Origin of the sequence: Synechococcus sp. UW105, assembly GCF_900473935.1 — a bacterium.
Taxonomy (GTDB): domain Bacteria; phylum Cyanobacteriota; class Cyanobacteriia; order PCC-6307; family Cyanobiaceae; genus Synechococcus_C.
In genome coordinates this window covers 1-55,622 of sequence record NZ_UCNN01000009.1, presented here as the reverse complement: position 1 = coordinate 55,622, position 55,622 = coordinate 1, and the positions used below count along the sequence as shown (strand labels likewise).

Below are 55,622 nucleotides of genomic sequence, written 5' to 3'. Positions count from 1 at the left end.
TTCATCGACAGCCTCAAGCTCGCCAGCCATCTGGCCAATGTTGGCGATGCCAAGACGCTCGTGATCCATCCGGCCTCCACCACTCACCAGCAGCTTTCGGCTGAGGAGCAGGCCTCAGCTGGAGTTACCCCCACGATGGTGCGGGTGTCTGTGGGGCTTGAACACATCGATGACATCAAGGCTGATTTCGATCAGGCCCTGGCGGCAATTGCCTGATTCATTGCAGTCATGGCTCTAATTCTTCCGCGTAGTTATCACAAAATCGCCGCGGTTGAACGAAACCGGATCTCCTGGATTGAGCCTGTTTTGGCTGAACGCCAGGACATCCGCCCGCTGCGGATCGGCATTCTCAACATCATGCCTTTGGGAAAGCAGTACGAGTTCAACTTGCTGCATCCTCTTGGCCTCTCACCCCTGCAAATTGAGCCGATCTGGATTCGGCTGCGGAGTCACTCGTACAAGACTTGGGACACACGTCACCTGGATCAGCTCTATGTGAGCTGGGAGGAGGCCACCGCTCATGCACCGCTTGATGGCCTGATCATTACCGGTGCGCCAGTGGAGCATCTCCCTTTTGAGCAGGTCAACTACTGGCCTGAGCTGGTTGAGTTGATTGAGGATGCTCGCCGCAACTGCGCAAGCACCCTTGGCCTCTGCTGGGCGGGATTCGCGCTGGCCTATCTCGCTGGAGTTGACAAGATTCCGTTTGAGCAGAAGTTGTTCGGTGTTTATCCGATGCGCAGTCTTGTTCCTGGCCATGCCTTGATGGGCACACAGGATGACGTGTTCCTCTGCCCCCAGAGTCGTCATGCTGGCTTGCCGGATGCGGCTATGGAAGCAGCGCAGCGTCAGGGCCGATTGCGCCTTCTTGCCCATGGTGAGCAGGTGGGATACACCATTTTTGAAACCACTGACCAGCGCCAGTTGATGCACTTGGGGCATCCGGAGTACAACGCTGGTCGGATTCAGGCCGAGATGGAGCGTGATAAGGCTCGTGGCGATGTGCCACCACCTGAGAACTTTGACTCTGACCAGGCGCAGACGCTCTGGAGATCACACCGCAATCTGCTGTTCCAGCAATGGGTATGGTTCTGTTATCAAAGGGTCAGCCTGAATACCTAGGCGACGTGCTCTGTTGCACTGGTTCGGGTTCAGTTGAAGGTGACAGTGCAGCGGTAGCGGTAGCTTTCTCGCACCTGAAACTCTTTGCAGTGCTGTCCGGTGATCGTCCGACCTTTGGGCACCTGCTCCTGAGCACGCTCCAAGGCGTTGTTTTCATCCCAGATTGACTCTGCTGTCACACTTCCTGCCATCAAAGGCAGTGGTGTGATTGCAGAACAAAGCAGGGGAATGAAAAGCCCTAAAGCGTTCACCAGGCTGGAATTTGGCATGGCAGAGACTGCGAATGCAGTCAGACGGTCCTCATGCCTTGGTAGCAGTTCTGTCTTTGCTTGTCGGGTGTTTTGCCAGGCTGCTGCGGTTGAGCTCACGCTCAAGGAATTCAACCCGTTTCTCCCGCAAACAGTGCCGGCAGCCCCCGGTTGTCTGGAGATGTTTCTCAGGAGTAATGCAGATCAACTGCACTGGATGCTTGCGGCAGCGAATTTTGATCGGGCTCTTGTAGCTGCGGTAATGAATTTCGGAGTAATCAAAGCGATCCCCGAAGCGCTGCTTAGCGCGTTCAAGAAACTGCTGTTCAGTGATCCGAGCTCCCATGCAATGAATCTATGGGCAGAAACCAGACGCGATCGATACGGCGTTATGGCTTGTTACGCATCGTTCTCGGTTTGGAGCAGCTTTGCCAAGGCGGTGTTAATCGCTGCGAATGAGGTTGTCTCATCAGCAAAAACGGTGCGTTTTTGCTCGTCTGTATCTAAGGGCTCCAGCCATCGCTTCTGGCGTTCTCTGACAGCACTGTCGGCTTCAGAGGGGTCGTTTCCTCGTTCCTGGCGCTGCTTGATCCGAGTCTGTGCCGTGATCTCTGCGCAATGGCAGTCAACGATCGCTTGGGGGCGATCCAACCGTTGGGCCACAGCGGCCATGGTGTCTCGTTCGTGGCGACGCAGGAACGTTGCATCAATGATCACGTGGAAGCCGCTCATCAGGCAGTGCTCCGCCAGTTGAGGCAGTTGTGTCTCAAACAGCCAGGAGTTCACTTCCTGGCGATAGCGATTCCCTGAATACCTCGCTGGATGCCTTGCGGTGGAGGTGAAGGCCCGGGCTCGTTCCCGATCGGAGCGAATGCGCACGGCACCGAGACTGCTGCAGAGTTGTTTGCTGACTGTTGATTTGCCACTGCCGCTGAGACCATGCATCAGCACGAGGCCTCCCCGCGCTTGCCTCTCATTGGTGCAAGCAGTGTTGAGGTAGCGATCCAGATCTTGGAGTAAGCCTTGCTTCCGTTGAGGGTCGATGCACTGTTCGGCCTGGATTGCGCTCACTTTGGCCCTCACCATGGCCCGATAGGCGTGATACCAGGGCCAGAGATCCATCCCGTCGTAGGCCCCGGTGCATTCCAGCCAGGCATTGAGAAGATCGATCGCCTGTTCTTGGTGGCCAAGCGTCTGCAGATCCATCACCAGAAACGCCATTTCGCTGATCGGATCGATCCAGCGCAGTGAAGGGTTGAAATCGATCGAGTCAAACACCTCCAGATGCCCTTGGGAGGTGAGGTGAATGTTGCTGCAGTGCAGGTCGCCATGGCATTCACGGATGGCGCCATGCCTCTGCCGCGCGGCAAAGCGTTGCCTGAGCTGTTGCCGTTGCTGCTCAACCCAGTGGCAATGCCGGCTGAGCAGCTGCTGCTGATCAGCCTTGCAGGCAAGGCGCTTGAGCACATCCAGGTTGGTGAATACCGGCTCGCACACTTGGTCTGGGCTCCCGAGGCGGCTGTCGCTGGCGGCGGGAATCGCGCTCTGATGAAAATGCCCTAGATCCCAGGCCAGTGCTGTGAGTTGCTTGGTTTCAATCGCTCCCTTCGTAAGGAGCTTGCCCAGCAGCTTTTGCGGCTGGAATTGGCGCATCTTGACCGCTGTCTCAATCACGGTTCCGCTTTGACCGGATTCGGTCGCGATGTCATCCGAGAGGATGCGTGCCTCCTCTTCTGGGCCCACTACAGGCACCACCCCGAGATAAAGCTTGGGTGCTAAGCGCCTGTTCAGGCGGAGTTCTTCTTGGCAGTAGTGCTGGCGTTGGCTCAGGCTGGCCGCCTGCACGAATCCCAGGTTGATCGGCTTCTTGATCTTGTAAGCGAAGCGCCCAGTGAGAAGCACCCAAGAGATATGGGTTTCGATCAGCTCAATCGCCCCCACCGGGTGGGGGTAGGCCTCAGGACGCAGAAGCGAAAGGATCAGCGTCGGTTGTGCCTCTCTGGCGCTCACCACGACTCGATCCCAACAGCCTTCAGCATGGTGCCAGTTGTCTCATTTCGTTCGATGTCAGGCGTGCCTTGGAGGTTGTACAGCGGTTGGCTGCAGGCCTCGGAAGCCCGCCTCTGGCAGGGAACGCTTATCCAACAGCTTGCTTGGGGACAGCCGCAGGTTCTCGTGTATGGCCGCCGCTATCCCACACCTCGATTGGCGGCTTTTTTGGCTGAGTGTGGTGTGTCATATCGCTATAGCGGTGTCGTTCACCGCGGCCAGGGGTGGCCGGATTGGTTCCTGCCCTTGTTGCAGCAGGTGAATGCCCGCTGCGCAACACGTTTCAACGGCTGTCTCTTGAACTACTACCGCGATGGTCACGACCGCATGGGCTGGCATGCCGATGACGAGCCGGAGATCGATCCCAGCCAATCGATCGCCTCTCTGTCGCTCGGAGCCACTCGCAGTTTTCAGCTGCGCCGCCGCGATGGTTCTGCCAGCCATTCTCTTGAGCTGGCGGATGGCGATCTGCTGGTGATGACCCCTCCCTGCCAAAGGGACTGGCTGCACGCTCTTCCAGTGCGAAAGCGCGTGGCGTGCGCTCGTCTCAACCTCACATTCAGAGTGTTCCGCTCGGTTGCAACAGCAAATACCACCAAAGCGGGACGCTGATCAGGGCCAGCAGGGTGCTTTTCAAAATCAAACGCGCGGCCCGATCAGCATCTGTGCCGGCATGTTCAGCCATCAGCAGCACGGAGATGGCGGCGGGGGCCGCGCCCTGCAGAACCAAGGCCTGACGGCTGAGTATGGAGAGGGGTAGCAGACTGCACAGCAGCCAGACCCAGGATGGAAAGAGCAGCAGCTTGCAAATCAGGGCGGCTCGGAGTTCCCCGCCTCGCTGTTGATCAAGCTCCGAACGCTTGTCGAGGTCAGAGGCGGACGTGTTCCCATCGTCAGGAATGGCTCCCAGGCGCATCCCCACCACCACTAGGGCAAGCACAATCACAATCCGGGAAGGCAGCCACAGGGCTGAGGCGATTGCCTCGCCCCATGGAGTGCTCTGTACGAGTAGGGCGCCGACCAGACCGCGACTGGCCGGACTGGCGCTGATCTGACGGAGCAGTTCGCTGACGGTGCCTTGGCGTCCCGTTGACAGATCGTCTGCACTGCTTGGCGCGGAGCTGCCAGCTGGAGCCTTGCGCCGCAGCCAGAAAGGCCCGAGGCTCCAAGCCAACAGCGTCGCCCCGAGGTCATAGCCAATGCTGATCGGAAGGGCTTCGCTGGGGAGTAGGGCTAGGGCAACGGGAATACCGAAATAGGCGGTGTTCCCCAGGGCGCAGCCGATCTGAAGCGCAGGGCTGCTCACCGGTCGCCAGGCCGGGGGAAGTCCTTGCAGGACCAACATCCAGGTGCTGATGGCCAGGGCGGCAGTGAGCGCGATGGCGGCCAGGCTCCAATTCAGTCCGCCCTTGAGCAGTAAGCCCATCACGCTCACTGGCACGCCGAAACGCACGAGAGGAATGGCGAGCGGTTGGGTCCAGCCCGGTCTGAGCCTGCCGATCCAGAACCCCAAGCCCAGGCAGGGAATCAGTTCTGCGAAGAGTCTGAGGATGAGAGGATTCCGTTAAGCATTGGAAACCTAAACAAAAACCTGTTGCCCCCTGTGCCAAAGTCGCTACTGTCCATTGATGAGCTTCGGTCGTGGCTTTCGCTTCAGCTCCTTCCTGTTCCATCCCGCTGAGGGTGATCCACTTGCGGGCTTCGTTGATGCGACGTCTGGATCAGTTGCGGCTCACCTTGTCTGATCAGGTTGAGTCTCTGCCTTTCGGCAATGAAGCGTGGATGCAGACCGAGCGGGAGCTGGTGGCGGCTGAGCAGGCGCTTCGCCAACTGCGAAGCTTGGAGTGCTGAGTTCTGGCTCCAGTTGGAGCCAATTCGAAGCGTTGGCGAAGCGATATCTGGCCCAACGTTTGGCATCCTGATTGGATGGGTTTGAATCTCATTTGGGTTGGTGAAAACATACCCTTGCTGGCCGATTATTGAGCGCTATAACAATCGGGTTGCTTATTTTTCAATGCTGACTGGCGTAGAGCTCCTGGCGAAAGTGAAGAAGATGGGAGATGCCTCCAAGACAGACCTGGCCACAGCATGCGGTTACGTCTCCCAGAAAAAGGATGGATCAGACCGTGTCAATTTCACGGCCTTCTATGATGCCCTTCTCAATGCGAAAGGAATCGATTTAGGTGCCGGCAGTGCGGGTATCGGAAAAGGCGGTCGCAAGCTCTCTTACATCGCCAAGGTGCAGGGCAATGGCAATCTTCTGATCGGCAAGGCTTATACCGCCATGCTCGACCTCAATCCAGGTGATAACTTCGAGATTAAGCTTGGTCGAAAGGTGATTCGTTTAATCCCTGAAGGGTCTAGTGACGTTGAAGAGTGATTAAATCGTCGCCTTGAGCGTTGCCTGATAGTTGATAGTTCATCAGCTGTCAGGCTTTTTATTTGATTGGATTATTTGATCAGTTGATCTGGTTGAGGAATTTTCTGGTGCGCTCTTGTTGTGCCTGATTAAAGAAGGTTTTGGCGTCTGCGCTTTCGATCACGCGCCCACTATCCATAAACAGAACCCGATCTGCAACCTCCCTGGCAAATCCGAGTTCATGGGTGACGACAACCATTGTCATCCCTTGGTTCGCGAGCGTTCGCATCGCATCTAATACTTCTTTTACCCGTTCGGGATCGAGTGCGCTGGTCGGTTCGTCAAACAACATGATCTCAGGATTGAGCGCTAAAGCCCTGGCAATGGCGACCCTCTGCTGTTGTCCTCCGCTGAGTTGTGCAGGATATTTGTCTGCCTGTTCTGAGATGCCCATCTGCTCTAGAAGGCTGCGCGCTTTTGCTTCGGCCTGAACCCTTGTCTGCTTCTGAACACGCATTGGTGCGAGCGTGATGTTCTCGAGAATGGAGAGGTGGGGAAACAAATTGAACTGCTGAAAAACCATCCCCACTCGCCTGCGGATGCGCTGAACATGGCGAGGGTCTGCCTCATTGTCGAGTTTGATGCCGAGCACATCCAGCTCACCTGAATCGATCTCTTCAAGACCGTTGAAGGTGCGGATCAATGTGCTCTTGCCTGACCCGGATGGACCCATCACCACCAGAACTTCGCCACTGATGACGTCAACGCAGACATCGTCGAGGGCGCGATGCTCAGCGCCATAGGTCTTGCAGATGTGGTCAGCCTTGATAGCAGTGGTCATGGAATGCGTCATCAGCGCAGGCAGGGATCAGGCGGAGCGGCCGTTGAGGGTTGGACCACTGTGTTCGATCTTGCGTGCCAGCAGGGCCATGGCAGTACAGAAGAGCCAGTAGAGCGCTCCAAGCCATACATACACCTCGAGGTGGCGGCCGATGAACGCCGGGTTGGCGAGCAGGTTTTGAGCGATGCCCAACAGTTCCACCAATCCGAGCAGGGCCATCAGGCTTGTGTTCTGTAGCAGGCCGATGGCCTGGTTGGTCAGGGCGGGAATCGCGATGCGCAGAGCCTGTGGAAGCACCACAAGCTGAAGGCTCTGGAGGGGCGAGAGGCCAAGCACCGCAGCAGCTTCACGCTGCGTCTCTGGAATGGCCTGTAGTCCGCCGCGGACGTCTTCAGCCACATAAGCCGCTGCGAAGAGGGCGAATGCGACAACCGCTCTGAGCACCTGATTGATTTCCAGTTGCATGGGCAAAAACAAGGGGATCAGCAGTTTCCCGAAGAAGAGCACGGCGATCAGAGGGACTGCGCGCATCACATCGATATACAGACGGCTGCTGTGGCGGAGCACCGGAAGGTCACTGGTGCGCCCCAGCGCAAGCAGGATTCCGAAAGGGAGAGCGAGCACTGCGCTGCAGACGGTGAGCAGCAGGGTGAGGCTGATGCCCCCCCATGCACGACTGGGGACAGGGGTGAGACCGAGACCACCAGCCATGAGGACAAGGCCGAGCGGGATCATGAAGACCCAGCACCAGGGCAGGACCATCCCCATCCAGCGATTGGACCCACGCTTGATTGGAACGATCAATGTGATCAGGGTCAGAGCAGCGAGCAGGGATATCCAGAGCAGCGGGCGCCAGCGTTGATCAAGCGGGTAACTGCCGCTAGCGAACAAAGGAAGATGACTACTGACAACAGACCAGTCAGCTGCCTGGACAATCCAGCTGATGCTGGCCCAGAGAACCCAGATGATCAGTGCGATCACCCCAAGGCTCAACACACTGTCGATTGGATAGAAACGACAGTGCCTGATCAAGGCTTTGCATGCACGCATTAGCCCGCTGGCGGTGCCGATTGCTCAGCTCTGAACAGATTCAGGGCGGTCATGAACAGACCAACGCCAAACAGTGTGCCGAGGGCCCAGAGACTGTCGCTCGGCCATTCCAGAACAAGAAAGAGACCCAGTAGAGAGGTGATCAGGCCATCCACAAGCACAAAACCACCACTCTGGCCTCCAGCGCTGGCACCGGCCGCCAGTTCCATCACTCCATTCACCAACATCAGGACACCAGCGAACAGGGTGAGACTGATCTCACTGTCGATCGGGTCGACCAGTACCCAGACGGCAGCGGCGCAATACAAAAGGCCGGAAAGCGCCCGGAACAGTTTGGCTGAGGCAGCTTCCGGACCACTCAGTCGGAGGAACTGGCCGATTCCCGCAGCGAAGGCGATGCCACCCAAGCCCACCGTCAGCAGCGTGGCTGAGAGGAAGGGAAGCAGGATTGCAGCCACGGCAGCGATCGTGAGCAGAATTGCTGCGAGTTTCGGCTTGGAAGGCATGATGCTGCCCGAGGTGTCAGGCGAAGCTTAAGAGCGCTGCCCACGCCGAATCACGGCTCGGTTGAGCAGTTGCATCACGCCATTGATGAGCAGATTGAGCAGCAGGAAGCTCAACAACAGCAGCAGAAAACCTTCAATCGCCCGGCCTGTCTGGGTGATGCTGGTGTCACTGACTGAGTAGAGATCGGAGTAACCGATAGCGATGGCCAGAGTGCTGTTTTTGGCGAGATTGAGGTACTGACTGCTGAGACCTGGAAGGATTGCTGGAAGAGCCTGGGGGAGCACCACTTTTCGCAGACCCAAGCGCTCGGAGAGGCCCAGGCTTCTGAAGGCCTCCCATTGCCCGCGCGGGACCGAATCGAGGCCACCACGCACCACTTCGGCGATCGAAGCACCTGTAAACACGCTGAGTGCCAACAGCACAGCGGTGAATTCCACGCTGAGATGCACTCCCAGAACAGCGATCCCCTGGTTTGTAAGAGTGAAGAGGGAGCCCAGCGGTGATGGATTCGATTGCGGTAGCCCGAGCAGGGCCACGAAATACCAGAAAAACAGCTGCAGCAGCAGGGGGATCTGGCGAATCACACTCACATAGAGCGCAGCTAGAGCTCGAAGCAGAGGATTGGTACTTCTCCTCGCCGAACCCGCTAGTACTCCGAGGATTGTGGCGGCGACAAGGCCAGCGCTAATCACCTTGAGGCTGTTGATCCAACCCACGAACAACGCCCAGGCATAGCTATCTGAGGGCGAATAAGGCAGAGCGTGTTCGGCAAGGGCAAAGCCTGTGGGACGACTCAGCCAGCTGAAACTCAGGCCCAAACCTGTGCGGAGCAGGTTGACCGCCAGGTTGTTGATCAGCACCCCCATCAGGGTGAGCAGCAGCACCACCACGGCGAGTTGCAGCAGCCAGCGGCGTGTCCCTTTCATAACGGCCACTACTGGAAGGGCGGAGCTGTCATTGCCCCCCCATCGCGATACAGCTGATTGATCCCTCGTGGAATCGGGACGGCGCTGTTCGGGCCGAGATGACGGTTGTAGATCTCGCCATAGTTGCCGGTGGCTGCAATCGTCTTGACGACAAAATCCGCTTCGAGACCGAGCTTCATGCCCAGATCTCCATCAACTCCAAGGAAACGGCGCAGACGCGTTAGCTCTGTCTGTTTGTTTGCCTTGTCGAGCCAATCCCCCACATTCGCCTTGGTGATCCCTAGTTCCTCTGCCGTGATCAGGGCATACACCACCCAGCGCATTGCATCTCCAAGGCGTTGGTCCCCACCCGCCGACAGGGGAGCCAGTGGTTCTTTGCTCAATACGGCTTCGAGAATCTGGTGTTGCTTTGGCTTGGCGAAGCCTGAACGGGCCGCAGCCAGTTGTGAGCGATCGGAGGTCATCGCCGCGCATCGACCCTGGAGGTAGCCGGCTACAACCTGGTTGAGGTCTTGGTATTTGATTGGTGTGTAGGCAATTCCGCGTGCTTCAAAGGCATCGTTGAGGTTCTGTTCCGTGGTGGTGCCTGAGCCCACGCAGATGGTCTCACCGTTGAGGTCGTCGATCGTGCGGATCCCTCGAGAGGTTTTCACCATCAAGCCCTGACCGTCGTGGAACACCACCGGCGCGAAGCTGACGCCATTGCCGCCAGCCGCATCCCGACTGAGGTTGAAGGTGGTGTTGCGCGAGAGCAGGTCGACCTCGCCAGTCCTCAGGGCTGTGAAGCGTTCTGGAGCGGTGAGCTGCCGGAACTCGATGGCATCGGCATCACCGATGAAGGCTGCGGCAAAGGCTCGACATAGATCGATGTCGAGGCCGGAATAGTCGCCGTCTGAGCTCAGAAAGCTGAAGCCAGGAATCTTGCCGCTGACGCCACATCGGAGCGTTTGACGCTGTTGGATCAGACCCAGGCGAGAGGCACCGCCTTCGCCAAGGGTGGCGCAAGCCTGCAGCATCAGTGCAGCGGCGAGCGAGACCCAGAGGGTGCGGAACGGCATGCTCAACTGCTGCGACCCCAAGTGTCTCAGACGCTTTGTGGATTTGCTTGGTGGTCAGACACGATCAACCTCCTTAGCGTGATCAGAATTCCGCTCTTGGGTGCCTGAATGAACGCCAGCCGATCCTGGCCAGCGCTGGCGTTGATGCTGATGGCCTTCACTTGGCCTGCTGCTGGTTTTTCTACAGAAGATTCAGAACGGAGCACTTACAACAACAAGATGGCTCTGATTGGTGTGCTCAGAGAGAGCGCCCGAGAGCGGGCCGTTGCCAGTGGGGATCTTCAAACGCTCTGTCTGATTCTTGGCATTGGTGTTGACGTGACCGATCAATATCTGCAGGCCCTCGATGAAGATCCGGCCCTTCAAGAACGGCATCAGGTGATGAAAGCTGATCTCGACACGTGCCTCGTTGGTCTTCCAACAGCCGATTGATCAGCGTGACTGCTGAAGATTGCGCTGATTGTTGTGGAGGCCAGGCAAGGCCTCCGGTCGTTCTCTAACCGTGAGCAGCTTCTGGCTGAGAGCCGATCCGTTTGAGCAGATCAAGGCTTTCAGGGTTGAGGCCCTCCACGGTCACTTCTGATCCCCCACGTTCCAGCTTGCGGGTGAGTTGATTGAGAGCCGCGACACCGGTCTGGTCCCAGATATGCAGGTTGCTGAGATCGATCGTGATCCGCGGCGGATGTTGATGGACATCAAAGCCCTGGAGGAAATACACCTTGCTGACAAAGAACAGCTGGCCGGTGACTCGATAACGCCGGTGGTCTGGGGCGATGTCCTCGACATCCACCTTGATCACCTTCGCCACCTTTCTGCTGAACAGCAGAGCGGCGAGCGCTACACCTGCCAACACGCCAAGGGCAAGGTTGTGGGGGGTGGTGAGCATCGTCACCGCAAAGGTCATCACCATCACAGCGGTGTCGCTTTTGGGAAGGCGGCCGATGGCACGCAGCCCATTGATATCTGCTGTGCTGACGGCGATGCTGATCATCACTGCCACCAGAGCAGCCATCGGGATCTGCTGTACCCAGCCTCTGGCCAGAAGGATCATGGCCATCAGGCTGACGCCAGAGAACAGGGTCGAAAAGCGACCCCGTCCTCCGTTGTCGATGTTCATCACCGACTGCCCTACCAGTGCGCAGCCCGCCATGCCTCCGAACAGCGATGAGACGAGGTTGGCAATGCCCTGCCCCTGCGCCTCACGGTTCTTATTGGAGGTGGTGTCGGTCTTGTCGTCCAGGATGTCCTGGGTCAGGAACGTCTCCATCAGGCCAACGAGAGAGATCGACAGGGCTGTGGGCAAGACGATGCCCAACGTCGCCAGGCTGAAGGGAACCTTGCCATCGGCAAAGGCCCCGAAAGGAAGACTGGGGATCGGCAGATTGCCAGGCAGTTGCCCCAGGCTTTTGACCGTGGGGATGTCCAGATTGAGGTTGATGCTGATGATGGTCAGCACCACGATCGCCACCAGCTGGGAGGGGATAAGCCGGGTCAGCCTGGGGAGTCCGTAGATGATCACCAAGCCCAGGACCACCAGCAATCCAACCGTCGGAATTTGTGCTGTAGCCAGCACTGCCTGACCACCGTGCTCGCCATGCTCTCCGAATTGCAGATTGATTCCCAACTGAGGAAGCTGTGCCTGAAAAATCAGCAGGGCTAGGGCATTAACGAATCCACTCAGCACCCCCTGGGGGACAAAACGCATCTGGTGGGCCAGGCGCAGATAGCCCCAGAGAATTTGCAGCACACCGGTGAGAATGCCTGCCACAAGTAGATATTGCAGGCCAAGGCCTTCCACACCAAGCTCAAGGCCGCGGGCATTCCCACTGGCCACCAGGCTGGTCATCAGCAGGGCCGTGGAGCCTGTGGCCGAGGTGATCATGGCTGTGCGACCGCCCACGAACGCGATCGTCACTGATAGGCAAAACGCCCCGAAGAGGCCCACCTGTGGGTCAACATGAGCGATGCCGGAAAAGGCAATCGCTTCCGGAATCATGGCGAAAGCCACCACCAGGCCAGAGAGAACCTCCTTGGCTGGATTGTCGAACCACTGCCGCATGCCAACGCTGTTCGTCATGCGGCGACCGTATCTCACTGCCCCTATCCCCTCCCCGCATTCACAGCATCGGCAGCACCCCGTTGGGATCGAGTCGTTGCTTTAGATCCCGTAGATGCGGCAGCCAGGATCCGAAGGCTTGCTCGAGTTCGCGCGCGTGCCAAGGCAGATGGTCGTGAAGCTGAGCCAGATGCACGCCGGGGCAAAGGGGATGGAGGCAGTCTCGAACCTGCTCGAGCCAGCGCAGACTGGCTTGGCGACCGCTCCGATCTCCAGGTGGCCAGCTGGCGGTGATCCACGGTTTCCACTCGGCTTGGCGGTGGATGAACGAGCTGCTGTTGCAGGGCTGTTGGCTCACGGCGCCTCCCAGCTGTTGGCAAGCGATCGTGCATCGGTGGTGAGGGCGATTGGCCATGGCAACCCCCAGGGCCGTGATCATGGCCTGGCTTTGGTCGCTCCATCGTGGTCCAAGCAGGCCTAAAACCTCTTGATGCACAGGCGCTTCATCGGTGAGGGCCAGACTCATCGCCCCCAAGGCTGGAAGCTGATGAATCCCGCTTAGGTGCGTGTACAGCGGTTGTGAGAGCTTTCGCGCCTCGCGTTGATGCCTGAGAATCTGGAGGGCTAAACGATCGTCTGATCTGGCCACAAGCATGACTTCAAGCCGTGCTCCCCAGCACCATTGCAGGCTAATTCCGTTCGGGAAGCCCTCTGCCTCCAAGATCAGCGCCTCGAGCTCTTGAGGGGTCACACAGCCTTGAAGGATCTCCACGGATAGGAGTGGGGTCGTTTGCAGATCGAGTTCCTGCACCACCCCGAGAAAGAGCGCAGCTCCAAGCAGTCCCCGCCATTCCATGTGCTCGGGACTGTGCTCCAGCAGGGCATCACCGGGTCGGGTGATGCGGAAGCGGTGTCCATTGCCCCAAATGCCTCTGATCCCCTCGATGTGGTCGATGGCTAGACCGAGGCTGCGGCTGAGGGGGCCCATGCCACCAGTAATCAGGAACCCAGCGCCGGGCAGGCCCGAGAGTCCGGTGGGGATCATTCTCCGGTGGATGGCCAGCTCCGCTTGAATCTCACCCATGGTCAGGCCAGCACCCAAGCGGACACTGGTGTGATCGTTGTTCAGGACAAGGGTTCGGTGCCCGTCGCTCAGATCAAGCGTCCAATGCTGATCCTCTGTGCAGCGACTGGTGGTGCCACCGCTGCAGATTCTCAGGGGTAACGGTTGTGGTGCGCTGCGCAGAATCGATTCGACTTCCGTTGATGAGGGGAATAGCGTTCCCTTCGTCAGGCAATCAGCAGCGAGGGGATTGCGAACCGGGGCCACTGGCAATCAGCGCTCTAAAGAAATCATCGCGTCATTGCTGGCGATAGGGTCACCTCAGGTGAGAAAGACGTGTGACTGCGGGTTTGTCTGAGCTCAAGGCAGAAGATGTGGGCGTCCTCATCTGTGGTCATGGCAGTCGCAACCGCCAGGCGGTGGAGGAGTTCGCCAGCCTTGCTGATGGACTCAGGCCAAGAATGGGAGGCCTTCCGGTAGAGCATGGTTATCTCGAATTTGCCAAGCCGATCCTTCGAGACTCCCTTGATCGACTGCGGGCTCAGGGGGTGAAGCGTGTTCTGGCGGTGCCTGCGATGTTGTTCGCCGCCGGTCATGCCAAGAACGACATTCCTTCGGTTCTCAATACGTACAGCGCCGAAACGGGACTGACCATCGATTACGGCCGTGAGCTTGGGGTGGATCGCTTGATGATCGCTGCGGCCGGCGCGCGCATTCAGGAAGCTTTGGCCCAGTCCCCCAGTGACGTTTCGCTCGAAGAAACGCTTCTGGTGGTGGTGGGCCGTGGCTCTTCCGATCCGGATGCGAATTCCAACGTCACCAAGATCACCCGCATGCTTGTTGAGGGTCTCGGTTTCGGGTGGGGTGAAACGGTGTATTCCGGCGTGACGTTCCCTTTGGTGGAGCCAGGCCTGCGGCATGTGGTGCGTCTGGGTTTTAAACGAATCGTCGTGTTCCCCTATTTCCTCTTTTCAGGCGTTTTGGTGAGCCGCATTCGTCAGCACACCGCCTTAGTGGCTGCTGACCATCCGGATGTGGATTTTGTTTCAGCCGGCTATCTCGGAGATCACGCGCTTGTGCTCGACACCTTTGTGGAACGGGTGCAGGAAGTTCTGGGTGGCGAGACGGCCATGAATTGCTCGCTCTGCAAGTACCGGGCTCAGGTTCTTGGCTTCGAGGCTGAGGTTGGCCTCGCACAGGAAAGTCACCACCACCACGTTGAGGGCCTCACCGATGGATGTGAGCTCTGCGAACACGAGTGCACAGGTGCGTGTCAACCCGACGGCATTCCCATTCCTCTGGGTGGAGGGCATCAGCACAGCCATGATCATGCGCACGAGCATGGACACGGACACCACCCCTATCCCCATGCCGATCACCCTCTAGGGCCAGAGACTCTTCGCAAGGTGTCTGCAAAAGGCGAACCTTTTGACACCGAAACCTGAAGGAAACCAGTGGATCTGTGGGCCTCGACGATCTCAGTCTTGCCCTGGTCTCTTGAGACTTTCTCCGATAAGAAGAGCTTATCGGTTTTAGCTCTCGGACATTCTTTCGGTGTTTTCCACAGCTTTGCGGTTGTTTTCCACGACACCTAGGCGTTTGCGCCGGAAACTGGGGAATGCTTCGGTTGGACGCTTCTGTATCGGACACTTCTTGACAGCTTCGGCGGGTTTGGTCTCGTCTTTGCTGATCGCAAGTCGTCGCTAATAGCCCCCCTGCGCCGCAGTGAGTCTCACTAGAGATTGGGGCATGGTCGATTTTGCTCGCACCCTTTGACGTTCCCCCTTGGTTTGTGGCTTCTTAGTGGGACAGCAATGACCGACTGAGGGGCCTAAGTGGATCGCAACCATCTCGAACTTTGTGTTGAAGCGGCAGAAACTCTCGAGGTCGGTAGCTCTGCTTTGCCTGCTCCCTCCACCTTTGTCAGTCTTGAAGCTGAAATTCCCGAGCTGCTGTACCGCGGCATGAAGGACTTCATTGGTCGTCATCCCAGCTGGGATCAGTACCGGGTGATGAGCTCGGCTCTGGCCAACTTCCTCTTTCAGAACGGTTGTGAAGACCGTGCAGTCACTGAGCGCTATTTGGATGATTTGTTCAGTCGTTCCCGCCTTTGATTGCTTGCTGGCAGGCCCTTCGGGTGACAGCCATCATTGTCAACGTCGGGCTTTGCCAGGCTGAAGTGGGCCAGCAGGCACCGTCGACCACTAGAACGTTCGGGCAGCGCCAGAGCCTGTTCCATCGATCCACCACGCTGGTGCATTCATCGCTGCCCATGGCGGCACCCCCCACTTCATGGATGTAGTACCCCGGGGGCGGTGCTCCACTGGCGAGCGCGGCACTCCCCGCCACCAGTGGTTCGATCAGGGGCATGTGAACAAGATCCTGGAGTGGCCTCATCTCTCCACCAGCGGCTTCGATGGCCTGTTTCATCGTGCTCTGCATGTGCTCCACCATCGCTTCTTCGTTCAACCCCCAACGACAGTCGATGTGAACGATGGGGACGTCCCATCGATCGGTTTGGGTGGACAGGCTGACGTGGTTATGGGCCTGTGCAAGCACCTCGCCATGGCCGATCAAGAAGCCCAGACGAGAGTGTGATTGGCGCTTTAGAGCTTCAGGAGGGTCAAAGCGATTGATCCCTCCCCACAGGCCATAGCCCCGAAGGAAATTCACGGACCTCGTGCCTTCCAGACAGGGTCCAAAGGGGATGAAAAAGCTTCCCGCCCCTGAGAGTGGTGCGGGATTGATCACGTCCGACTGGGCTGGAATCGCGAAAAATCGACAGCTGGAGACGTGGTCCATCAGGTATTGGCCTAGCCGCCCGGAGGGATCCCTGAAGCCTTCGCTGCAGTGTTGCTCTTCTGAATTCAGCAGAATGCGCAAACTTTGAATCGTGGAGGCGCAAAGCACGATCAGGGGGGCTTCAAGGCGGCAGCGGCTGCCGTCGCTCAGGTTCACTGCGATCACGCCCGTGGCCCGATCTTGGCCTGGCGCGATCACCAGCTTCTCCACCATCTGATTGCTACAAACCTCCACAAGCCCCGTGGCCAGGGCGCGTTTCAGGGTGCTTCCCGTGCTGCTTGAACGGGGCCAAGCGGCCTTTTGGTTTTTGTACGGTTGTTCAAAGCCCCGAGAAGCTATCCAGGGGAAGCCAAGCTCTCGTTGCACTTTGGAGGCGAACGCCTCTTCTTCTTTGGTGGAGGGCAGTGCAGTAGTCGCCCACCCATCGGGCAGTTGCTCGAGGCCGTCGCGACGACCATGAACCGCCAGTAGTTGTTCCAGGGCGGTGTAGTGCGGTGCCAGATCGTCGTAGTCAATCGGCCACTCCGACCCATGACCATCCTCGGCGGCAGCCTTGAACTCACGATTCGATAGTCGCAGGGTGATGCCACCCCAGGTCAGGCTTCTGCCACCCACCTGATGGCCGCGGGTCCAGAGGAATGGGCGCTGATGGGGATGGCTGTAGGGATGCTTCTGCTCATCGATATAGAGCAGGGGATTTTGTTTCCAATAACCGGGATGTTGGGCCTGTCGGCGATGGGTGCCCCCGATGAGTCCTTCCAGCCTGCGGATGCTGTTGCCAGGTTCTCCTCCCATCGCCTTCCGGGGGGTGAGATCAGGACCCGCCTCAAGCACCAGAACACGGACCCCTGCCTCCGCCAGAGTCATCGCTGCCACCCCTCCGGTGGCGCCTGAGCCAACCACAATTGCCTCAAATGGGCTTTGGTTCATGGCAGTGCTGAATCCTGAAGCCATTGTGTGTTGATCCATGCCCTCCGCTAAGAACAATGTCGCAGGATCTGCGCCTCTCTCGTTGACAGCAGCAGAGGCTCTTGGACAAACAACAAAAAACCCCCGAAGCGTTTGGCCTCGGGGGTTTTGAATTGGTGGCGGGGGGGAGATTTGAACTCCCGACCTTCGGGTTATGAGCCCGACGAGCTACCAGACTGCTCTACCCCGCGATGACTCAAAAAGTATACATCCCGTGGTTCGCCGCCGCCGCTACTCAATCCTTCAGCTCTCCTGGAAGCGCAGGGCTCCCTCCACCTCTAGATGCACTCCTGGATTGAGGATTAGCACCTGCTCTTCAAGCTCTTGAAGGCTCCCGGGCGTCAACCAGTCCAGTTGTTGAAGCAGATGAAGAGCGACGGCTTGTTTGGCACGTCTGGCACCGTCTTCCACCTTGATCGCGACGCCCATTCCTTCGCCGATCCTGCTGAGGCACTGAATGCCTTCGGCACCACCTTTGCTCAGTACCTGACCATGGCTACGGCGCATCAGTTCGGTGTCGAATCTCCCCTCGCCCGCCACGATGTGGGGGTGCGCCAGCATCGCCCTGCTGATCTGCTCCAGTTCTGCCTGGGTGGATGCTCCGAGATGGGCGTAAAGCAAGGCCATTTGCGGGAGTTGGAGACGCAGTGTTGGTGCACCGCAGTCGTCCCTGGCGGCGATCAGTTCATCAGGCGGTAGGCCCAAAAGCTCGGCAACCCGTCGGTTCACCTCTTGCTGCAAGGGATGATCGCCTTGGAGATAACTCTCTGTGGGCCAGGCCATCTTTCGACAGGTTGCCAGAAAGGCAGCGTGCTTGCCTGAGCAGTTGTGTTCCAGCGGACTGCTCGCTCCATCAGGTATCGGACACTGCAGCTGTGAAGACTCCAGTTCGGCATTCCAGAGAATCTTGAAGGCTTCGCGGGCATGTTCTGCAGTGCCGGAATGGGAGGCGCAGCTGATGGCCAAGCCCTTATCGCCGCATTGCACTTGGGCTGCCGCCCCACTACTGAGAAATGGCAGTGCCTGGAATGGCTTGAGGGCGGAGCGGATGAAACTTTCATAGTCAGCTCGTCCAGCCCGCATCAAAATCCGACCGCGCTGGTCACAGACCACGGCATGAACGCGGTGCACGGATTCCACGCTGGAACCGCGTTTCAGCCTCACTTCTAGAGGGGGCATGCCCGTGGAGGAAGGACCGCCGCCGAGGCTTGAGGGCAGTGCCATGGGAACGGCTGGTTCGGTGTGTTCAGAGAGCCTGGCAGAGACTGGCGCCAATCAGCATGAGTCCAGCAGTCCAGGCCATGGCTCGCGCGAGTCGTCCAAGGATTGGTCGCACTTCATGGCGTGCCATCAGCAGGTCACGCTGCCGCCATGCAAGCGGCTTTTCCCACACCTGACCGTCATACCAACCTGATTCCTCGTATTCCACCTGTTCTGAGAGCAGGCGTTTGTGCACGTAACTCCATCCCAACCACTGACGCACCAGCAGCAGCATGGGAAGTACTAGGGCTGAAACTGCCCCGGCTGACAACAGTCTTGGTAGGTCGTTACGCAGGAGCCAGCTGCCACTGGCCACGGTCATGGTGATCGGCATGATCCCAAGCCAGCTGATCAGCAGAGCCAGATCAAGACTGCGCTGGGATGTTGTGGGCCAGGTGAAGAACCAGGACTCACACAGCTGCTGGAATTCCTCCTGGGGGCGTTGCTCATGAGGCACTGGGCAGGCACTGGTGCTGGCCATCAACGCTGATCAGAGTGCCTGTTCGCTTGGTGACGCTACGAAGTCTTTGCGTTCTCCGTGACCCCAGAAGGCTTCGAGGTCATAAAAACTGCGTTCACCCGGCTGAAGAATATGAACGATCAACTCCCCATAGTCGAGTAGAGCCCAACGGCCTTCGTTCACCCCTTCTTTGCGCAGAGGAAGTCGGCCTGTGGTTTCTTCCAGCTTGTCCTGCACGGAGCGGGCGATGGCACGCACTTGAACATCACTTTGGCCACCGGCGAAGACCATCCAGTCGGCCAGGCTCGAAACCTCGTCCACCCGGATCAATTCAATGTCGGTTGCCTTGCGATCATCACAGGCATCGGCAGCCATTTGGGCCAGCTGCTCGCTATCCATAAACATTCTCACTGGTTACAGACTCTCTCGACCCCTGTTGCTGAGCCATTTCAGCCCTTGCTTTGCTGGCGCTTTTGCGCAGGGCCTCCAGACGATCTTCATAGAAGCTGCGCTTTTTCTTCTTGCGCGTCAGCTCCACCAATTCTTTCAACGCACCGCCAAGACTTTTGTAGGCATTGGGAACGCTGTAGCCGAATCGGCAGGCGAGATCAATCGCTCTTTCATCGGCCGCGATCGCGTCCTGCAAACGTTTCTCTGAATTGTTTTTGAGATAAAGCCTGTAGCCGGCAAAGCCGGAGAGACCCAGTGCCATCACCAGTAGCAGTCCGTCTTGGACCCACAGCTCACCGATGGCACCGCCCAGGCCGATTGCCAACGCCGCCATCTCCCAGCCGTCTCGAGGGATGGTGTCGTTCTGAACCCGACCCACTTCATGCCAGAACAGCAGATTGCGGTGATCCAGGGCGAGGTTGTCCCAATGCTCCAGATCTACCTGGATTTCCACCTCATCTCTGCCGATCTCCTCCAGGGTGATCAGCGGCGGTTCAACGGCAGCTGCGGCCTCCACGAACACCCAGCTCTGCATTTCCGGTGGCAGCAGCCCCTTGAGGCGCTGGAGCTCGCTCATAGTCCTCGCTTACTTCCCTATCCATTCACGCTAGCGAGTGATGGTTGAAAGCCGCCGTGTTGGGGGTGTCGCGTGGGAGGCTGTACAGGTTTGGCTACTTGCAAAGGCCCATGCCCCGGCGGTCTGATCTTCGTCGCATCCTTCTGCTGGGTTCCGGTCCGATCGTGATCGGACAAGCCTGTGAATTTGATTACTCCGGAACGCAGGCCTGCAAAGCTCTTCGGGCCGATGGTTACGAAGTGGTGTTGGTGAATTCCAACCCCGCCTCAATCATGACCGATCCGGAGCTGGCGGATCGTACCTATATCGAGCCCCTGACCCCGGAGGTTGTCACCCGGGTGATCGAACAGGAGCGCCCTGATGCTCTGCTCCCGACCATGGGTGGACAGACGGCTCTCAACCTTGCCGTTGCCTTGGCTGAGAACGGAACGTTGGATCGCTTCGGCGTGGAACTGATCGGTGCCGACCTCCCTGCTATTCGCAAGGCGGAGGATCGCCAACTGTTTAAGCAGGCCATGGAGCGCATTGGCGTGAAGGTGTGTCCTTCCGGGATCGCTTCAAGTCTTGAGGAAGCTGAAGCCGTGGGTGCGGCGATCACGACGTTTCCTCGCATTATTCGACCAGCCTTCACCCTCGGCGGTAGTGGAGGGGGCATTGCCTACAACCCTGAGGAGTACGCCGCAATTTGCAAAAGCGGACTGGAGGCCAGCCCTGTTTCCCAAATCTTGATTGAACAGTCTCTGCTCGGTTGGAAAGAATTTGAGCTGGAGGTGATGCGCGATCAGGTCGACAACGTCGTGATCGTTTGCAGCATCGAAAACCTCGATCCGATGGGGGTGCACACCGGCGATTCGATCACCGTGGCTCCTGCTCAGACTCTGACCGATCGGGAATATCAACGCTTACGCGATCAGTCGATTGCCATTATTCGCGAGATCGGTGTGGCCACTGGGGGCAGCAACATCCAGTTCGCCATCAATCCTGCGGATGGCGATGTTGTGGTGATCGAGATGAACCCTCGGGTGAGTCGATCCTCGGCCTTAGCGAGCAAGGCCACAGGTTTTCCGATTGCCAAGATCGCTGCCCGATTAGCCGTTGGTTACACCCTCGATGAGATCCTCAACGACATCACGGGTCAGACGCCGGCCTGTTTTGAGCCGACGATCGATTATGTGGTCACCAAAATCCCTCGTTTCGCCTTTGAGAAGTTCCGCGGTTCTCCTGCGGTTCTCACCACTGCGATGAAATCCGTGGGCGAGGCGATGGCGATTGGTCGCTGCTTCGAAGAGTCGTTTCAGAAAGCATTGCGCTCTTTGGAAACCGGCCTATCGGGCTGGGGATGTGATCGCCCTGATGCGCCTGTTACGGCCGTTGAACTCGAACGCAGTTTGCGAACCCCTTCTCCCGACCGGATCCTTGCTGTGCGAGCGGCGATGGTGGAAGGTCGCAGTGATGCTGAGATCCATGCACTCAGTCGTATCGATCCTTGGTTCCTCGCCAAGCTGCGCACGCTGATTGATTGTGAGAAAGCGCTTTTAAGCAACCGCAACCTGGCAGAACTGAGTGCTGATGATCTGCTTCAGCTCAAGCAATTGGGGTATTCCGACCGTCAGATCGCCTGGGCCACAGGTTGTGATGAGCTGGATGTACGCAGTCGACGCCATCAACTGAGCATCACGCCACTGTTCAAAACCGTTGATACCTGCGCTGCTGAATTCGCATCCACCACTCCCTATCACTACTCAACCTATGAGCGACGCGTCCAGCGTCTTAACGACGCTGGAGAACTGGACACTCTGCCGCCGATGAATGAGGTGCAATCGGAGCAACGCCGCAAGGTGATGATCCTCGGCGGTGGGCCTAATCGGATCGGCCAGGGCATCGAATTTGATTATTGCTGTTGCCACGCTTCCTTCTCCGCCCAGGAACGGGGCTTCGCCACGGTGATGGTCAATAGCAATCCTGAGACGGTTTCCACTGACTACGACAGCAGTGACCGTCTTTATTTTGAGCCGCTCACCCTCGAGGATGTGCTCAATGTGATCGAGGCCGAGCGTCCTGAAGGGGTGATTGTTCAGTTTGGTGGTCAAACCCCTCTCAAGCTGGCCCTGCCTTTACTGCGCTGGCTTGACAGTGAAGCTGGACGCCAGACCGGTAGCCGAATTCTGGGTACGTCGCCTGCTTCGATTGACCGGGCGGAAGATCGGGAACAGTTCGAGGCCATTCTGCGCGAGTTGGAGATTCGTCAGCCTCGGAATGGTCTGGCTCGAAGTGAAGAAGAGGCTCGTTCGGTGGCGGATCGGGTTGGTTATCCGGTGGTCGTGCGTCCTTCCTATGTGCTCGGTGGTCGGGCGATGGAGGTGGTTTTCGATCAGCAGGAGCTCAATCGCTACATGGTGGAAGCTGTGCAGGTGGAGCCTGATCATCCAGTGCTGATCGATCAGTATCTGGAGAACGCAGTCGAGGTGGATGTTGATGCCCTCTGCGATCGGGATGGGGCCGTGGTGATCGGTGGACTCATGGAGCACATCGAGCCCGCAGGCATCCATTCAGGTGACTCAGCCTGCTGTCTGCCATCGGTTTCGCTTGGTGAGCAGGCGCTCCAACTCATCCGTCGTTGGACCGAATCCTTGGCCCTAGCGCTCAAGGTTCAGGGGTTGATCAACCTGCAGTTCGCCGTGCAGCGCGATGCCGAGGGAAAAGAGGTTGTCTACATCATCGAGGCCAATCCTCGCGCTTCCCGCACCGTGCCGTTTGTGGCCAAGGCCACAGGTGTTCCGCTTGCCCGTATCGCCACCCGGCTGATGACTGGAGAAACGCTCGCTGACGTTGGCTTATTGGCAGAGCCGCAACCACCGTTGCAGGCAGTGAAGGAAGCGGTTCTGCCCTTCCGGCGATTCCCTGGTGCTGACTCCGTGCTCGGCCCCGAAATGCGTTCCACCGGTGAGGTGATGGGCTCAGCTCGCGAGTTCGGGATGGCCTATGCCAAGGCTGAACTCGCGGCTGGGGATGCACTGCCAACCTCTGGACGCGTGTTTCTCTCCACTCACGATCGTGACAAACAGGCCCTTGTTCCGGTGGCGTTGCGACTGATCGAACTTGGCTTTGAGCTCACGGCCACGTCCGGTACTGCTCAAGCGCTCCAGCAGGCCGGCCTTGAGGTCAGCTCCGTTTTGAAGGTTCACGAAGGCAGACCCAATATTGAAGATCTGATCCGTTCGGGCGGGATCCAATTGGCGATCAACACGCCGATCGGCCGTCAGGCAGCCCACGATGATCGTTACATCCGTAGAGCTGCGCTGGATTACTCAGTGCCAACCGTGACCACCCTGGCAGGGGCTAGGGCTGCAGTTGAAGCGATTGCAGCCCTGCAGGCAGAGACCCTTTCGATCCATGCCTTGCAAGATGTTCACCAGACAATGCCAAGCCATTAAGGTCGTCTTCAACGACATCCCTTCTCGTTGTGACCCAGGCCCTTCCCACCCAGATTGCACCCGGCAGTGATTGTCGGGAGGCGTTTCAAGCCGCTTACGCCAATCGCTACACCTGGGATCCTGGTTTCGCTGGTTACAAGGGTCGTTGCATCTGGGAGCAAGGCGACCGTCGTGTGGAGGGCACGTTCAGCGTGGGAGCCGATCTGAAGGCCTCTGTGGACGGTGTTGATGATGCTGAAGTGCAGAAAGCGCTTGCCTCTCAGCTCTGGGAGGTCGCCATCCACCGTGTGCGTCGCAGTTTCGACCAAGTGCATGGCGACAACACGTTCACGGCTGGTGAGAGCACCGATGCTGGAGTGGAAGTGATCATCGGCGGCAAGGGTGAAGGTGATCGTTATCGGATCAAGAACGATGTGGTGACGATGGTTCATCGCCATATTCACGGCACGGTGGTGACCATTCACACCGGCAGTACCACCGACACCGGAGCCGGCTACCTCAGCCATACCTACACCAGTCAGTACTCCGACCCGGCGACGGGTGAAGCGCGTGGCCCTGAAAACCAATTTGAAGACACATTTGTGCCCCTAGAGCCCGATGGTTTCTGGGTTCTTCAGCAACGTGTGATCAAGACCGCTGCCGATGGCGATGACACTCTTGGTCATCAGATCTTCCGATTTGAATCACTTCAATCGCTTTGAATCTTGGCTTCTCTTTTTAGTTTTTGAGAATTTTTCGATTGCGTTTTTCTGGTTTTTAAGATGAAAGATTTCATCACGCTTGTTAATTCCAAGGTAGGTGCATTCGCATGGGGGCCATGGACTGTGGCTCTCATCGCAATTACAGGCATCTTTTTGATGGTTGGGCTTCGCTGTATTCCGCTGCGCAAGCTCGGATATGGCTTCAAGCTCCTCTTTGAGCCTGTTGATCAGCGTGGTGAGGGAGAGATCTCTCCGTTCCAGGCCTTGATGACGTCGTTGGCGGCCACCATTGGGACCGGAAACATTGCTGGGGTCTCCACGGCGATCGCCGTTGGTGGTCCGGGGGCAATCTTTTGGATGTGGTTGATCGCCATCTTCGGGATCGCGACTAAATATGCAGAAGCAGTGCTGGCTGTCCATTTCCGTGAAACTGACGCGGAAGGTAATCATGTTGGCGGCCCGATGTATTACATCCGCAATGGATTGGGCCATGGTTGGACCTGGATGGCAGGCTTGTTTGCTTTTTTTGGCATGCTCGCCGGCTTTGGAATCGGCAATGGTGTTCAGGCATTTGAACTGGCTAAAGCCCTCGAAAAGACCACGCAAATCCCCCGCAGTGCGACTGGCGTTGTACTTGGTGTACTGATTTTTCTGGTTGTGATCGGTGGTGTCCGTCGGATTGCGAGAGCGGCTTCTGCGATTGTTCCTGTGATGGCAATCCTCTACATCGGTGCATGCCTTGTCATCCTTTCGATGCACATCAATCAAATCCCAAGTGCTTTTGGCCTGATCTTTAGTTCCGCATTCAGTGGTCAGGCTGCTGTTGGTGGTGTGTTTGGAGCCGTTGTGCTGCAAGGCCTCAAGCGGGGCATTTTCTCCAATGAAGCTGGTTTGGGTAGTGCTCCGATAGCCCATGCTGCTTCCAAAACCACCAGCGCAGTTCGTCAGGGATCAGTTGCCATGCTCGGCACCTTCATTGACACATTTGTGGTCTGCACGATGACAGCCCTTGTCGTGATCACAAACTATTCTGAAACTCTGTTGGAGATGACTGATAAGGCAAGGAAAGCTTTGTCTGGATCTGACATTTCGATCACGGCTTTTGGACTTGGCATTAATGGTGGTGGAGTGATTGTGACTGCAGGCATTGTTGTTTTTGCCTTTACGACAATTCTGGGATGGAGTTTTTATGGAGAGAAGTGCACTCAGTTCCTGTTTGGAGAGAAGGCCATTCTTCCCTACCGTCTGGTTTGGATAGCAGTTGCTGTTTGTGCCGCTATCGCCGGAGAGAAAGGTCTTGTCTGGGATGTTTCTGACACCCTTAATGGCTTGATGGCTCTGCCGAATCTTTTTGCGCTCCTGCTTCTGTCTGGAACCGTGTTTAAGCTCACACGTGCCCATCGCTTTTCTGAAGGTTGAGCTTGACAAGCTGATTTTCCCTGGCTGAAACAACAAAAAAGCCTCCGAATTTGCGGAGGCTTTTTCTTGGTCGTTTTGGCTATGCAGTTTTTGCTGTTGTTCAGCCTTCCTCAGGCAGAGGGGTGACGTCGTTGAGACGTTCGTTCAACTGCATCGCCATCGACTGACGACCCACTGCCAGCACCTTGAGAGTGTCTTCGTGCATGCGCAACTGAGCATCAGCAACTTGCATGCCACGCACCAGTTCCTTCAGCTCGTCGGGCAGTGCATTGAGGTCATAACGCTTGCCTTCGAAGGTGAGTACCGGGTTCTGATCCTGGGAGAGGTCTGAGGTGGTCATGATTCTTTTTCGCTCTGCGGGATTTTACCGGCGTCGGCCTTGTCAGCTTCATTGGGTTGGCCGGTTGTCTGATCTGGTTTGGCCCTCTGAAGCCGTTTGAAGAAAAACATCAGCAAACCTCCCACTTGGCTGGTTTCCACAAGCTCCCATCCTTCGTTGCCGAGCAGATTGAGGAAATGCTGTAGCTGGGCTGCAGGGTGCTTCTGCTCCAGGGGTGGTTGCTGATACATCTGGGGGAATTCACGCTTAATGAATTCCGGACTTAGAGAACCCTGCAGTTTTTTGCTGGCTGCCTCAGGGGTGGATGGCTTGGGTGGAGCATCATTGTTGATGTTGATATGAACGACGCGATATTCCCAGCGCTGTTGAGGGTTGTTGGTTTCGTTGTCCGTCGTTGGCCGTTGCTCACTCTCTTGGGGATCGGTGGGTGTGGGTTGCGGGTTCTCCATTAGTTGCTTCCGATGGCATTGACCCGGATGAACTGCCGTTCACACAATTCGCGGTAGCGACCGTTGCTGGCCATCAGTTGGTCGTGGCTTCCTTGCTCACGGATGCTTCCTTTCTCCAGAACAACAATTTGGTCCGCTTCCTGAACGGTTGCAAGTCGGTGGGCAATTACCAGCACAGTTCGCCCTTGCATTGCCTGACGAAGCCCCAGTTGCACAGCGGCTTCCGCCTCTGCATCGAGTGCACTTGTTGCTTCATCCAGCAGCAACACCGCAGGATTGCCAAGCACCGCCCTGGCAATGGCGATCCGCTGTAACTGGCCACCCGAGACATTGGTGCCTCGCTCTTCAAGCTGTGTGTCATAGCCATTCGGTAGGGCCATGATGAAGTCATGGGCATTGGCCAGACGAGCCGCTTCGATCAGTTGGTCGTGGCTGATCGAACGCCCGAAACGAATGGCATCGGCGACGCTTCCTGAGAACACCGTGGTTCGTTGTGGCACCAGTGCCACCTGTTGGCGAAGCTCACGTGCTCTCACTTGACTGAGATTCTTCCCATCCAGGCAGATCTCGCCAGATTGGGCTGTGTTGAAGCGCAGCAGCAGGGAAAATAGGGTGCTCTTACCAGCGCCTGATGGTCCCACCAGGGCAACCACCTGTCCGGCCTGAATGGCGAGGTTGATGTCGCGCAGCACCGGTTTGCCATCTCCATAGGCAAAGTTCACCTGCTGGAGACGCAGGTTGCCCTGGGGACGACCGAGTGAAAGGGCTGGTGATGGATCCTTGGCTTCTTGGGGTTCCTTCTCGATCTGTCGCAGTCGCCTCAATGAGGCCTGACCCTGCTGGAATTCATTGAAATTGTTGGTGACGTGTGCGATCGGGTCAATCAGCACCACCAGACCCGTGAGATAGCTGCTCAAGCCAGCAATGCTTAGGCCATCGTTCTGAATCCTCCAAGCAGCCAGCCCCAGCACGGAGAAGAGCCCGACAACCTCGATCATTCCCACGACGGGGTGCTGGAGTGCCACAAGGCTGTAGGTGAGGTGCCGGGCCTGACGGTGTTGGTCAATCTCCTCTTCGAAACGTCCCTGCAGCCAGGGTTCGGCGGCGAAGGCACGCACAAGCGGAAGGCCTTCGATTGCTTCTCCCAGCAGACCGGCCAGTTCGCTCACTTTTTTCTGGCTGCGTTCGGTGGCGGCCATCACCCGTGCTCCGAACAAGCTGATCAGCCAGATGATGACCGGGGCGAGCAGCAGGATGGATGCAGTCAGTTTCCAGTCGAGCCAGAGCATGTAGCCGAGCACGGCCAGCAACTGGAGGACGCTTGGAAGCGTGTCGTGGATGGATTTGTAGAGCACCTCGCTGACGCGATCTGCGTCTTCGGTGAGTCGGTAGGTGAGATCTCCTGCTGACAGCTTTTCCAATGCTCCTAGTTCAACCGTCTGCAAACGGCTGAACAGATTGCTGCGCAGGGTCTTGCTCACCTGTAGAGCCGGTCCAGCAAGCAGGGAGTCTTGACCGAACTGGGCCAGCTTCTGAACCGCAAAAATCAGCACGCCTTGCCCAATCAGGCCGAGCACCCGCCCGAGATCCCGTGATCCGAGTGCAGGGAAGAGAGCACCCGCCAGATTGAGCAGCCATAGAAAACTGCTCACGTAAACGAGCATGCACAACACCCCCAGCACCAACTGCCGCAGATGGGGTCGGAGCAGGGGCAGAAGCCTGCGAAAGCCTGCCTCGGAGGGTTTCAGCATCGCGTCAGACTATCAATGCTCTTTCTCGCAATCCGTCGCCCATGCGGCTCGATCAATTCCTGAAGTGGCAAGGCTGGGTCGCGACCGGTGGAGAGGCCAAGATGCGCATCCAGGCGGGAGAAGTGCAGGTGAATGACGTTGTAGAAACCCGTCGTGGTCTCCAGCTTCAGGTTGGTGATCGCGTGACGATGGGCTGCGATCATTCCGAAGTCACTGCGGTCTGAGGCCAAAAAGCTCGCGCTGGAACGTAAGTTGTCTGCTGCTGACCGTCCGAGGACCCGAGCGTGCGTAAACCGGTGATCGCTGGCAACTGGAAGATGCACATGACCTGTGCTCAGGCCAGGGAATGGATGGCCACGTTTCTACCGTTGATCGCTGCCACCCCAAATGATCGAGAACTCGTGGTGGCGCCACCCTTCACGGCGATCTCCACCATGGCTGATTTGGTGAAGGGGTCGACGCTTGAACTTTCCAGCCAAAATGTGCACTGGGAAGGGCACGGTGCTTACACCGCCGAAATTGCTCCTGGAATGCTTCTGGAGCATGACGTTGTCTACGCCATTGTTGGCCACAGTGAGCCTCGCAAATATTTCAGCGAAAGTGACGAACAAATCAATCATCGTGCCCGTTCCGCCCAATCGAATGGATTGATCCCGATCGTCTGTGTTGGTGAAACAGACGAGCAGCGCACCCGTGGAGAGGCGGAACGGGTGATCCGTCGTCAGGTTGAACAGGGGCTTGAGGGCCTTGATCCCGCCAAGCTGATCGTGGCCTATGAGCCGATCTGGGCGATCGGAACGGGCAAAACATGTGAATCCACTGAGGCGAACCGTATCTGTGGGCTGATTCGCAGCTGGGTTGGATCCCCAGATCTCATTATTCAGTACGGAGGATCGGTGAAACCCGGCAATATCGATGAATTGATGTCGATGAGCGACATTGATGGAGTGCTTGTGGGTGGTGCGTCTCTGGAGGCGGAAAGCTTCGCTCGGATTGCCAACTATCAGGCTGCCTGAACGGTGTGATGACGCAGCCTCGATCTCCTTGGCCAGCAGCATGGGGAACGCGTACGGCTGTGATGGGGGTGATCAATCTCACCCCCGACTCATTCAGTGATGGCGGTCGCTTTAATACACCGGAGCTGGCACTGAGACAGGCCAGTCGCCAGTTGTCTGATGGTGCTGATCTGCTGGATCTTGGTGCCCAAAGCACCAGACCCGGCGCGGAGGAGGTGGGGGCTACTGAGGAGATCAGTCGATTGCTTCCGCCTTTGAAGGCCATTCGTTCTGCCTATCCGCAGTCGTTAATTTCCGTCGACACCTTTCTTGCTCCTGTGGCGGAAGCTGCTCTTGAGGCAGGGGCTGATTGGATCAATGATGTCAGCGGTGGGCGGCGTGATCCGGGCATGTTTCCCCTCATCGCTGCTGCAGGTTGTCCTTATGTGCTGATGCACAGCCGTGGTGACAGCCAAACGATGGATGCCATGACCACCTACCACGATGTAGTTAGTGACGTGCTCCAGTCTCTCCAGGAGGCGAGCAATCGTGCTGCAGCGGCAGGTGTCGCCCGCAATCAGCTGATTTGGGATCCGGGCCTGGGTTTCGCTAAAACCACAACACAGAATTTGTTGTTACTCCGGGAGTTGGAGCGATTGGTGGCCGTTGGAGTGCCACTGTTGCTCGGCCCCTCTCGAAAACGCTTTATCGGTGATGTGCTCAATGAGAAACGTGCCAAGGCCCGCATCTGGGGCACGGCGGCTGTGTGCTGCCGAGCTGCGGCAGCTGGTGTTGGAGTCTTGAGGGTGCACGATGTTGCCCCGATTCGTCAGTTGGTTCAGATGTCCTCTGCAATCCTTCCGATTCGCTAGAACGATTGCCTCTGACGCGCCTTCTGTTGTGAGCAGCCCAGCGGCCGAACTCACCTTTCTGTATGACGGCGCTTGCCCGTTGTGTTTGCGCGAGGTGCGATTTCTGCGTCGCCGTGATCACCATCACCGCATTCATTTTGTGGATGTTGATGCTGATGACTACGACCCATCTCTTTGGGCGGGGATCAGTTATCGCGCAGCGATGACGCGGATTCATGCCATCCGGAACGATGGTTCAGTGCTTACGGATGTCGCTGTTTTTAGGGAGTGCTATCGGTTGATCGGTATGGGTTGGTTGTACGCACCGACAACCTGGCCCGTCCTGTCTGGTTGGGTCGATCGTTTTTATGGACTATGGGCTGCTCAACGACTTCGCCTGACGGGACGTTGCGACTTGAATTCCCTTTGTGATTGCAGGAATCAAAGCACTGCTTGATGCAATAAAAAACCCTGCTTTTGCTTTAAAGCAGGGTTGATTCGTTATGGATTAGTGCGTTGTGAATGCTGAATTATTTCAGCTCACGCCCTCGATCTTGTCTTCTACTTCTTGATAGAGCTCCTGCAGTTGTTGGATGTTCTCATCAGACGTCTCCCAGTAGCCGCGTCCATTGACCTCAAGCAGTGTTCCGACGATGCGACGGAAGCTGTGGGGGTTGAGTTCTAACAGACGCTTGCGCATCTCTGGATCATTGATAAAGGTTTCGTTGGCCTCTTCGTAAACGAAGTTGTCAACACTGCCGCTCGTTGCGCTCCAGCCCAGGGTGAAGTTGAGGCGCTTGGCAACCTCTCTCACTCCTTCATAGCCGGAGTCGAGCATTCCTTCGTACCACTTGGGATTGAGAAGCTTTGTGCGTGAATCCAGTCGGATGGTTTCACTTAAGGAACGTACCTGTGCGTTCGCAGTGGTGGTATCTGCGATGTAGCTGGTTGGGGCCTTGCCATCATCCCGCAAGCCTTGAATCAGTTTTGTAGGGTCACTATCGAAGTAGTGGCTCACATCTGTGAGGGAGATTTCTGCTGAATCAAGATTTTGGAAGGTGACGTCAGCAGTTTTCATTGCCGATTCGAACACCTCTCGCTTTTGATTCATTTCACCAGGGTTGTCAGCATTGAAGGCGAAGGTTTTACGAGAAAGGTACATCTCCTGAAGCTCTCCTTCTTCTTCCCAGGTGCTGTTCTCCACAGCGAGATTGACGTTGGAGCTGTAGCTGCCGCTGGCATTTGAGAAAACTCTACAGGCGGCATCTCGGAGGCTGGTGCCATCCTTTTCTGCTTGCTCAAGTGAGTGCTTACGCACGAAGTTTTGCTCCAGTGGCTCTTCAGCCTCCGCTGCCATCTTCACTCCCTGATCGATCAATGCCATCTGGTTGATGAAGAGATCTCGGAACACACCTGAACAGTTCACCACCACATCGATGCGAGGACGTCCAAGCTCTTCGAGGCTGATCAGTTCCAGCTTGTTGACGCGACCAAGGGAGTCAGGAACTGGGCGCACACCGATGAACCAGAGAATCTGGGCTAGCGATTCTCCATAGGTTTTGATGTTGTCAGTGCCCCAAAGAACGCAGGCAATCGTTTCCGGCCATGTGCCCTCTTCCTGTTTTTGCCGCTCGATCAATTTGTCCACCACACCTTTGGCCGCAGCCACGGCGGCACGGGTTGGGATGGCCTGGGGATCAAGCGCGTGGATGTTTTTCCCACTCGGAAGCACGCCGGGATTGCGAATCGGATCCCCACCTGGCCCGGGAAGTACATATTCGCCATCGAGGGCGCGCAGAAGGCTGCCCATCTCCATGTCTGCGCAGACCTGTTCAAGGCAGAAGCGCAAGTAAGCAAACAGTTTGTCGAGTTCTGCTGAATTCGTATTCGGGAAGCCGGCGCTGGAGCATGCGCGTAGCCAAGGGGAGGAAGGCTTAAAGCCAAACTTGGCTAGCAACTCGTAGAACCAGGCAAAGCTGTTGCGCAGGCTGACGCGACCATCGCGACCGGTCAGAGATTGCACCATCGCGCCAACTGCAGCACGGGAGGTCTCCGTGATGGTGCGGTTGAGTTCCACATCAGCGAGTACACCGTCGTCGTTGCCTTTGTAGATGTCTTCGATGGATCGGCCCATGGCTTCTGCCAAGAGGCCAGGCAAGGAGCGCAGCCCATCTTCCTCTCGCTCCAGTGCCGCGATGTTGACCAGAGTGGCAATCGCTTCTTCCGCCGTGGGTGGTTTGCCGATGGTGTGCAGACCACAGGGAAGTAGACGACTCTCGATTTCCATCAATTGGCGATACACCGCTCCGACGAGGGCATCACGGCCTTCGAGATCAAGCGCAGAGGAGTCGTCGTTGGGCAAATCGACATCTTTGTCGAGATTGCAGAGGCGTGCCGTCTCAACGATCGTGTTGACAATTTGGATTCCACGCCCACCCTCGCGGAGCTGCTGGTAGGAACCGACAAGTTCACCAAGCTCTTTCAGCCCCTTGTAGAGGCCTGCATTTTCTGCAGGAGGGGTGAGGTAACTGATGGTTGAGGCGTAACCACGGCGCTTGGCGATGGTGGCTTCTGAAGGATTATTGGCGGCGTAGTAATAGAGGTTTGGCAGTGCGCCGATGAGGGAGTCGGGATAGCAGGTTTCACTCATCCCCATCTGCTTGCCGGGCATGAATTCCAGCGAACCGTGGGTGCCGAAATGCAGCACAGCATCGGCGTTCCAGATCTTCTCTAGGTAGGTGTAATAAGCGGCGAAACCATGATGAGGACTGGCGCTGCGGGAATAAAGGAGTCGCATTGGATCTCCCTCGTAGCCAAATGTGGGTTGAACACCCACGAAGACGTTGCCGAAGTGACGGCCGTAGATCAGCAGATTTTGTCCATCACTATTGAGGTTTCCTGGCGGTTTTCCCCAGTTTTCTTCAAGCCGTTCTGAATAAGGCGTGAGGCGCTCGTATTCCTCAACGCTCATGCGGTGAGCGATTGACAGTTCTGGAGCACCTTCCATCGCCTCGGGGTCATTGATGACCGCCTCCATCAGCGCCTTTGGATTGCGGGGCAGGTTCTGTACGTCGTACCCCTTGGCCTTCATTTCCTCGAGGACGCGATGGATGGAGCCAAAGACATCGAGGTAGGCGGCGGTGCCGACGTTGCCTTTGTCGGGTGGAAAGCTGAAGACCGTGATTGCCAGCTTTTTCTCTTGCCGTGGTTTGATTCGCAGTGACGACCAGCGGATTGCGCGTTCCGCGATGGCATCCACCCGGTCTTGAAGGGTGTGAGCCTTGCCGGTGGCATCATCACGGCCTGAGAGCACGATGGGTTCAATGGCGCCGTCCAGTTCGGGGATGGCGATTTGCAGTGCAACCTGTACTGGGTGCAGACCGAGGTCACTGTCTTCCCACTCTTGGGTGGTCTGGAACACCAGTGGAAGCGCCACCATGTAAGGACGATTGAGTCGCTTGAGGGCGTCGACTGCCTTGGGGTGATCTTGTCTTGCCGGTCCCCCAACCAGTGCGAAGCCAGTGAGAGACACCACCCCATCCACTAGGGGCTGATCCTGATTGAGTGGATCGTAGAAAAAGGCGTTGACAGGCTTCGAGAAATCAAGACCACCGCAGAAGATGGGAAGAACCCTTGCTCCTCTGAATTCGAGTTCTTGAATCACGGCCACATAGTGAGCGTCATCGCCGGTGACGATGTGGCTGCGTTGAAGCACGAGACCAATGACAGGACCTTGACGCGCTTGTTCCGAGAGATCATTGCGGCTGTTGGTCCAGTTCAGGTATTCCTTCAGGTCTTCGAACATTGCCGGAGCCATCGGGTGCCAGATGCCCAAGTCGGGGAAGACCTCGGGATCGGCGACATCGATTGCAGGGCGTTCCTCACCCGCTGCTGCGGGGAAGACATATTTGTCCGCAAGCATCAACAGGAAGTTGCGGAGATTGTCTGGAGTACCGCCAAGCCAATACTGAAAGCTCAGCATGAAGCTGCGAGCGTCTTGTGCCTTCTCCACGGGCAGATACTTGAGCACCGTGGGGAGGGTGTTCAGCAGCTTGAGCATGGCGTCTTGGAAGCCAGCTCCCCCCGACTCCTTGCGCTTTTTCATGAAGCCGGCGATCGCACTCTTGCTTTGACCCAGCTGGGCCATTGAGAAGCTGCCGAGCTTGTTGAGGCGCATCACCTCAGGCATGGAGGGAAAGACCACTGCGGCCTTGAGGCGATCACGGTGGGGGGTCACCGTTTCGACAACTTTCTGGGCCAGATCTTCAATGAAAATCAGAGACGCCACAAAGACATCAGCTGAGGCAACATCGGCCTGGAAATCAGCGAAATTATCGTCATCACGAAGCTCTTCAATCAGATAGCCGCTGAGTTCAATCCCGAGGGGGCCATCCATCGCGTTGAGGCTGGTGGCGGCCTGGGTTAGGGCGTTTTGATATTGCGGTTCGAGCACCACATACACAGCCTTCATGACTGACTTGTGGTTATTGGGCTCAGCAGGAACAACCCGGCGATCGGCGGAGCGGACCTGCGTGAACATCTGCGTGCATTGAGGAATATGAAGAAGCCTACGGGGATGACGGCCCCCGCGTGCGCTTTGGGCTCAAGGCTTTACACAGTCTGTAAGCGGCTTTTGGCGAGGCCGAGCCGGTCCAGCATTGGTCCTGTCATCAGTGTTGTTGCCACGGCCATCACCACGCCAATGCCGAAGAGGGTGGCGTTAATGGCCCCGAGCTTGAGCCCCACATTCAGCACCACAAGCTCGGTCATCCCACGTGTGTTCGCAAGCCAGGCCAATGCCTGTGCGTCTCGTTCCGGGACCCCCCCAAGGCGAGCGCTGGCCCACGTGCCTGAATATTTGCCTGCTACAGCGACGCCAAGCACCAAAGCTGTGATGAGCAGCAGGTCGCCCCGTCCGAGCTTGGTGAGCTCGGTTTCCAGCCCGCTCGCCACGAAGAACATTGGTAAAAGCAGGCGCATGACAACGGTTTCCAGCTTTGTCTCCATTCGCGTCTGGAGCTCGTTGTGGCGTGGCATCGCCAGCCCCCACAGAAAGGCTCCAAAAATCAAATGAACGCCAATTTGATCGGTCACCACACTGCTGATTAAAAGGCCTGCAAAAAGGGCTCCCTGCACCAGCGGTGAAATCTCCTTTTGGTGCTCGAAATGCTTGACCAGATAGCGTTTCGCTGGGCGGAGGAGCACTAGCAGAACAAAGGCCCAGGCTGCGGTTAGGCCGAGGGGGATCAGGCAGGCGATCGCTGACCCTGAGCGGGCAAAGGCCACTACACCCGCGAGGATCACCCAGCTGAAGAGATCATCAATCGCGGCGCAGGCGATGCTCAGGCTTCCAATCTTGTGTTCTTGCAGGCCGCGTTCTTTGAGAATGCAGGCGAGCACAGGAAAGGCGGTGATTGCCATCGCTGTGCCCATGAACAAGGCCCCATCCAAGGTGCGCTCTCCAGGGAAGAGGCTGGTGTCCCAAACGTTCAGGCCATAGGCGAGGGCGATGCCCATGGCCATCGGCACCACAATCCCGCTCAGGGAAATTCGCAGCGCTAAAGCCGCCTGGCCGCGAAGCATGGAGGGTCTCAGTTCGAGCCCTACCAAGTACATGAACATCGCTAGCCCCAGCTGGCCCAGCAAGCTGAGCTCATCGATGATGCCACCGCCAAATAACTGTTCTTCGAGGTTGGGGGCAATCCAACCGAGCAGGCTCGGACCTAGTGCGATGCCCCCGAGGATCTCTCCCATCACGCGGGGTTGCCCCAGCCGCGCCAGCACTTGTCCAAAAAGTTGGGACACCATGATCACAATCGCCAGAGCTGTAAACACAGCTGCTGTTTCCGTCGTGGCCGTGACCTTGATCGAGGCGGTGGCGAACATGCTCATCGGTGTGGAGAGAGCTCCACTTCATGGTGTTGTTGAAGACTTTGAAGAGCGTTGAGGTGCAGCTCCCCTTCAGGTTTCATCGTGGGGATCAGGCATGATTCGAGCTCAGTGCTGCTCTGTGCGCGATGTCTGAGGTTCGCTCCGCTGATCCCATCCACGTGGTTGTTGCCGGTGCTCTCGGTCGGATGGGGGCTGAGGTTGTCAAGGCTGTGCAAGGAGCCGCGGATTGTGAATTGGTCGGTGCAATCGACAACACACCTGGTCAAGAGGGGGTGGATGTGGGTGAAGCCCTCGGCCTCGGAAGTCTGGACGTTGCGATCACGGCCGATCTCGAGGGCTGTCTGTGTTCGGCCAGTCAGGCCGTTCGTGATCGTGGTCCTGGTGGCGGTGCCGTCATGGTGGATTTCACTCACCCATCGGTTGTTTATGCGAACACCAGGGCAGCGATTGCCTATGGGGTGCATCCCGTGATCGGTACCACCGGTCTGTCCCCGGAGCAGTTGGAGGATCTGCAGTCCTTTGCCCACAAAGCGTCCGTAGGGGGCGCTGTGATTCCAAATTTTTCAGTGGGCATGGTGCTGCTGCAACAAGCGGCCGCCGCTGCTGCACGCTTCTATGACCATGCGGAGCTCACGGAGCTGCATCACAACCGCAAGGCGGATGCTCCAAGTGGCACCTGCATCAAAACAGCCGAGCTCATGGAGGAACTCGGCAAAGCGTTTAACCCGGCTGAAGTCGATGAGCATGAATCCCTTGCGGGCAGTCGTGGCGGCGTAAGAGCCAGTGGCTTGAGGTTGCATTCCCTTCGGCTTCCTGGTCTGGTGGCACATCAGGAGGTGATGTTTGGGGCTCCTGGAGAGACCTACACCCTCCGCCACGACACGATCGACCGCTCTGCCTATATGCCTGGGGTCTTGCTGAGCATCCGTAAGGTGCGGCAGCTTGAGGCTCTTGTATACGGCCTTGAACGGCTGCTCTGACATCCGTAATGCGGCCTTCCTCCGATCCATGCTGATCCCCCTGCGGCCCGGTGAACTTCAACGTCTGATTCCGGCAGTGGCGACTGGCACCCAGTTCGCGGCTGCTCTGGGAGACCCGCGCAAGATTCTTCAACGGGTGTTGATCGCAGCCATTGGTGGCGTCATCACGCTGCTGATTAGCCAGAGGCAGTTTTCAAGCGGATGGGGCTCGATTTGGCTGATCATCGCTGTGGCATTTCTTCTCTACGTGCTGTGGGGGCCGATCCTTGAGGCGAGCCGCCGTAACGCCACCTTGCGCCGTTATCCATCCGCCGCGCTCTTCGACGGTGAAGTGGTCGACGCCTTCACTCAGGAGCGAGTGGAAAGCCGGCGTGAGCAGGCCAACGAGCGCGGCACGCTTGAGTTGGTGGAGAACAGACGCACCTGGATGGTGCTCGAGCTGGCTGATGAAGACGGCTATCTCGCCAGGCTGAGCTTCCCCATGCTCAAGCCCCATGGGCAGATACGGCCTGGTACGCCCGTGCGCTGTTTGGTCTTGAGCGATCGAAAAGACTTCTCCCGTGTCGCCTCGATCAGCGATGCCTGGCTGCCAACGCTTCGGTTGTGGGTTGGTGAGTATCCATTTCTGCTGCGTCCTGCCTTCGAGGAGCTCTGTCAGATGCGCTTGTCCTCTCGAAGGGGCCGCTGAGGCAAGTTGAGCATCTTTGCAAAACTTCGCAAACTTGCGTTACAATTCGCAAAGAAGCCAAAAACAGATGACTCAAGCCACCTCTGCCTCCGCCGCTCCTGTGATTCGTGGCGCCACTATCACTACTGAAGATGGCGGCCGCTTGAACGCCTTTGCCACCGAGCCCCGCATGGAGGTTGTCGAGGCTGAGAGTGGCTGGGGATTCCACGATCGTGCAGAGAAGCTCAATGGCCGCATGGCCATGCTGGGGTTCGTTGCACTCCTGGCCACCGAATTGGCCTTGGGTGGTGAAGCTTTCACCCATGGACTGCTCGGCCTGGGCTGATTGGATAGATGGAGTTTCAGCACCTTGGTGCTTGATCCTCACGACATGGTCACCCTGCCCATGCTCACAGACGAGCTTTCGCCCACCAACAAGGACGTCAATGACGCCTTGTCGGTGGGCATTTTGGGCTCCGGACCGACTGGCGCGCTCCTGGCGTTAGGTCTGAGTCGGCTGGGTTGTCGGGTTCAGATCCACGATCCTCTGTCAGCGGATCAGATCAGTTCACGCAGTCGTGCCTACGCGATCACGCATTCTTCACGGCGGTTGCTTGAGCGCCTTGATCTCTGGACTTCGTTGCAGCCTTATCTGGTGCCGTTCCGCCAGCTTTGTCTCCAAGATCAGTGGAGCAAGCCGTCCGTGTGGTTTCGAATCGCAGATTTGGCGCCTGCCAATCGCAACGCTGATGCCATCGGTTGGATCTTGGACCATCAGCCGTTGATGCAGGAGCTTCTGAAGCGGTTGGATCGGGAAGCGAATGTTGCTCTCCAGTTGGGTGACAGGGCCTCTTCAGGTGTTGGCCAAGCTCGCGATGCGGGTTTTGATCTGATTGTTGCCGCGGATGGCCCCAAGTCGTCGCATCGGCAGGCCTGGCGACTGCCACTTTGGTCATTCCCTTACCGGCAGGGATGTCTGACCCTGAAGGTATCTCTGCGCGGAGCAGCTCCTGCCACGGCGCATGAGTATTTCCGAGCTGAAGGGCCTTTTGCTGTCTTGCCACTGGGGGGGCAGGCCTTTCAGTTGGTTTGGAGTGCTCCCCTGAATCGTTGCCGAGAGCGTGCAGCGCTTGATCCTTCCACGCTTCTGGATTTGTTGGCCACCGTGTTGCCCTCTGGCCTGGAGCCCGAGGCTTTGCTTGATCAGCCTGTCGCGGTGCCCCTGCAATGGAGTCTTGCGCCCAAATTGGCGCGAGGCCGGAAGATCCTTCTTGGTGAAGCGGGGCACCGTTGTCACCCTGTTGGTGGTCAGGGTCTCAATCTCTGCTGGCGTGATGTCGACGAACTGATTGCGCTCGTTGCTGCCCATCAACATGCCGGGCTGGCTCTGCATCAGGTCTCCGCCCGGTACAGCTGCCGACGTCTGGTTGATTTGTTCTTGATTGGTGCTGGTACAGACGTGCTGTTGCGGCTGTTTTCAAACAGCTGGAGAGGTCTCCGACCGGTTCGATTCGTGATTTTGCTTTTGATTCAGCGGCTGCCGTTGCTGCGGCGAATCGCGCTTCAGGTCATGACCGATGGCCCGATGACAATTCTGAAGGCTCCGCCAGAGTGGAAACAGCGAGGATTCCGCCATGGTGTTCAGCAGTGATCCCCAGCCTCCGGCGTCTCCTCTTCTTCTCAAGTATCTGCGCGAGCGGCTTGGTCTAAGCGATAACGCCTTGCAGCTGGGCCAGCGTCAGGCCGAAATCGAGCAGGCTCCTCTTCCGGTGGTTCTTTGGACCTTTGGTTTGCTCAACTTGGCGCAGTACCAGGAGGTGCTGGATTGGACCAGCGATCAGGAATAGATCACGAGAGATTCCACCGGGATCGCTTCGGGCAAGCGGCGCCGTCCTCCCAGGCTCTCCAGTTCGATCACGAAGCTGGTCCCCACAAGGGTGCCGCCGGCCTGATTGATCAGTTGAGCGGCAGCGGCGGCGGTTCCACCGGTTGCCAGTAGATCGTCTACTAGCAAAACCCTGGGATTGCCTGTCAACGCATCGGCATGGATCTCCAGACGATCGCTGCCGTATTCCAGGGCGTAGTCGATTCCGAAGACCTCACCAGGCAGTTTTCCAGGCTTGCGAACCGGCACAAATCCGAGTCCCAGATCGGTCGCCAGGGACGTCCCCACGATGAAACCACGGGATTCGATGCCCACGATCAGGTCTGGCTTGAGAGCCTCGCAGATGGTTCCCATCTGCTTCATGACGGCCCGCCAAGCTTCAGGGTCTCGCAGCAGAGGTGTGAAATCACGGAACAGAATTCCTGGTTTCGGGAAGTCAGGAATGTCTCGAATGAACTGGCGAAGATCCAACGAAGGGTGACGCGGAGGCCTGAGTACTGGCATCATCGCAGCCATGACCGATGCCATCGCTCCACCTGTCCTCTCGGCTGCTTCGGGCGAGGCGATAGCCGTTGTCAACACCGCCCTGGACCGTCGGGGACTGGAAAGGCTTGATCTCCTGCTGCTCACTGTTGAGGCTCTTGCCATCAATGGTGGTGAGGTCATGCTCTGGGCCACACAGCAACTGGGATACGAATCCTTGTTCCCCAACCGAGTGGAACTCTGGAAGCGCCGTTGCACCAACCCCCTGCGACGTTCCACCCGACGCACTGCTCTCACTGGCGAGGAGATCGAAGCGCTGATCCGTGTGATCTGCGCCATGGCGGATCGTCTCTATCCCATGCTGCATCAATTGCTCTGGAGCCGTGAGCCATCAGCTCTGCAGGACCAACGCTGGGCAAAGTTTGATCAGCGTCTGCGTGATTTGATTGGAGAACGGATGAATCTGCGCAGGGGCTCTGTGCAGCGTCTTCTCGAGACCGAGAGCTCTTCGTCAGTGCAGCGTCAGATGGTGATCACCCTGGCTCTGGCTGCCGGAGCAGGAGGCGTTGATCGTCTGCGCGCCAGTCTTCAGGATCCAACCCCCTAAGCCACACGCTTTCGTCTTCTCCGCTTCCCGCATCGCTCGCATGTTCAATCTCTCTTATCGCTACGACCAGACGGCGGCACGTTTGATGGTGGAGGGACTCCCTGATATCTCCGCCGGCCATGGTCAGGGAGTCATCGGAATTTTGTCGTCCTGGAAACTGCAATTTGTCGGTTCGCCAGAGCTTGAGGGCAAGAGAGAACACCTTGAGGCGATGCTTGCCACCGTTTTGCCCTATGCGCGCTATCTGCTCTCAGGAGTTGCCCGCCCTTTCGGTGATGCTGATTCTCCAGTGAGTCTGGCCCCTGCCGACAACGGTGGCCATCAACTTGAGCTGCGAAGCAGTAAGCCAGGCGTCTCGCCGCTTACCATCGCACTTGATGACGCGGAACTGGCTGATCTGGTGCGATGCCTAGACGCCATGCGTTTGGATTCACGCGTACAGATTGCCTGGGCTGATCAACGTGATCGGCCCCTCGCTCGCCGAGAGCTTGCTGAGCGGGTGCCACTGATGAAGCGTTTGGCGCCATCGGTGATGGGTGGTTCAGCTCTGCTGGTCGTAGCTCTGCTCTCAGCCCTTGTGCCTTTGCCTGAGAGTAAGCAACCCAAGCAAGAGGTTGTGCCGACCGAGAGTGCCGAATCCCCAGGGAATGCAGCCCAACCTGTCCCGAAAGCCGAATAGGGAACGTTGACGTTCTCCGGTTGCGGGAGAGAATTGTGCAAGTGAATCGTCTGTGCTCGGGATGGCAGCCACTTGGTCTGATCTCAGGCGACGTGTGGCCAGAATCGGTGCGTCCTTGGATGTGGTCGTACGCAGTGACCCTGAGGTCTGTGGTTTGAGTGGCTCTGGCTATCACCTCACCCTCCATCACAGCGGTTACGGCGATTGCACGGTTGGCGTGCTCACCTTGATTGATTGCCCTAACGAACTCGTGGTCATGGAATTTGAGCGCTGGATGCGCGGTGCTGGTCACGTCTTCGTGCCATGAATACGGTGCGATTCAAAGCTTCGAATTCAAGGGATGCCGAGCGTCGTGTCTTCCGCCGGCGTCGTCAGCGTCCACTTCCACCTCCTTGGAGACAAGGATTAGAGGGGGTGCTCATGACCCTCCTTGGTGTCGGATTGCTCGCCTTTCTCGTTTGGCTCCCACAACGCGTTGATGCGCTGGTGATGGTGAGCGAAACGATTGCTGATCTGATCCAAGGTCTTGCACAGCTGCTTGAGGCATTACTCGGCCTGGCCTCAGTGCTCTTGATTGCCGCAGTGCTGTTTGCTGGTCTGCTTGCTCTGCTCGGAGGGCTCATCAGGATTGTGCGTTCGCTTGTGCGGATCCTCAAGGCGCCGCCACGACCTGTCAGGCGAAAGCGACCAGTCAGGGTGAGGCGAGGCCCTAGTTCCTTGCGGCGCTGACTGAATCGGATCAGGGCCTCATGCGCGGAGCGAGCGCTTTTTGCAGTGACCACAGTTCCGCCAGGGTGATTTGGCCATCGCCATTGAGGTCTAGGCCCGTGAAATGCCGATGGACCCAGGGCAATGCTCTGGATTCCTGGCGGTTGAGGTAACCGTCGGCATTGCGGTCAGCGCGCGTGAAGTGTTGCTGGAGCCTGGGGCCGCTGTGGTGCGGAGAGCGGGTATGTAGATCTTCAATCAGCAAGAAACCACGAGAATTCGGACGCCTCAAACGTCGTTCCAGAAAGGGCTTTCCCCGTACCTCTGCAGGAACGAGACGCCCGTCTCCATTCACATCCATGCGCACAAACATCGCTTCCATTCGCTGCCCGTATTGATGGATCTCGTCCTGGCCTGTCGCTGGCGCCCAAAAACCACTCAGTGGCAGCCATAGACCTGACAGGAGAATGCCTATCCCCGAGCGAGAGATACCGGTGAGGCTGATCATTGATCCAGCCTATGGAGTTTCTTTGGGAAGGTCATGACTTAATCATGACCGGAGTGCTGTGAGCTGTGACAGGGTCCAATTTCTGCGGACAGCCGTCATCTCGCTGCATACGATCTCCTCAGTCGTCGTCGTTCCCGGTCGCCATGGCGCGTGCATCAATGATCTGGGTTGTGGATGATGACCCCGAACTGAGGCAGATGGTTGGTACCTATCTGATCGACCAGGGCTACGACGTGCGTTGCCTCAGTGATGTCAAGCAGTTTGAGGCCAGATTGGAGTTCCAGCGACCCGATTTGGTGGTGCTGGATCTGATGATGCCAGGGGATGATGGTCTCACCGCTCTGCGCCGATTGCGAGATGGCGGAGATGATCTGCCGATCGTGATGCTCACTGCCCGCGGTGAAGGCGTCGATCGCATCATTGGCCTTGAGCAGGGGGCCGATGATTACCTTGGTAAACCTTTCCTTCCGCGTGAGCTCTCTGCCCGCATTGAGGCGGTTCTGCGGCGTCGGAGTGCTCTACCGGCTGGCACGCCAGTGGCAGAAGGTGGCGATGTCAGTTTCGGTGAGAATGTGCTCAATCTCGCAGCCCGCACCCTCAGTCGTTCGGGTGTTCCTGCCGTGATCACCAGTGGTGAGTTCAGTCTTTTGGCGGCCTTCGCACAGCACCCTCATCGACCGTTGTCACGGGAGCGTTTGATCGAGCTTGCCCGTGGCCCGGGTTGCGAAACCGATAGTCGCAGCATGGATGTGCAGGTGTCTCGGGTTCGCAAACTCGTGGAACCAGATCCGACGCGGCCGCGCTATATCCAGACCGTTTGGGGCTACGGCTATGTGTTCGTGCCTGATGGGACACCTCGGACGCGTTGAGGGCGCTTGTCGATGACCTCGCGGCGCCCCTGGCCGTTTGTGCTTCGAGCGCTGCTGGGATGGTGCGGTCTCGGTTTTGGCAGTTGGGCGCTCTGTCTGCTTCTGCTTCAGGTGCTGTTCGGTCGTCAGGTGGAGTCGTTGCAGACGGTGCAACTGGGCCGTGACCTTGCTCTCAATGTCCGTCTTGCCGAGCTCGCACTTGAGCGATATCCACCCCATTTGGTCTCAGAACTGACCGGTCTGGATCTGGCTGTGGTGCGTCAGCCTTCAAGCCAGTCCCCGCTGTCTCCCGCTCTGGCTCAGCAGGCGAAGGCGCTTCAAGCCGAACTCTGCCGCCGTCTAGCCCATTGCCCGATGGTGGTCGCCAATGGTCGCAGTTGGGACGTTTGGGTCGAGCTGATTTCGCCCCTGGAACCGATCTGGCTCAGGGTGTCACTTCGTTCTCCAATGGCTTGGCCGCCGGAACCGACGTTGCTCTTCCTTTCGCTTCTGGGTGCTGGTTTGAGCTGTGGGGCGTTGTTTCTGCTTCTTGAAGTGGAACGGCCTTTGCGCGGACTTGAGAGGGCGTTAGCTCTTGTCGGCGATGGAGACGACCCTGATGCCGTTCCTGCAAGAGGAGCACCCGAAGTCCAGCGCATCACCCATCATTTCAATGCCATGCTCGATCGCCTGGCGGCCAACCGCCGCGACCGAGACACCATGTTGGCCGGCATTGCCCATGATTTGCGGGCCCCAATCACGCGTTTGCAGTTCAGGCTGTCGATGCCGGCACTCTCCTCTGAGGATCGAGATCGTTGCGCCGGCGATCTCCAATCGTTGGAGCGCATCACTGGACAGTTTCTCCTGTTTGCAGGTGGTGCCGATGGTGAAGACCCTGTGGACCTTCCCCTTGATCAGCTGCTTGCGGAAGTCTCCACCAGTCACCCGCCTGAACGGCTCCAGCTCGATCTCCAGCCTGTTCTGGCTTGCGTGAAGCCGGTTGCCCTTGGCCGCGCTGTTGGCAATCTGATCGATAACGCCTTCACCTATGGCCTGGCGCCTGTTGTGGTTCGACTTCGATCCGTTGCGGATGGAGCTTTGATTGAAGTTTGGGATCAGGGTGAAGGCATGCCTGCCCATCAGTGGGAACGGGCTTTGCAGCCGTTTCAACGTCTGGATGAATCTCGTGGTGAACAAGGGCACTGCGGTCTTGGTTTGGCAATCGTGGCTCATGTGGTTCGCACCCACGGCGGTCAGATCAGTTGCGCATCTGCGGATGGGGATGCCCCGGGCACCTTTGTCATTCGGCTGCATCTGCCCACGCGACCAGCGGCAGCTGTCTTGCCAATGGTTGAGAAAAGCTGAGATCCCGTACTGGAGTTGATCCTGTTGGTCAGATAGAGACAGGAAGTCCTTTGACGCGATGGCGCATCCAGTCAGGCTTCGCAACACGTGCAAGCAGACAATGAGTGAGAAGACAATGAGTAAGAAGACAATGGCTAAGAAGGATCAGCACAAACACCCCTCCAGGCACCAGCCCCATCAAGACGATGACCAGCGGATCAAACTTTCAGAAACGATGATCGCTGGGCTCGATGGCAGCGAACAGGAACTTCATCACTCTTCTGAACGTCTCGACGATCGTTTGGAGACTGGGAGCCGCCAAAGGAAGAGGCTCAAGAAGAAAATCTACGAGTCTGAACTGGAACGACTGCAATCCGATCTGGTGAAGATGCAGTACTGGGTGAAAGCCACAGGCTTCCGCATCATCGTGGTGTTTGAGGGGCGCGATGCCGCAGGCAAGGGTGGCACGATTAAACGTTTGACTGAGCCGATGAATCCCAGGGGCTGCCGTGTGGTCGCTCTGGGAACACCGTCTGACCAACAAAAAACACAGTGGTATTTCCAGCGCTACGTGGAGCATTTCCCAAGCGCTGGTGAGATCGTCGTCTTTGATCGCAGCTGGTACAACCGCGCAGGAGTGGAGCGGGTCATGGGCTTCTGTTCAGAAGAACAAGTTGAACAGTTTCTCGATGATTGTCCTCGGTTTGAGCAGATGCTTGTGAACAGCGGCATCCTTTTGCTCAAGTATTGGTTTTCTGTCAGTGATACGGAGCAGGAGGTTCGTTTTCAATCCCGGATTGATGATCCCACAAGGCGCTGGAAGCTCAGCCCGATGGACCTTGAGGCGCGCAATCGCTGGGTTGAATTTTCGAAAGCGAAGGATGCGATGTTTGCACACACCAACATTCCTGAGGCACCTTGGTTTACGGTCGAAGCCGATGATAAGCGTAGGGCAAGACTCAATTGTTTGCGCCATGTTCTCAGTAAGGTTCCCTGGAAAGACATGACCCCAGCAGCGATTACGTTGCCGGATCGTCCGCAGCAAGGGGCGTACACCAGGCCGCCAATGAATGAACAGTTCTTTGTCCCTAATGCATATCCTTACGATTAACTTTGATTCAAAGCTCTTTAGATCATTTTTCTTGTTTGTCTTGTGGGGTCTCTTTGAGTCTTGTACGTTTCTGAAGCTGCTGTTGTCTGTTTCTCTTCGAATCATGCGTTCAGGGTCAGTCAAGTCCCTTGGCATGACAGGTATGACGACCCTGATCAGGATTGAGGTGTCACGTCATGTGTCGTTTCTGCTTGCTGTTGTGATGGGGTGTTGCGGTGGCTGCTTGAACTGCCTAGACATTGCCAAGCAGTACCTCGAGCATGGATCTACCGCGCAACTGGAGGGAGCAAGACAGCGAGCGTCTTGAATTTTGGTGGCAGGAAAGATTGAGGACGTTGATGCGGGAGAGAGAAGTGCATCACGCAATTGCTCTGTTTGAAGAGTTTGAGCTAGAGCAGAAGCTCAATATTAATAATCTCTAGTCAGCGTATTTAGGGTTGATCTTTTTGGGCGTTGAGTGAATTGAGGATTGGAGTCTCCCGCTCAGCATGCTTGCGGGAATGCGTATTCTTTTGATCAAGATTGTGGAGGTGTACCCCCAGTCCCCTTGGTTGTTTCCGTGAGTCTCAAAGCCTTGCTGCGTTGTGGCGCGTTGGGGCTTTTCTGCCTAGAAGACCTGTGGGTTTTGTGCTCAGACCATGAAAGTGAATGTGACCGCTGTCGTTGCTATTGCGGCTGGTTCTGTTGGGCTGATCGTTGGAGCACTTCTCCCTAAGCCAGAGCAGGCTTATGGTCTCGCTGTCGTGACTGGCACCACTGAAAAGACGCCTGTCATGAAGGACTACGTGTCAAAGTTGCAACCCCTGCTTGAAAAGGCCGGTTGTGCGTATGTCAGCCGCGACTACGACACTCTCTATATGGAGGGGAAAGGCGGTCCCATGACTGTCATCGTTGGCTGCAAGGGCGCCACCAAGGATCAAGGAGTGGCGTTCTTTAATAGCCCTGAATATCAGGAGCTGATTGAGCTGCGTGCTCCCTACACCAACTGGCAGTTCCGACTTGTGCAGGCGAAATTCTGATCAACTTCTAGGAGGTGATGTCTATCAACGTCACGTCAGCATGGATTCTCAGACTGTGCGGCTCGAAGTCAATGACCCTAGTGATTGCTCAGCCCAGAGGCATGCGGCAACCCAGTTGGATGTTGCCCTGATCGATTAGGCGGCCAAGGCGTAGGGCCGTGGCTTCCTCCGTGCGGTTGAAGTTTGGCTGATGGCTGGTGAGCCAGTCAACCTCGTTTTCGGTGATCACCCCAGTGGACATCGCTTCGAGGAACAATTCTCCGAGGGTCATGACTTTGCTCTAAGTGGCTGCAGGCTGATGGAGTTGCAGTCGGCTCGCATGACACCCTCAACTTTCTTCATGGATGAGAGGTGGGGCTTGGTCCATGTCAATGGATTTCGATTGCGCACCATCTGTTCATTGTTGTGGATCTTGACCGTCTTAATCGGCGGATGACTTGCCAGGCGAGTCATTCTCAAATACCAGCTTCTGGGTGCTCTTCAATGAGTTTCTTTTTGATCGATGCCTTTATTTTTCGATTTGTCTGTTGATGTAATTTCTTCTCCTCTCCAGATGTTTTTGTCTGACTTGTTTTTCTGCAAGCCTGCCCAGTTGAGCAGCACGACCCATCCCACCAAATAATTCCGATAGGTCTTCGATGCTCGGCTTCTTGATCGGCTCATTCTGTGCTGATCTAGTCAGGGTTGACACTCGTCAACTTTTGCAATTCATTAGGGTATTCGTTGCGTTCAGGTGTTGTCTCCTCAATGCCTTCATGTTCTCACCCATCTGGAGAACCACATCGCTGCACTCTTGTGATTCTCCAGGCAGCTTCTGGTAAAGCTCAGGCGAGGGAGGCAGTTCCTTTTGAAATCGAACCTATTGCTGCTGTTTTCTTTGTTGTGGCTAAGCCTTTCTCTTGCCGCTGAATAATAGAATTCCAGGAAATGCGGCTAATGGAGTGACACCAGCTGCAGCGGTATAAAGCGCATAGATGGTTAGGTCGGCAGAGCCCCAGGCTGGGTCATACAAAGCCGATAATATAATCACCCAAAGATACACGCCAAGAACTATGGATAGGAGGCAAAAGATATTGTCTTTCCTCCATTTTGGCCCTCTTCGCCATCCTATGTAAAGCAGCAATATTGAAGTTGTAATGCTTCCAATGAAAACGGCAAGTAATATAAGGAAGAAAAGAATCATCACTGTCATTAATACTGCCTCAAGCTGAGGGTATGAGGTCTCCAGCTTACTTCCCTAAAGTCCAAACGGGCGATGAATCAAGTAGTCCGTGCTTAATGAGGTCGCAGTAGAAGTAGACATTGGCCCCGTCAGAGGTCGTTACCGTCGCATTGATCTCTGTCTTTGTCCCGTCAGAAAATTCAACGGGTGCCTTGGTAGTCTGCGTCTTGGGTTGTAGACGCACACCAAGAATCGCCAGCGCCTTCTCGTCAGTTATTTGCTTATTTCGCCACCGCTGACAGACAACTGCTGATGTTGAACAACTTGTCAAAAGCATTGCCGCGACTGGGATAAGCAGAGACTTCATTTGGTGCTTCTTGGGAGTCTGATTGCCTCTGTCGCGCTATCTGTAGACAGATTGACTTCTATATCTGGCGTTCTAGTTGCCATTATGGTGGCTGTTGATGCTATGCCTAGTGTCAATAGGATCGCGATGAATGGGTCCAATCATGAGGTGCTGTTGACTCATTGGTAGCAACGTTTCTGACTTGCTGATTTCTTCCATCAATCATGGAGAGACCAGCTAAGTGCCAACCCGCCTTCACAACTCAGCAATCCAGAAGTACCAATGCTTTTGAAGGTTGGTACTACCTATGTGCCAGTTCATCGAGAACTGACCCCTCTTAGAGACGAAAAAGAATGATCTCCGTTTGTACAGACTCCGCTCGTCTCGCAAAAAAAAACATTGAAAAGAGAAGGACAAGCCCATCAACCCACTGCCATCACGAGCTAGTTGGGGGCAGCCGCGGCCACCAGCGCCAATGCTGGTTGGCAGGAATCACACCTGCCCCAACCACATCGATCTTCTTCCACTGAGGTGATTCTTTAGATCCGTGGGTCACGAAAGGGTCAATCCGCCCACCACGGCACAAAACAGCACTACACGCCAGGCCGGCTGACGCCAACACACCAACAGCAAAAAAGCCACCAATGCCAAGCTCAACTCAAGACTGCTTCTGATCCCCGCTTGCCAGACGGGCTGAAATAAGGCAGCTAGCAGGATGCCCACCACGGAAGCATTGATCCCGAGCATGACGCGACGCATCGTGCGGAGACGGCCAGGATCGCTCCAGAAGGGCAGGATCCCTCCGAGCAGCAAGAAGGAAGGGCAATAGAGAGCGATGAGTGCCAGCACAGAACCGGCGATACCCTCAAGCCCAGGCTGCAGATTAAAGCCAAGAAAAGCCGCGAAACTAAACATCGGCCCCGGCACCGCCTGAGCTGCGCCGTAACCCGCTAAAAACTGCTCCAGATCGATCCAACCGCTTGGCACAAGCGCTTGTTCCAAGAGAGGCAGCACCACATGACCGCCGCCAAACACTAAGGATCCTGTGCGCACAAATCCACTGAGCTGCTGCACAACAAGCGGCCTGGCGATGGCTGAGAGCCAAGGCAGCCCCATGAACAGCACCACCGCCAATCCAAGCAAAACCACGGCCACTGAGCGCTGAAGCGGAAGAATGAGACGTTCAGGTGCCGAAGGCTCCTGGCCAGGTGGCGTGAGCAATAACAAACCCACGAGGCCACCCAACACCAGGACCAGCACCTGAGCCCAGGCTCGAGGCGCCAGCAGCACCAGAACAGCTGCCACAACCATCACGCTGGCCCGCTGCCGATCAGGCGCGAGTTTTCGCTGAAGGGAAAGAACAGCTTGTGCTACCACGGCTACAGCGGCCACCAGCAGGCCTTGCAGCCAGCCACCTTCAATCCAAGTGGGATGGGCCATCAGTAGGGCGGCCGCCAGCACCATCAACACAGCAGACGGCAATGTGAATCCAATCCAGGCCGCCAGCCCCCCAAGCCAGCCGGCCCTAATCAGACCCAGGCCCATACCCACCTGAGAACTCGAAGGACCTGGCAACAGCTGACAGAGCGCAACCAGGTCGGCATAGGCCTCAGGCGTGATCCAACGCTCGCGCTGCACAAAGCGCTCATGGAAGTAGCCAAGGTGCGCAACTGGTCCCCCGAAGGACGTGGAACCCAATACAAAAAACTGAAGAAACACCTCCAGTAGGGCAGGCATGACGGAACAAACTTCTCCTCAAGACGCTATTAAGGCCAAGTCAGACCGTCGGATGCGTAGAACACACCCCCCACTCACCATCCCGTAAAACCTCTAAACATTGTTCTCGAACAATCAAGATCATTCGCTATTAATTTCTTTGAGGGAAGATAAACGAGAACCATCTTTTGATCGAGGAGTCACCGCTGAAACCTAAGCGACATCAATGCCGCGTTGAGCAGAGATCATTAACAGGAGGTAAATTCAGTTCATCCGTCTAGCTCAGACGCCCAGGTTGGCATCAACCTGGGTTGACTCAGCATTAAGTATTCGAGTCGGAACACGCGCAGTTGTTTTAATAATAGCGTTACTGAATCTCAATTGGGAAACAAGCGTTGGTTGCGATTGGCAATCGCCACGAGCGACAACATCACTGGCACCTCAACCAGCACTCCCACCACGGTGGCAAGCGCCGCTCCTGAATTCAATCCAAACAAACTGATCGCCACTGCAACTGCCAACTCAAAGAAATTGGAGGCTCCGATCATGGCGCCGGGGGCCGCGATCGAGCGACGTTGTCCTGCAAAACGCATCCAAGAGGCCGTGATCCAGAAGATCAGATAGGTCTGAAGAGTTAGTGGAATTGCGATCAACACAATTGCCAGCGGATTGGCAAGAATCGCCTGGGCTTGCACCACAAACAGCAAGAAAACAGTGGCGATCAGAGCTGTCATCGCCAGCGGTTTGAGTCGAGCTTCCAAGTGCTCAATTCTGCGGCTGCTACGCAGACACAGTCGGGTCAACCAACCGGCCACCAGTGGAACAACAACGAACAACCCTACCGCTGTGAGCATTGTGTCCCAAGGCACAAGCACATCCGATACACCGAGCAAGAGTGCAGCAATGGGTGCGAAAGCGAACACCATGATCAAGTCATTCACCGCCACCTGTACAAGGGTGTAGTTGGGGTCGCCATCACTCAAGCGACTCCACACGAACACCATTGCAGTGCAGGGTGCGACCCCAAGAAGAATCATTCCGGCCACGTACTCCTGACCGATCGCTTCCGGTATCCAGGCGGAAAAGAGGCCGCGAATGAACAGCCAAGCCAGGGCTGTCATGGTGAGGGGCTTAATCAGCCAATTGACCGCAGCTGTAATCAGAAGACCACGCGGTTGCTGAGAGATTCCACCAATCGATGAGAAGTCCACGGCCAGCATCATCGGGAAAATCATTCCCCAGATCAGAACTGCAATCGGCAGGTTGATCCCAGCAGCCTCCAATGAGGCGATACCTACCCCAAGGCCAGGGAGCAGCCCGCCAAGAGCAACCCCGGCCATAATCGCCAAACCGACCCAAAGAGAGAGATAACGTTCGAAAAAGCCCAAAGAAGCATCAAGAAGACTTCGCGCGATGAGCTTATGTCGCCGCAAGCCTCCACCGGAAAAGACTGACCAAAAGCGATCAAAGATGATGAAACGAAATGGAGAGCTCGCTACGCAACACTCCAGAGATTCAGAGCCCCCTGTCTAGAAGCTTTTCCATGACAGCAACCCTGGCAAGAAGGTCTCAGAGTCTCAGAGGCTTCACAACGCAGTTAGCGGCGCTGTGACGGACCTAGTCAGTCTTACGTCAACGGCCTTTTCGCTGGATCAGTGTTGGTTTTGACGGGCTGTTTGGCAGAGAAGTCGACACCTCAGCAAGGATCTACTGATGGCGTGACTGTGTACTGACCGTGCCAGAGGTTCGTTCAGAAGCTGAACGAACCGGAAGCAGCGATATCAAGAACACATCAGAGTGATCGGTGATCAGAAAGATTTGATCACCCGTACCGTGGTATCTCTGCCTCCGAAGCCGTCACCATCTCCGAATCCACCGCTGCAGCTGATGGCCTGTGCTGGCTTGCGCTGAATGCTTTTTATAGGAAATCCTCGATGTCATCCTCCCTTTCAAATGCCTGAACTGAAAGCGCTGTAATGACAAATACAAGACCGACCAAGGCTTCCATGACAAAAGGAGTGTGACTTGCTTAATCCTCAACCTCAGCCAGGGAGGCTTGCGTGACAATGACTACTCTTTCAAAACACCGACGCCTCAAATTGGTATGCCAAAATACCTTTGGCAATCAATGAGTAGATATCCCCAAGAGCCTTTGAAATCAAATGACTGATCAGTCGTCATCTAGGAATCCAACCAACATAGGCCAGCGCAATCTGTATTTTTTGCTGCAATGAGTTCAGAGAACCGGTCAGTTTCAAGTTCAAGCCAAAAAAACGAAGAAATTCAGACCATCCAGCACTACCTTCAGTGCTCCATGCTCAATATTGCTCAGGCAGGCCAAGCTCCTTGTCATCGGCAAATTCCATGATCAATGCTGCTGCATCCCGCCCCCTACCCCGAAACTTGAGGAAGTCGACCCGCCTGTCGCACCAAATAATGCTGTGCGGGTGGATTGGAATGGCTGGCATCCCCGCAAAAGAGTGATCCATCCAAACGGATGCTATTCAAAACAACTTATTTGCTTGGCAAAGTGCTGCAGGCATCGTTACAGATAGTAGGTAGCCACCATTACACGGCCATCAAGAGGCGAACCGCTCATTGGGGCGGAGTAGGGAATCCCTATCACCACTCGAAAAAACAGTTGCTGAATGCAAAATGAAGCGATCGTCACCCGTCATCCACGAGAACGCCTTGCGTATAGCTGTAAACACGAAACACTTCAGTCGATTAGGTCCAACCGGCCAAAGTGTTTGGTTGCGTGGATGGCTGCCTTGGGACGACTGCCTTGGGATGACGGCCATCAAACACCTGATTTTCCATCACGACAGCCAAGACTGAGCGATTGGCGAAGGCTGCAGGTCGCGCTGATAGCGACGGATGAGATCTTCAGGCGAGCGATGCTTCCGAGGAAGGCTGGTATGGAGGCGCTGCAAGTAATCCCAACAGCGCGTTCTTCGAATTCTTTCGAGGTCTGCTCCCTGAGAGACCAAAGTGCGAAGGGCGACGCAATAGCTGGGGAAGCCGGCCTCCAGATCACCAATCGTGAGGGCCGTTTTTGCAGAGCTCATCAACAGATCGCGCTGTGCAGGCACTCTTGTTGAAACCCATCCATCCTGTCGGTTGCCTAGATCACCGTGGCGGTTGGCGATGGGTTCCAGGCTCAAACAAGCTCGTCATCTCAGTGAATGATGCATCTACGGTCGTTGCGGCTGCATGTGGCCACGATTCTTCTGTGCTCGCTGACAGGCAAATATGGACACACTGAAGACTTTCCACTGGGTATGGACAACGCGGATCGAGTGTTAAGCCTGCAAGAGCTGGCTGACCGAAACAGTCGTTAGGAGTCTCACTTGTAAACGTCGACCTGAAGACGAACCACAGATCACAGATAGCTGAAACGGTGCGGAATCGGTTTAAAACTCCCATGGCTTCCAGCCATGCCCCCTTCAATAGAGCAATAGTCAAAGCACAGGTAGACTGCAATGCCAAGAACTAATCACTTAGAGCACATTAGTAAGGATAATCCCATGCAATTGCTTGAACAGGAAGTATTTCCCAAGGAGCAGGAAGCATTCGCTGGCCACTGACAAATCGTTGATGCTGCTCACTTGTCCAAAGAAGACTTCCAATCAACCAATTAGGGAGCAAGGCTAGAAGCCGAGCCTCAAACTCTTGATCAATATCTTTCTCATCGTACATTGCCAATACAGTCATTACTTCTGAATCTGTTAGATAGCCGCGCACTAGCCAAGTCAGCAAAGGCTCTGGTATCGCGGCTCTTGTGAGATTGAGATTTTCTTGAACGGCATGGACCATTTCATGACGGAGCACGTGTTGGAGATCATGTCCGGCTCGTGCAGCATTGCTTTGACATAGCTCAATCAAGTTGGTGTGAGAAATGTACTCACCCATCAGTGATTGGTTGTTTTGACATTCGCGACCTCCCTCCACCACCGTCACACCTGAAAGAACAAGAAAAATCGATAACGCGACATCAGTCACAACCGCCTCCTTAACCATTCCTTAAGAATCTACCCCTGCTCTGGGCCTGTCGAGAGCGCTGCTCAACACAACTTTTCAATCCCGCCACATCCCTTGGCGCATCTACGTGTGCGAGTCGTCAAAGGCTGTGAGCTCTTCGCTTGGGCACAGCTTCTGAACCAGCCGAGTCTTAACAATGACCTTCGGGGTTCGTTCGAGCATTCAAGCCATGCAACCGGCGCAAGGACTGTTGCTCCAACCATTTGTTTAAATCGGTTTCACCCAGTTGTCGTGATCGTTCGACGTCAACTCGGTGGCTGGGATGGAATTGTGTCCAACTGAGCGAATTCCCTCGTCAGCTGATGCCAATGCGTCGTCTACCTCTCTACCCAGTCATGAACTAAAGACCTGCATGATTTGGGCTTACTTGCTAGTCATCCTTCAGTGGCGAGTTTAATTATAAGGTTGAGTATATTCAAACATAATTCCAGGTATCAGCAAAGTTTGCGATGCCGCATGGCCTTTGAGTTTTATGAATCATGCCTTAGGTAGAGAAGTCGAGTCTTGCCCGGATGGTGCTTGGCTTTGCAATCGTCGGCAAGCTGCTGTCGTCATGCTGCACAGGGCTTCGTAGGGCTGGCAGGCATTGGGTTGAGCTTGCCCACTGCCAAGGCTTTGGCTCGTCTGTGCATCTGGCTTGATGTGGAACCAGCGGCTCCATTGCTTTGGCGGTGGGATCCCAATGAGGATTTCTATAGATATTTAAAATTGGCATGTAGAAGTCAGAGAAACGCTTGCTAGCTGACTTTGTTTTGATTGTGATATTCGCGCGGGTCTAAATATGCGTCAAATGATTTGGATTGATTTGATGGCTTCGCCCCAGGGCTGTTCTTGTCGGCAATAACGCTTTACGGTTAAGTTGGTTTCATAGAAATGAAATGATGAAGCTAGCTCCGGAGACATTCGCAGCAGAAGTCTGAGCCAAGTGATGACACTGTGTTTCGCCGGGAGAGGTGGAATGTTTGCTGCCATACAGCCAGAAGGTAGTGATCCGCACCACGACTAGACCCTTCAAACCACTAGAAGAAACCTAAGGATCTAATCCCGATGGAAATCCACACCGCTCACGCCGAACCCATTGGCGAATTCATCCATGACGGCCGACACAAGCCCTTTCGGGCCTTGGCTTGTCAGGTAGGCCTGAGTTCACGACCAACAATCTCGAGAGAGCCGATTCATGCGGTGGACTGGCTCGAGCTCTACAGACAGAAATAGGCGTGATTCTCAAACTGGGCGCCGCAAAGAGAGAATCCCCAGCCGTAAGCCAGTTCAACCTTGATTGAGATCTCTTGTTTGCGAAGAGTGGTGTCTGTGGAACGATTGGCAGGACTCGATGGAGATGATGACGGCAAGAGAACACCGAGCTGTTGATACACCTACTCCTATCCCACGTGAGCGTCGCAAAGAAGTCAATGATGGGCGCCTACGCGCGATCATTTGGATGCCGCTCTCACGTGGTGATCGATGTTGTTAAATCCAGGCGAATTTTGGATTCGTCTCGAGGGTTCATGGCTACCTAAGCAGGAGTGACGAACTGGTCATGGCGGAACACGAGGGTCAGAAACTCACGCCACGCGAGATGGTGAGAGCGCATCTTCCGATCGTTTTTGATCTGCTCAAAACGGCCTCGCTTGTGGTGATCGCTGCAACGGGAATTCACCTCAGTCATCACATTCATGACATGGCGCATGAAGGGATGATCTGGCGTGATCCGCCTGCACAGAATGATCAGGGTGGGCACAAGCACTGATATCAAAGCAGCACTGCATCAATTGCAGTCTTGCTGGCAGGCCATAAGGCACCACAAAACCCCGCTTGTAGCGGGGCTTTGTGGTGTTGTGCCGGGGGATGGATCAGTCCTCACCTCCACTGACTGCCCTGCTTTTCCA

General features: G+C 56.4%; 58 protein-coding genes and 1 tRNA gene (1 of these 59 running past the window's edge). 29 read left to right on the top strand and 30 right to left on the bottom strand.

The features are described 5' to 3' along the window. Positions 1-216, top strand: the 3' end of a protein-coding gene (locus tag DXY16_RS03535; protein ID WP_115119577.1) for an O-acetylhomoserine aminocarboxypropyltransferase/cysteine synthase family protein. 1,113 nt of this gene lie to the left of the window's left edge; only the last 216 of its 1,329 coding nucleotides appear in the window; its start codon lies beyond the left edge, outside the window; its stop codon occupies positions 214-216. A 12-nt stretch (positions 217-228) separates the two neighbouring features. Then, the gene (locus tag DXY16_RS03530) at positions 229-1,122 is read left to right on the top strand and encodes a homoserine O-succinyltransferase (protein ID WP_115119575.1); all 894 of its coding nucleotides are present in this window, start codon (positions 229-231) and stop codon (positions 1,120-1,122) included. Positions 1,123-1,151: 29 nt separating this feature from the next. Here DXY16_RS03530 and DXY16_RS03525 read toward each other — a convergent pair whose 3' ends face one another. The 3 genes from DXY16_RS03525 to DXY16_RS03515 are packed head-to-tail and all read right to left on the bottom strand — an operon-like array spanning position 1,152 to position 3,380. Then, on the bottom strand, positions 1,152-1,391 hold the full coding sequence (locus tag DXY16_RS03525) for a hypothetical protein (protein ID WP_115119573.1): 240 nt from the start codon (positions 1,389-1,391) through the stop codon (positions 1,152-1,154). A 31-nt stretch (positions 1,392-1,422) separates the two neighbouring features. Further along, complete coding sequence (locus DXY16_RS03520; RefSeq protein ID WP_115119571.1) at positions 1,423-1,716, bottom strand: hypothetical protein; 294 nt, start codon at positions 1,714-1,716, stop codon at positions 1,423-1,425. Between the two features lie 53 nt (positions 1,717-1,769). After that, entirely contained in the window at positions 1,770-3,380 is a 1,611-nt protein-coding gene (locus DXY16_RS03515; protein WP_137007007.1) for a bifunctional aminoglycoside phosphotransferase/ATP-binding protein, read from the bottom strand. 54 nt (positions 3,381-3,434) lie between these two features. On the opposite strand from DXY16_RS03515, the gene DXY16_RS03510 reads away from it, so the two are divergent. Further along, on the top strand, positions 3,435-4,031 hold the full coding sequence (locus DXY16_RS03510) for an alpha-ketoglutarate-dependent dioxygenase AlkB (RefSeq protein WP_115119567.1): 597 nt from the start codon (positions 3,435-3,437) through the stop codon (positions 4,029-4,031). Here the strand turns inward: DXY16_RS03510 and DXY16_RS03505 are convergent. Next, positions 3,979-4,938 carry an AEC family transporter gene (locus DXY16_RS03505; protein WP_371410858.1) on the bottom strand — a complete coding sequence of 320 codons (960 nt, stop codon included), beginning with the start codon at positions 4,936-4,938 and terminating at the stop codon, positions 3,979-3,981. The two genes, DXY16_RS03510 and DXY16_RS03505, sit on opposite strands and share 53 nt — an antisense overlap. Before the next feature lie 122 nt (positions 4,939-5,060). Between DXY16_RS03505 and DXY16_RS03500 the strand changes: the two genes are divergently transcribed. Beyond that, positions 5,061-5,270, top strand: a complete 210-nt coding sequence (locus DXY16_RS03500) for a hypothetical protein (RefSeq protein WP_115119563.1) — start codon at positions 5,061-5,063, stop codon at positions 5,268-5,270. 163 nt (positions 5,271-5,433) lie between these two features. Then, positions 5,434-5,799, top strand: coding sequence for an AbrB family transcriptional regulator (locus DXY16_RS03495; RefSeq protein WP_115119561.1), 366 nt, complete (start codon positions 5,434-5,436; stop codon positions 5,797-5,799). Positions 5,800-5,878: 79 nt separating this feature from the next. On the opposite strand, the gene DXY16_RS03490 is transcribed toward DXY16_RS03495, so the two are convergent. The 5 genes from DXY16_RS03490 to DXY16_RS03470 are packed head-to-tail and all read right to left on the bottom strand — an operon-like array spanning position 5,879 to position 10,160. Then, complete coding sequence (locus DXY16_RS03490) at positions 5,879-6,619, bottom strand: amino acid ABC transporter ATP-binding protein (RefSeq protein ID WP_115119559.1); 741 nt, start codon at positions 6,617-6,619, stop codon at positions 5,879-5,881. A 27-nt stretch (positions 6,620-6,646) separates the two neighbouring features. After that, positions 6,647-7,669 carry an amino acid ABC transporter permease gene (locus DXY16_RS03485; protein ID WP_115119557.1) on the bottom strand — a complete coding sequence of 341 codons (1,023 nt, stop codon included), beginning with the start codon at positions 7,667-7,669 and terminating at the stop codon, positions 6,647-6,649. After that, positions 7,669-8,175: an HdeD family acid-resistance protein gene (locus DXY16_RS03480; protein ID WP_115119555.1), complete on the bottom strand. Its 507-nt coding sequence runs from the start codon at positions 8,173-8,175 to the stop codon at positions 7,669-7,671. The genes DXY16_RS03485 and DXY16_RS03480 overlap by 1 nt, the downstream gene beginning before the upstream one ends. Before the next feature lie 27 nt (positions 8,176-8,202). Further along, positions 8,203-9,102, bottom strand: coding sequence for an ABC transporter permease subunit (locus tag DXY16_RS03475; protein ID WP_115119553.1), 900 nt, complete (start codon positions 9,100-9,102; stop codon positions 8,203-8,205). 8 nt (positions 9,103-9,110) lie between these two features. After that, positions 9,111-10,160 carry an amino acid ABC transporter substrate-binding protein gene (locus DXY16_RS03470; RefSeq protein ID WP_115119551.1) on the bottom strand — a complete coding sequence of 350 codons (1,050 nt, stop codon included), beginning with the start codon at positions 10,158-10,160 and terminating at the stop codon, positions 9,111-9,113. A gap of 108 nt (positions 10,161-10,268) precedes the next feature. Between DXY16_RS03470 and DXY16_RS03465 the strand changes: the two genes are divergently transcribed. Then, positions 10,269-10,592 carry a hypothetical protein gene (locus DXY16_RS03465; RefSeq protein ID WP_115119549.1) on the top strand — a complete coding sequence of 108 codons (324 nt, stop codon included), beginning with the start codon at positions 10,269-10,271 and terminating at the stop codon, positions 10,590-10,592. A gap of 64 nt (positions 10,593-10,656) precedes the next feature. On the opposite strand, the gene DXY16_RS03460 is transcribed toward DXY16_RS03465, so the two are convergent. Both DXY16_RS03460 and DXY16_RS03455 read right to left on the bottom strand, forming a co-directional pair. After that, complete coding sequence (locus DXY16_RS03460) at positions 10,657-12,237, bottom strand: SulP family inorganic anion transporter (RefSeq protein ID WP_115119547.1); 1,581 nt, start codon at positions 12,235-12,237, stop codon at positions 10,657-10,659. A gap of 40 nt (positions 12,238-12,277) precedes the next feature. Then, positions 12,278-13,546, bottom strand: a complete 1,269-nt coding sequence (locus tag DXY16_RS03455) for an FAD-binding protein (RefSeq protein ID WP_170953820.1) — start codon at positions 13,544-13,546, stop codon at positions 12,278-12,280. Between the two features lie 71 nt (positions 13,547-13,617). Between DXY16_RS03455 and DXY16_RS03450 the strand changes: the two genes are divergently transcribed. Further along, complete coding sequence (locus tag DXY16_RS03450) at positions 13,618-14,724, top strand: sirohydrochlorin chelatase (RefSeq protein ID WP_115119543.1); 1,107 nt, start codon at positions 13,618-13,620, stop codon at positions 14,722-14,724. Between the two features lie 390 nt (positions 14,725-15,114). Continuing rightward, entirely contained in the window at positions 15,115-15,393 is a 279-nt protein-coding gene (locus DXY16_RS03445) for a DUF2811 domain-containing protein (protein WP_115119541.1), read from the top strand. Here the strand turns inward: DXY16_RS03445 and DXY16_RS03440 are convergent. The 6 genes from DXY16_RS03440 to DXY16_RS03415 form a co-directional block, all read right to left on the bottom strand. Then, positions 15,374-17,011, bottom strand: a complete 1,638-nt coding sequence (locus DXY16_RS03440) for a GMC oxidoreductase (RefSeq protein ID WP_115119712.1) — start codon at positions 17,009-17,011, stop codon at positions 15,374-15,376. The two genes, DXY16_RS03445 and DXY16_RS03440, sit on opposite strands and share 20 nt — an antisense overlap. 153 nt (positions 17,012-17,164) lie before the next feature. After that, positions 17,165-17,241: transfer RNA gene (locus tag DXY16_RS03435), tRNA-Met, on the bottom strand. 52 nt (positions 17,242-17,293) lie between these two features. Next, positions 17,294-18,274, bottom strand: coding sequence for an asparaginase (locus DXY16_RS03430; protein ID WP_115015496.1), 981 nt, complete (start codon positions 18,272-18,274; stop codon positions 17,294-17,296). A gap of 22 nt (positions 18,275-18,296) precedes the next feature. Further along, entirely contained in the window at positions 18,297-18,791 is a 495-nt protein-coding gene (locus tag DXY16_RS03425) for a CGLD27 family protein (RefSeq protein WP_115119539.1), read from the bottom strand. Positions 18,792-18,800: 9 nt separating this feature from the next. After that, positions 18,801-19,169 carry a ribosome silencing factor gene (rsfS, locus tag DXY16_RS03420; RefSeq protein WP_115119537.1) on the bottom strand — a complete coding sequence of 123 codons (369 nt, stop codon included), beginning with the start codon at positions 19,167-19,169 and terminating at the stop codon, positions 18,801-18,803. Further along, on the bottom strand, positions 19,162-19,797 hold the full coding sequence (locus DXY16_RS03415) for a DUF3318 domain-containing protein (RefSeq protein ID WP_115119535.1): 636 nt from the start codon (positions 19,795-19,797) through the stop codon (positions 19,162-19,164). Before DXY16_RS03415 ends, rsfS begins: the two co-directional genes overlap by 8 nt. A gap of 110 nt (positions 19,798-19,907) precedes the next feature. Here DXY16_RS03415 and carB point away from each other — a divergent pair, with 110 nt between their 5' ends. Genes carB through DXY16_RS03400 form a run of 3 tightly spaced genes read left to right on the top strand, consistent with a single transcriptional unit; the run spans position 19,908 to position 25,351 of the window. Then, positions 19,908-23,231, top strand: coding sequence for a carbamoyl-phosphate synthase large subunit (gene carB / locus DXY16_RS03410; protein WP_115119533.1), 3,324 nt, complete (start codon positions 19,908-19,910; stop codon positions 23,229-23,231). Between the two features lie 29 nt (positions 23,232-23,260). After that, positions 23,261-23,932, top strand: coding sequence for a DUF3386 domain-containing protein (locus DXY16_RS03405; protein WP_115119531.1), 672 nt, complete (start codon positions 23,261-23,263; stop codon positions 23,930-23,932). Positions 23,933-23,992: 60 nt separating this feature from the next. Beyond that, complete coding sequence (locus DXY16_RS03400; protein ID WP_115119529.1) at positions 23,993-25,351, top strand: sodium:alanine symporter family protein; 1,359 nt, start codon at positions 23,993-23,995, stop codon at positions 25,349-25,351. Positions 25,352-25,451: 100 nt separating this feature from the next. Here the strand turns inward: DXY16_RS03400 and DXY16_RS03395 are convergent, their stop codons facing one another. From DXY16_RS03395 to DXY16_RS03385, 3 genes are read right to left on the bottom strand one after another with little or no spacing between them, the layout of a single operon-like run. Continuing rightward, positions 25,452-25,691, bottom strand: a complete 240-nt coding sequence (locus tag DXY16_RS03395; protein WP_115015513.1) for a DUF6447 family protein — start codon at positions 25,689-25,691, stop codon at positions 25,452-25,454. Beyond that, positions 25,688-26,140, bottom strand: coding sequence for a hypothetical protein (locus DXY16_RS03390; protein WP_244281521.1), 453 nt, complete (start codon positions 26,138-26,140; stop codon positions 25,688-25,690). The genes DXY16_RS03395 and DXY16_RS03390 overlap by 4 nt, the downstream gene beginning before the upstream one ends. Beyond that, on the bottom strand, positions 26,140-27,891 hold the full coding sequence (locus DXY16_RS03385) for an ABC transporter ATP-binding protein (RefSeq protein ID WP_115119527.1): 1,752 nt from the start codon (positions 27,889-27,891) through the stop codon (positions 26,140-26,142). Before DXY16_RS03385 ends, DXY16_RS03390 begins: the two co-directional genes overlap by 1 nt. A 41-nt stretch (positions 27,892-27,932) precedes the next feature. Between DXY16_RS03385 and DXY16_RS03380 the strand changes: the two genes are divergently transcribed. Genes DXY16_RS03380 through DXY16_RS03365 form a run of 4 tightly spaced genes read left to right on the top strand, consistent with a single transcriptional unit; the run spans position 27,933 to position 30,194 of the window. Beyond that, positions 27,933-28,115, top strand: coding sequence for an RNA-binding S4 domain-containing protein (locus DXY16_RS03380; RefSeq protein ID WP_115119525.1), 183 nt, complete (start codon positions 27,933-27,935; stop codon positions 28,113-28,115). A 60-nt stretch (positions 28,116-28,175) separates the two neighbouring features. Beyond that, a complete protein-coding gene (gene tpiA / locus DXY16_RS03375) occupies positions 28,176-28,907 on the top strand; it encodes a triose-phosphate isomerase (protein WP_115119523.1) in 732 nt (243 codons plus the stop codon). Positions 28,908-28,915: 8 nt separating this feature from the next. Next, entirely contained in the window at positions 28,916-29,758 is an 843-nt protein-coding gene (gene folP / locus DXY16_RS03370) for a dihydropteroate synthase (RefSeq protein ID WP_244281520.1), read from the top strand. Between the two features lie 28 nt (positions 29,759-29,786). After that, positions 29,787-30,194 carry a thiol-disulfide oxidoreductase DCC family protein gene (locus DXY16_RS03365; RefSeq protein WP_115119519.1) on the top strand — a complete coding sequence of 136 codons (408 nt, stop codon included), beginning with the start codon at positions 29,787-29,789 and terminating at the stop codon, positions 30,192-30,194. A 78-nt stretch (positions 30,195-30,272) separates the two neighbouring features. On the opposite strand, the gene DXY16_RS03360 is transcribed toward DXY16_RS03365, so the two are convergent. Together DXY16_RS03360 and DXY16_RS03355 are read right to left on the bottom strand one after the other, a co-directional pair. Then, positions 30,273-34,277 (bottom strand): magnesium chelatase subunit H, encoded by a 4,005-nt coding sequence (locus tag DXY16_RS03360; protein ID WP_115119517.1) that lies wholly within the window; start codon positions 34,275-34,277, stop codon positions 30,273-30,275. A gap of 71 nt (positions 34,278-34,348) precedes the next feature. Beyond that, entirely contained in the window at positions 34,349-35,629 is a 1,281-nt protein-coding gene (locus DXY16_RS03355; RefSeq protein ID WP_115119515.1) for a cation:proton antiporter, read from the bottom strand. 125 nt (positions 35,630-35,754) lie between these two features. Here DXY16_RS03355 and dapB point away from each other — a divergent pair, with 125 nt between their 5' ends. From dapB to DXY16_RS03330, 5 genes are all read left to right on the top strand, one after another. Next, the gene (gene dapB, locus DXY16_RS03350) at positions 35,755-36,609 is read left to right on the top strand and encodes a 4-hydroxy-tetrahydrodipicolinate reductase (RefSeq protein ID WP_115119513.1); all 855 of its coding nucleotides are present in this window, start codon (positions 35,755-35,757) and stop codon (positions 36,607-36,609) included. A 28-nt stretch (positions 36,610-36,637) separates the two neighbouring features. Further along, a complete protein-coding gene (locus DXY16_RS03345) occupies positions 36,638-37,297 on the top strand; it encodes a hypothetical protein (RefSeq protein ID WP_115119511.1) in 660 nt (219 codons plus the stop codon). A 67-nt stretch (positions 37,298-37,364) separates the two neighbouring features. Further along, positions 37,365-37,622 (top strand): high light inducible protein, encoded by a 258-nt coding sequence (locus DXY16_RS03340; RefSeq protein WP_115119509.1) that lies wholly within the window; start codon positions 37,365-37,367, stop codon positions 37,620-37,622. Next, positions 37,623-38,927 (top strand): FAD-dependent monooxygenase, encoded by a 1,305-nt coding sequence (locus DXY16_RS03335; RefSeq protein ID WP_244281519.1) that lies wholly within the window; start codon positions 37,623-37,625, stop codon positions 38,925-38,927. Continuing rightward, positions 38,911-39,123: a DUF2949 domain-containing protein gene (locus tag DXY16_RS03330; RefSeq protein WP_115119507.1), complete on the top strand. Its 213-nt coding sequence runs from the start codon at positions 38,911-38,913 to the stop codon at positions 39,121-39,123. The genes DXY16_RS03335 and DXY16_RS03330 overlap by 17 nt, the downstream gene beginning before the upstream one ends. Here the strand turns inward: DXY16_RS03330 and DXY16_RS03325 are convergent. Then, positions 39,114-39,689, bottom strand: a complete 576-nt coding sequence (locus DXY16_RS03325) for an adenine phosphoribosyltransferase (protein WP_244281518.1) — start codon at positions 39,687-39,689, stop codon at positions 39,114-39,116. The two genes, DXY16_RS03330 and DXY16_RS03325, sit on opposite strands and share 10 nt — an antisense overlap. Here DXY16_RS03325 and DXY16_RS03320 point away from each other — a divergent pair. The 4 genes from DXY16_RS03320 (at position 39,676) to DXY16_RS03305 (ending at position 41,659) form a co-directional block, all read left to right on the top strand. Then, positions 39,676-40,251, top strand: coding sequence for a DUF3038 domain-containing protein (locus DXY16_RS03320; RefSeq protein WP_115119503.1), 576 nt, complete (start codon positions 39,676-39,678; stop codon positions 40,249-40,251). The genes DXY16_RS03325 and DXY16_RS03320 overlap by 14 nt on opposite strands. 40 nt (positions 40,252-40,291) lie before the next feature. Then, positions 40,292-40,930, top strand: a complete 639-nt coding sequence (locus DXY16_RS03315) for a DUF4335 domain-containing protein (protein WP_115119501.1) — start codon at positions 40,292-40,294, stop codon at positions 40,928-40,930. A gap of 61 nt (positions 40,931-40,991) precedes the next feature. Further along, the gene (locus DXY16_RS03310; RefSeq protein ID WP_115119499.1) at positions 40,992-41,237 is read left to right on the top strand and encodes a hypothetical protein; all 246 of its coding nucleotides are present in this window, start codon (positions 40,992-40,994) and stop codon (positions 41,235-41,237) included. Further along, on the top strand, positions 41,234-41,659 hold the full coding sequence (locus tag DXY16_RS03305) for a hypothetical protein (RefSeq protein WP_115119497.1): 426 nt from the start codon (positions 41,234-41,236) through the stop codon (positions 41,657-41,659). The genes DXY16_RS03310 and DXY16_RS03305 overlap by 4 nt, the downstream gene beginning before the upstream one ends. 10 nt (positions 41,660-41,669) lie before the next feature. Here the strand turns inward: DXY16_RS03305 and DXY16_RS03300 are convergent, their stop codons facing one another. After that, a complete protein-coding gene (locus DXY16_RS03300; protein ID WP_115119495.1) occupies positions 41,670-42,146 on the bottom strand; it encodes an EF-hand domain-containing protein in 477 nt (158 codons plus the stop codon). Positions 42,147-42,289: 143 nt separating this feature from the next. Between DXY16_RS03300 and DXY16_RS03295 the strand changes: the two genes are divergently transcribed. The 4 genes from DXY16_RS03295 (at position 42,290) to DXY16_RS03280 (ending at position 46,468) form a co-directional block, all read left to right on the top strand. Continuing rightward, the gene (locus DXY16_RS03295; protein ID WP_170953818.1) at positions 42,290-43,015 is read left to right on the top strand and encodes a response regulator; all 726 of its coding nucleotides are present in this window, start codon (positions 42,290-42,292) and stop codon (positions 43,013-43,015) included. A 12-nt stretch (positions 43,016-43,027) separates the two neighbouring features. Next, positions 43,028-44,359 carry an ATP-binding protein gene (locus DXY16_RS03290; RefSeq protein WP_115119491.1) on the top strand — a complete coding sequence of 444 codons (1,332 nt, stop codon included), beginning with the start codon at positions 43,028-43,030 and terminating at the stop codon, positions 44,357-44,359. Positions 44,360-44,573: 214 nt separating this feature from the next. Further along, complete coding sequence (gene ppk2, locus DXY16_RS03285; protein WP_244281536.1) at positions 44,574-45,449, top strand: polyphosphate kinase 2; 876 nt, start codon at positions 44,574-44,576, stop codon at positions 45,447-45,449. A 638-nt stretch (positions 45,450-46,087) separates the two neighbouring features. After that, complete coding sequence (locus DXY16_RS03280) at positions 46,088-46,468, top strand: DUF1330 domain-containing protein (RefSeq protein WP_115119487.1); 381 nt, start codon at positions 46,088-46,090, stop codon at positions 46,466-46,468. 88 nt (positions 46,469-46,556) lie between these two features. On the opposite strand, the gene DXY16_RS03275 is transcribed toward DXY16_RS03280, so the two are convergent. The 6 genes from DXY16_RS03275 to DXY16_RS03245 all read right to left on the bottom strand — a co-directional run bounded on the left by DXY16_RS03275 (position 46,557) and on the right by DXY16_RS03245 (position 53,712). Next, complete coding sequence (locus tag DXY16_RS03275; protein ID WP_115119485.1) at positions 46,557-46,739, bottom strand: hypothetical protein; 183 nt, start codon at positions 46,737-46,739, stop codon at positions 46,557-46,559. A gap of 209 nt (positions 46,740-46,948) precedes the next feature. Beyond that, positions 46,949-47,083: a hypothetical protein gene (locus DXY16_RS15240; RefSeq protein ID WP_256359583.1), complete on the bottom strand. Its 135-nt coding sequence runs from the start codon at positions 47,081-47,083 to the stop codon at positions 46,949-46,951. Between the two features lie 1,445 nt (positions 47,084-48,528). Further along, on the bottom strand, positions 48,529-49,713 hold the full coding sequence (chrA, locus tag DXY16_RS03260; RefSeq protein ID WP_115119479.1) for a chromate efflux transporter: 1,185 nt from the start codon (positions 49,711-49,713) through the stop codon (positions 48,529-48,531). Between the two features lie 356 nt (positions 49,714-50,069). After that, positions 50,070-51,080: an ACR3 family arsenite efflux transporter gene (gene arsB / locus DXY16_RS03255; protein ID WP_115119477.1), complete on the bottom strand. Its 1,011-nt coding sequence runs from the start codon at positions 51,078-51,080 to the stop codon at positions 50,070-50,072. Positions 51,081-52,511: 1,431 nt separating this feature from the next. Beyond that, complete coding sequence (locus tag DXY16_RS03250) at positions 52,512-52,760, bottom strand: DUF3136 domain-containing protein (protein ID WP_115119708.1); 249 nt, start codon at positions 52,758-52,760, stop codon at positions 52,512-52,514. A 442-nt stretch (positions 52,761-53,202) separates the two neighbouring features. Next, complete coding sequence (locus DXY16_RS03245; RefSeq protein ID WP_115119475.1) at positions 53,203-53,712, bottom strand: hypothetical protein; 510 nt, start codon at positions 53,710-53,712, stop codon at positions 53,203-53,205. A gap of 1,561 nt (positions 53,713-55,273) precedes the next feature. Between DXY16_RS03245 and DXY16_RS14265 the strand changes: the two genes are divergently transcribed. Further along, a complete protein-coding gene (locus tag DXY16_RS14265; protein ID WP_137007005.1) occupies positions 55,274-55,483 on the top strand; it encodes a hypothetical protein in 210 nt (69 codons plus the stop codon). Positions 55,484-55,622 lie beyond the last annotated feature (139 nt).

What these genes read in the sequence shown, in the direction of transcription:
- DXY16_RS03295 (WP_170953818.1), top strand. Translation starts at nt 42,290, where the DNA reads ATGGCGCGTGCATCAATGATCTGGGTTGTGGATGATGACCCCGAACTG.
- DXY16_RS03250 (WP_115119708.1), bottom strand. Translation starts at nt 52,760, where the DNA reads ATGAGCTCTGCAAAAACGGCCCTCACGATTGGTGATCTGGAGGCCGGC.
- DXY16_RS03305 (WP_115119497.1), top strand. Translation starts at nt 41,234, where the DNA reads ATGAATACGGTGCGATTCAAAGCTTCGAATTCAAGGGATGCCGAGCGT.
- carB (WP_115119533.1), top strand. Translation starts at nt 19,908, where the DNA reads ATGCCCCGGCGGTCTGATCTTCGTCGCATCCTTCTGCTGGGTTCCGGT.
- dapB (WP_115119513.1), top strand. Translation starts at nt 35,755, where the DNA reads ATGTCTGAGGTTCGCTCCGCTGATCCCATCCACGTGGTTGTTGCCGGT.
- DXY16_RS03320 (WP_115119503.1), top strand. Translation starts at nt 39,676, where the DNA reads ATGACCGATGCCATCGCTCCACCTGTCCTCTCGGCTGCTTCGGGCGAG.
- DXY16_RS03315 (WP_115119501.1), top strand. Translation starts at nt 40,292, where the DNA reads ATGTTCAATCTCTCTTATCGCTACGACCAGACGGCGGCACGTTTGATG.
- DXY16_RS03325 (WP_244281518.1), bottom strand. Translation starts at nt 39,689, where the DNA reads ATGGCATCGGTCATGGCTGCGATGATGCCAGTACTCAGGCCTCCGCGT.
- DXY16_RS03485 (WP_115119557.1), bottom strand. Translation starts at nt 7,669, where the DNA reads ATGCGTGCATGCAAAGCCTTGATCAGGCACTGTCGTTTCTATCCAATC.
- folP (WP_244281520.1), top strand. Translation starts at nt 28,916, where the DNA reads ATGACGCAGCCTCGATCTCCTTGGCCAGCAGCATGGGGAACGCGTACG.
- DXY16_RS03520 (WP_115119571.1), bottom strand. Translation starts at nt 1,716, where the DNA reads ATGGGAGCTCGGATCACTGAACAGCAGTTTCTTGAACGCGCTAAGCAG.
- DXY16_RS03380 (WP_115119525.1), top strand. Translation starts at nt 27,933, where the DNA reads ATGCGGCTCGATCAATTCCTGAAGTGGCAAGGCTGGGTCGCGACCGGT.
- ppk2 (WP_244281536.1), top strand. Translation starts at nt 44,574, where the DNA reads ATGATCGCTGGGCTCGATGGCAGCGAACAGGAACTTCATCACTCTTCT.
- DXY16_RS03395 (WP_115015513.1), bottom strand. Translation starts at nt 25,691, where the DNA reads ATGACCACCTCAGACCTCTCCCAGGATCAGAACCCGGTACTCACCTTC.
- DXY16_RS03390 (WP_244281521.1), bottom strand. Translation starts at nt 26,140, where the DNA reads ATGGAGAACCCGCAACCCACACCCACCGATCCCCAAGAGAGTGAGCAA.
- DXY16_RS03275 (WP_115119485.1), bottom strand. Translation starts at nt 46,739, where the DNA reads ATGACCCTCGGAGAATTGTTCCTCGAAGCGATGTCCACTGGGGTGATC.
- DXY16_RS03355 (WP_115119515.1), bottom strand. Translation starts at nt 35,629, where the DNA reads ATGAGCATGTTCGCCACCGCCTCGATCAAGGTCACGGCCACGACGGAA.
- DXY16_RS03440 (WP_115119712.1), bottom strand. Translation starts at nt 17,011, where the DNA reads ATGAACCAAAGCCCATTTGAGGCAATTGTGGTTGGCTCAGGCGCCACC.
- chrA (WP_115119479.1), bottom strand. Translation starts at nt 49,713, where the DNA reads ATGCCTGCCCTACTGGAGGTGTTTCTTCAGTTTTTTGTATTGGGTTCC.
- DXY16_RS03290 (WP_115119491.1), top strand. Translation starts at nt 43,028, where the DNA reads ATGACCTCGCGGCGCCCCTGGCCGTTTGTGCTTCGAGCGCTGCTGGGA.
- DXY16_RS03530 (WP_115119575.1), top strand. Translation starts at nt 229, where the DNA reads ATGGCTCTAATTCTTCCGCGTAGTTATCACAAAATCGCCGCGGTTGAA.
- DXY16_RS03245 (WP_115119475.1), bottom strand. Translation starts at nt 53,712, where the DNA reads ATGGTTAAGGAGGCGGTTGTGACTGATGTCGCGTTATCGATTTTTCTT.
- DXY16_RS03490 (WP_115119559.1), bottom strand. Translation starts at nt 6,619, where the DNA reads ATGACCACTGCTATCAAGGCTGACCACATCTGCAAGACCTATGGCGCT.
- DXY16_RS03340 (WP_115119509.1), top strand. Translation starts at nt 37,365, where the DNA reads ATGACTCAAGCCACCTCTGCCTCCGCCGCTCCTGTGATTCGTGGCGCC.
- DXY16_RS03345 (WP_115119511.1), top strand. Translation starts at nt 36,638, where the DNA reads ATGCTGATCCCCCTGCGGCCCGGTGAACTTCAACGTCTGATTCCGGCA.
- DXY16_RS14265 (WP_137007005.1), top strand. Translation starts at nt 55,274, where the DNA reads ATGGCGGAACACGAGGGTCAGAAACTCACGCCACGCGAGATGGTGAGA.
- DXY16_RS03415 (WP_115119535.1), bottom strand. Translation starts at nt 19,797, where the DNA reads ATGAGCGAGCTCCAGCGCCTCAAGGGGCTGCTGCCACCGGAAATGCAG.
- DXY16_RS03460 (WP_115119547.1), bottom strand. Translation starts at nt 12,237, where the DNA reads ATGACGAACAGCGTTGGCATGCGGCAGTGGTTCGACAATCCAGCCAAG.
- DXY16_RS03400 (WP_115119529.1), top strand. Translation starts at nt 23,993, where the DNA reads ATGAAAGATTTCATCACGCTTGTTAATTCCAAGGTAGGTGCATTCGCA.
- DXY16_RS03495 (WP_115119561.1), top strand. Translation starts at nt 5,434, where the DNA reads ATGCTGACTGGCGTAGAGCTCCTGGCGAAAGTGAAGAAGATGGGAGAT.
- DXY16_RS03360 (WP_115119517.1), bottom strand. Translation starts at nt 34,277, where the DNA reads ATGTTCACGCAGGTCCGCTCCGCCGATCGCCGGGTTGTTCCTGCTGAG.
- DXY16_RS03525 (WP_115119573.1), bottom strand. Translation starts at nt 1,391, where the DNA reads ATGCCAAATTCCAGCCTGGTGAACGCTTTAGGGCTTTTCATTCCCCTG.
- DXY16_RS03280 (WP_115119487.1), top strand. Translation starts at nt 46,088, where the DNA reads ATGAAAGTGAATGTGACCGCTGTCGTTGCTATTGCGGCTGGTTCTGTT.
- DXY16_RS03510 (WP_115119567.1), top strand. Translation starts at nt 3,435, where the DNA reads ATGTCAGGCGTGCCTTGGAGGTTGTACAGCGGTTGGCTGCAGGCCTCG.
- DXY16_RS03470 (WP_115119551.1), bottom strand. Translation starts at nt 10,160, where the DNA reads ATGCCGTTCCGCACCCTCTGGGTCTCGCTCGCCGCTGCACTGATGCTG.
- DXY16_RS03330 (WP_115119507.1), top strand. Translation starts at nt 38,911, where the DNA reads ATGGTGTTCAGCAGTGATCCCCAGCCTCCGGCGTCTCCTCTTCTTCTC.
- DXY16_RS03425 (WP_115119539.1), bottom strand. Translation starts at nt 18,791, where the DNA reads ATGGCCAGCACCAGTGCCTGCCCAGTGCCTCATGAGCAACGCCCCCAG.
- DXY16_RS03300 (WP_115119495.1), bottom strand. Translation starts at nt 42,146, where the DNA reads ATGATCAGCCTCACCGGTATCTCTCGCTCGGGGATAGGCATTCTCCTG.
- DXY16_RS03385 (WP_115119527.1), bottom strand. Translation starts at nt 27,891, where the DNA reads ATGCTGAAACCCTCCGAGGCAGGCTTTCGCAGGCTTCTGCCCCTGCTC.
- DXY16_RS03475 (WP_115119553.1), bottom strand. Translation starts at nt 9,102, where the DNA reads ATGAAAGGGACACGCCGCTGGCTGCTGCAACTCGCCGTGGTGGTGCTG.
- DXY16_RS03430 (WP_115015496.1), bottom strand. Translation starts at nt 18,274, where the DNA reads ATGGCACTGCCCTCAAGCCTCGGCGGCGGTCCTTCCTCCACGGGCATG.
- rsfS (WP_115119537.1), bottom strand. Translation starts at nt 19,169, where the DNA reads ATGGATAGCGAGCAGCTGGCCCAAATGGCTGCCGATGCCTGTGATGAT.
- DXY16_RS03310 (WP_115119499.1), top strand. Translation starts at nt 40,992, where the DNA reads ATGGCAGCCACTTGGTCTGATCTCAGGCGACGTGTGGCCAGAATCGGT.
- DXY16_RS03480 (WP_115119555.1), bottom strand. Translation starts at nt 8,175, where the DNA reads ATGCCTTCCAAGCCGAAACTCGCAGCAATTCTGCTCACGATCGCTGCC.
- DXY16_RS03465 (WP_115119549.1), top strand. Translation starts at nt 10,269, where the DNA reads ATGAACGCCAGCCGATCCTGGCCAGCGCTGGCGTTGATGCTGATGGCC.